Source organism: Lactobacillus sp. ESL0237 (genome assembly GCF_003692985.1).
Lineage (GTDB): Bacteria > Bacillota > Bacilli > Lactobacillales > Lactobacillaceae > Lactobacillus > Lactobacillus bombicola.
Genome location: NZ_REHE01000006.1, coordinates 230,685 through 288,355 on the forward strand (window position 1 = coordinate 230,685; position 57,671 = coordinate 288,355).

Here is a 57,671-nt window from a genome sequence, read left to right on the forward strand (position 1 = left end):
TTGTCGGTGTAGGTCATCGAATTGTTGCAGGTGGGGAAGATTTTCCTGATTCAGCCATAATTGATCAAGAAAAATTACAAAAAATCTATGATTTAAAAGAATATGCACCCCTGCACAATGTTGCTGAAGGAAAAGGAATAGAAGCCTTCATGAAATTGCTTCCTAATGTCCCAGAAGTTGGCGTATTTGATACGTCGTTCCATCAAACATTAGATGCAGTTCATTATATGTATTCACTTCCTTATAAGTATTATGAAAAATATGGCGTACGTAAATATGGTGCTCATGGTACGTCAGTAAGATATATTGTTGGTCGCGCTGCAGAAATGTTAAATAAAGATCGTGTGGATTTAAAGTTAATTGTTTGTCATTTAGGGTCTGGTGCCTCTGTGACTGCTGTGAAAAATGGCAAGTCATATGATACTTCAATGGGCTTTACCCCACTTGCAGGAGTTACTATGGGGACACGTTCAGGTGATGTTGATGCATCAGTTTTACAATACATAATGAATAAGGAAAATCTGGATATTAATCAGATGATTGATATTTTAAATGACAAATCAGGGTTATTAGGAATTTCTGAAATTTCTTCTGACATGCGTGACCTAGAAAATGATTCAGATGATAAAGCAAAGTTAGCTCGTGATATTTTTGTTAATAGAGTTAGACAATATGTTGGTTCATATATTACTGAAATGGAAGGTGTTGACGCAATTATCTTTACCGCTGGAGTAGGTGAACACGATGCTGGCGTTAGAGAAAAAGTAATGCAGTCATTTGAATTTATGGGTTTAGATCCTGATTATGAAGCAAACAAATCAAATGGTGAGAAGTTTATTTCAAAACCTGATTCAAAGATAAAAGCGCTAATTATTCCAACTGATGAAGAATTAATGATTGAACGTGATGTTGTTCGTTTAGCCCATTTGAATTAGGTACAATTTATTATATAAATATGGAATTTTTATATGGACAATTGGCAAAAAGATCGAATTGTGGCAGCAATAAATGGAACTAATCCAATGGTTATGGTCGAATTAGAGGGTGGTTATGCTACTTTCGGTGATACCCAATTTTTACCTGGTTATTGTGTACTGTTACCAAAAAAGAATGTTGCATCTTTAAATGAATTAAACATTGTGGAAAGAACAATGTTTTTACGGGATATGAGCATATTAGGAGATGCCGTTTTAGACGTTTGTCATGCCGATCGAATTAATTATGATATTTTAGGTAATACTGATAAATTTTTACATGCACATGTTTTTCCAAGATATAAATTTGAAGATCCAGTTAAACGTACTAAACCAGTTTGGCTATATAATACGAAGTATTGGACTGAGAAGAAGTATCAATATAATTCTCAAAAACATGGTGAGTTAAAAGCGGCGATAACCCGATATTTAATAGCAAAAATAGGGGATAATACTGATAGTAATTGATGTTGCTGTATATTGTTGCATAGCTAGGTAATAATTATTCGAATTAGCTGAAATAATTATTAAACAAGCAATTTTTAACAATTTAATATATAATAAAGGTCGTTAATAATTTTTAATGGCTTTTTATTTTGATATATACATAGATAATAATATATTTATAAAAAACGATTGGTTTATGAATGATATAATTATGTCGGTATGGTAATTAACAATAATAATTTAATATAAATATGACCATGATAAAAAGAATAAGGCTGATTAAGAAAAGCAGTCAAGAACTATTTTTAATGAAGAAAGTATAGGGAAAATGATAAGACTAGTAGCAATTGACGTTGACGATACATTGTTGAATAGCCATGGAGTACTACTTGAATCAACTAAAACAGTTATTAAGCGCGCAATTAGTCAACAAGTTAAAGTTGTTCTTTGTTCAGGTAGACCATTAGCTGGTGTTAAGCACTTTTTAGCTGAATTAGGAATTACTACAGATAATCAATATGTTATTACCTTTAACGGGGCTGTAATCGAATCAGTTACTGGGAGAAAATTAGCCGAATCTGGATTAGAATTTTCAACCTATAAAGAAATTGATCGATATTCTAATAAACACGATATTGCATATAATATTGTTGATGCTGATAGTCAAATTATTACGAGTAATCACAATGTTAGTTGGGTTACAGTTGTTCAAGCTTGGGAAAATCGAGCTGGTCTTTTAATTAGGACACCGATGGAATTAGGTGAAACTGCTCAGGTTATTAAAGCAGTGTTTGCTGATGAAAAAGACAAATTAGACCAAGTAGAAAAAGAAATAATTAAAAAATTTGGGCAAAAAAATTATGTTGTTCGGGCTGCCGATAATTTTTTAGAAGTAATGCATCAAGATGTTAATAAAGGTAATGCTTTAAAAATTTTATCAAAGAAATTAAATATTTCTGCAAATGAAATTATGGCAATTGGTGATGAACGCAATGATATACCAATGTTTAATTTTGCAGGTATTTCGGTAGTAATGGCTAATGGATCAGCAGCAGCTAAAGAATATGCAGACTATGTGACAGGATCAAATGATGAAAACGGCATTGAGCAAGCATTCAATAAATTTGTTTTATCTAAATAGATCTAACTATTAGCAGTTAATAAGATGTATGCTATAATAATGGTATCCTAAAGCGGGGGTGTTTTGGGATTCGACAGGCGTAGATTTGCATTAACTGCGGTTCGTAGGTCACGTCTACGTAAAAACGTCACAGTTTTATAACTGCAAATAAAGAAAATTCATACGCATTAGCTGCCTAATTTAGGCACATGTGTTGCTTTTTATCGGATTACTCACGTCTGGTATCAAGTATCAACTTAGTGAGTTACGTTTAACTACCTCATCTGAATAGTTAAGAAGAGTCATTGCAGATTAGCTAGCCCATTCTAGCCCTGTTATATGGCGTTTTGGACTAGTGAAGTTCAAATAATATAACTATAATCGTAGATGTTAGTGACAGGATGCGTTTGGACAGGAGTTCAATTCTCCTCACCTCCATTTTAAAAAGCTTGTAACTATTTATGTTACAAGCTTTTTCTGTGTGCAAATTCACCCAATGTTCACTGACTTTTTAAATTTCATCACGAACGCTAACAATTTGTCGGGTTTTTGTTAACCTTAAGGTCAAGGAATAGGTCTTTTGTATGTAATATACAAAGGTTTTAAGCAACCAGTTTGATAACAAATTCTTAAAGGGTGTTTGTCCTGAATGATAGTCATACTTCATTAATTTAGGCCAAGCATTCGCTGGCTGAACCTTTCTACTTGCGAATTGCTACAGGAATATCAATAGTTGACTCTTTGCTTTGCCTATCTTGTACCAATGCAGCTTTTTGCATGAGTCAACTGTCTAAAATAGAAATTCCAGTAGCAGAAATCAAAATACGATTTTATATATTTTAATAAATGTGTGCAGGTTATTACGATACTATCATTTCGCACGCAGGTAAATAAAAATTTATTTTTTATTTACAACTACCAAGCTGGCTATCAGAATCAGTTTTTTGTATGATTGCTTTGAGGTGAATAAAGTGAAAAAATTTTATCAAAAAAATAAATGGTTAATATTAGCTTTATGTACTTTTATAACAATCCCAGGCATTTTATTTTTAATTATTGGTAACTCTAAGCAAAGGACAGATTGGCTCAGTTTTTGGGGTTCATATCTTGGCAGCATAATTACAATTGCCTTTGCGTACATTAACACACAAGTTAGTAGTAAAGAGCAATCTGAAAATCTAAAATTACAGTTAGAGCAAAGTAAACAAAATGACTTAGACAATGCCATTAAACTGGATCGGATGAAAAGATTATTTTCTTTAATTGATTATTCCGATATAGTAAATCAAGAATTCAAAAGTGCAAAAATTCAAGCAGTGATAAATACCAAGAGAACAAGTTATGCTAAATTAGAGTTTGATAAAATCAAAAAAATAGTGACAGATTTAGATTTTTTTGTACAAAAGGCAAATAACATTTTTTATATAACAGATTTTGAAAATAAAATTGATTTAAAGGATATTAATAAAGAATTACTAAATTTTAAAGTAAATGATTTATTATTGATTGAATTTATTGAGTCTAAAATACCAAAAAAAGCAACAGAAAAACTTGATGTCAAAAATAAGAAACATCTAGAAGAAATCAGCCAACATATTAATAAATTAGATACAGACTATGATATTTTAGATAAAGAAATAAGAAAAGTATATAAACAAGAAACACTGATAATTAAGGATTAATAAGTAATAAAGTGGAACAAATAAAGTGACTTGTAAGCTTTAAAGTAGATTTTTTAAAAATAATCTTTTAAAGTTTTTACTAAAATATCTTTCCGCCAACTATTAATGGTTATAAACAGTATACATGTAAACTGTTATTTATTTTTAATTTTTAAATTATAAATAATGGTTTTAAATTTTTGGAATAAAAGTTTACACTTAAAGTAAGAGGTGATTATAGATGGAACCAATTTTTTTAAATCCATATTTTAGACCCAAAATTTGGGGTGGACGGAAATTAGAGACAATTTTTGATTATGACATTCCTAACGGCAAAGTTGGCGAAGCTTGGGTTATATCAGGTTATAAAAATAACGCTTCGACTGTAATTAATGGTAAGTTTAAGGGGCAAAGTTTACGTGCTGTGTATCATGAGCATCCTGACCTTTTTGGAAATCCACAGAATAAGGAATTTCCCCTTTTGGTCAAATTTTTAGATGCAAATGATAATTTATCGGTACAAGTCCACCCTAATAATGACTATGCCAGGCAAGTTGAGGGGGATAGTGGTAAAACAGAAAGTTGGTATGTTCTTCAAGCTGATCCAGGTGCTTATTTGATTTATGGTCATACTGCTAAGACACGTGCAGAGCTTGCGGATATGATTCATAATGAAAATTGGGACCAGCTCCTGTGCAAAGTCCCAGTTAAAGCAGGAGATTTTTTCTATGTACCTTCGGGAACGATTCATGCCTTAACCAAAGGAATTATGGTAATTGAAACACAACAATCAAGCGATGTGACTTACCGCTTATATGATTATGATCGTATTGACCAAAAATCAGGTAAAAAGCGGGAACTACATACGCAAAAGTCAATTGATGTTACAACAGTACCTCATATTAATCCTAAACTTGATATTAAAGTCGCTAATGATCAAGATGCAGAAATTAAAACTTTAGTTGCACCACCGGTTTCACCATATTTTTATTTATGGCAAATAAATTTAAATGGAAGTTGGACAAGTAATCTTAAAGGCCATCCTTATTTATTAGTAACAGTTATCGCGGGAACAGGACAGCTTGTACTAGATGATAAAAAGTATGATTTATCTATGGGTAGCAATTTAATTATTCCCAATAAAACAGCTTCATTTACTTTTGCCGGTAAAATGAAAATGGTGCTTTCTGCTCCTGGAAAAGAAATTTAATTCTTAACAAAGAGAGGACAAAAGTATGATTTATGTCGCATGCGGCTCAATTACACTAGTTATAGGTATACTTTGGTTAATTTCTCCAGCAAAACGACCTAACCCTTTTTACGGTTATTTTTCATACTTGTCACGAGTCAATAAAGCTAGTTTTCGTTTTGCTCAAAAAAAAGCCAGTATGTTTTTTATTATATTTGGTGTAGCACAAACCATGTTCGGTTTGGGAATACATTTTTTAAATTTGGATAGGTACTTTTTTATTTGGTTACTTACCTTTTATTTTTTTCCGTTATTTTCAATTATTTTAACGGAGAAGAGTGTAAAAAGCTTTTTACTTAAGCGTCATGAATTACCTTCAGATTATATAGATCCTGATCAAGTAAAAAGTAAGAAAACTAAAGGATTCAAAAAGTAGAATGAAACTGAAAATTTTAATGGTTGAAGACGATAAGTCACTTTCGGAAATGATGTGCATGTTTTTTGAAAAAGAAGGTTGGGAAGTTGATGTTGCCTTTGACGGTGAGCAAGCCGTTAACAAGTTTAATCAAGATCCAAATAAGTATGATTTAATTACTTTGGATTTAAATTTGCCAAAGAAAGACGGTATTCAAGTTGCCAAAGAAATTCGTGCGGTTTCAACACGTGTACCAATTATTATGTTGACTGCTAGAAATAGTGAGGAAGATCAAATTTTAGGTCTTGGTGTTGGTGCAGATGATTATGTCTCAAAGCCCTTTAGTCCGTTGGCTTTGATTGCACGAATAAAGGCATTGTTGCGTAGGATAAAGATTGAAGATAATCCTAAACTTAATAAATCGACTCAGGTTTCGCAGGCATTTGATGTTGAGACAACACACATGAAAATTTCAAAAAGTAGGCGTGAGGTTTTATTTGATGGTCAAGCTGTGGTTAATATTACGCCTAAAGAATTTTCGTTACTTTTTACAATGGCACAAAAGCCTAAGCAAGTTTTTGCACGTGGTCAGTTGCTGGAACTAGTTTGGGGTTATGATTATTTTGGTGAAGAGCGGACAGTTGATGCTCATATTAAAAAATTGCGCCAAAAATTAGAAAAAGTTGGGGCTAATGTCATTCAGACTGTCTGGGGTGTTGGCTACAAATTTGATGATTCACAGGTTTAGCTATGAAGTTGCTATATCAACATATGCTTAGTTTTTTGTTAATTATTTTGACTATAGTTTCCATTATTGGTTATTCTGAAATAAATTACGTATCTAATCAATCCTATGTTCAAAATTATCAACGAATGGAAGATTATGCGTCATCGTTGGGCTCATTAGCTGTAACTGATAAAACAGATGGTACACTAATACTTAATTCTGGATTTTTGGATCAGTTACAGTTTGTTTTACATAATGATGACCTTAATTTACGTGTTTTTAATGCGCGTGGAGAGCAGATATATCCAGAAAAAAGGAAAAATTTGCATCTGGCAGAAGATGTCTGTGCCATTCTTAAACAAGGTCAAGAAATTTATATCAAAAATAATAATGATTCCCATACTTATGTTGGTAATACTAAGAACGCCTACACTGGTATTCTTAAGCCTTGGATGAACAAGGGAAAAATGATTGGTGCAATTTGGATTGGAAGTAAAATAAAGAGTGTGGAACAGCCAATTGTGATGGCTAAACATAATTTAATTAATGCACTTGTCATTGCACTGTGTGTGGGTCTGTTATTAAGTCTAGTGTTTTCTTATTATTCAACCAGTAAAATTAAGCGATTATCGACGGCAACCAAAAAAGTAGCGTCTGGAAATTTTGATGTTCAGCTTAATTATTATGGTAACGATGAGATCGATCAATTAGCTGCTAATTTTAATCAAATGGTTAGAACACTTAGGAAGTCTAACGAAGAAATTAAAAACCAAGAAAAACGACGTGATCAATTTATGGCGGATGCAGCTCACGAAATGCGAACACCGCTTACGACGATTAATGGTATTTTAGAAGGTTTACAGTATAATGCGATTCCTGAACAATCACGATCTAAATCAATTGCGCTCATGCGTCGTGAAACTGAACGCTTGATACGTCTAGTTAATGAAAATTTGGATTTCGAAAAAATTAGAAATAATCAAATTAGTTTAGCCAAAGTAAACTTTAATGCTCAGCCACTTTTGCAAGAAGTTGCTGATGAATTAAAACAAAATGTTGAAAAAGAAAAAGATGAAATCAAAATTATGGTTCCCACGGATTTACCAATTTTTGCTGATCAAGATAGATTTCGACAGATAATGATGAATTTAGTCCAAAATGCAATTCAATTTACCCATCAGGGCAAAATTTTGATTAAAGGGTACCGTATTCAGCATGCAACGCAGATAATTGTTAAAGATAATGGAATTGGAATGAACGATGAGCAGATGAAGTACATTTTTGAGCGTTTCTTTAAAGCTGATCCTTCCCGCGCTCGCCTAGGAATTGGTGAGTCAGGACTTGGTTTGTCGATTGTTTTATCATTGATTAAACAACACGGTGGGAAAATAAGTGTTAAGTCTAAGCCGCACGAGGGGACATGCTTTACAGTCACTATTTTTGATAAAGGATATGAACAATATATTACAATTAAATGATTGCAAAAATTATTTGAAAAATTGAAGCAAAAAACTGCTAATTGACGTTTAAATAATCCTAAGTTCTGAATCTATTTAGTTTCAGAAGATATTAAAACGTAATTAACAGTTTTTTATTTTGTTGCAATTAACTTGTTTAAGAAGTATTAAGTAATAATTACTTTTTATAGTCTTTATTTGATTTACTATTTTTCTCGGTTAGATGATTGCCACTTACAGATTCTGGCATCTGTGAAATTTCTGCTTGTCGCTCTTTAAGTTCAGGAGCATCTGTTTCATACAAATTAGTAGTAGTTTTGTGCTTTTTAGTAATTAGGGCAGTAGATTTAGTTCCTAGTATTTCAAGTAGCCCCTCCATTTGTTGGAAATTAGTTAGGTAGTTAAAATTATTAACTTCAACTGGCTTAAATCCATTAGGAGTATAAAAACGCAATAGGTTATGGTTGTTTAGTAAATCAGAGTATTTCAATGAATTTTTACTTTTTTTAGTTAGCAGTGCAATTTTTGATTTTTCTTGATTAGTAAAATTAATTATTTGCTTCCCAGTTGCTCGTTCATAAACAGGTCCTTTAATTCCTTTACCACCTAAAATAATATATTTTTGGCTAATAATTGTACCGTTGCGAAATACAATCCATGGCTTATAACCTGGTGCTAGGAGGTCGCTACCAAATTGAAGGTAATCATGATTCGAAATACCTAATAAATGAAGCAAAGTAGGTAGTACATCAATTTCACCAGCCACTTTGTTGTGTATGCCTCCTTTTAAATTTGTTGCATGAATCATAAACGGTACTCGTTGCATTTGCACATTATTATAATTATTCCAAGTATCAGAACTTTCGCCAATTATTGGGGCAAGAACTTCATTTTCAGAATTGGTAAGACCATAGTGATCGCCGTAGATTACCACCATTGTTTTATTGATTAAACCTGATTTTTTAAGATAATTAAAAAATTCACGTACAGCCTGGTCCAGATAATGAGCAGTTTCAAAATAATTATTAATTGATTTATCATTAGTTTGGGCAGTTTTAAAAGCAGGATCTAAATCTTCATCATCCATTTCAAAAGGTGTGTGGTTGGTTACTGTAATGAATTTTGTATAAAAGGGCTGCTGCATTCGTTCAAGATACTTTATGCTTTCAGCAAACATGACTTTATCTTTAATACCATAACCAATATGGTCATTTTTTTCATGACTAAAATAATTTTGATCAAAAAAGTAGTTATAGCCCATGTTTTTGTATACATCATCACGGTTCCAAAATGAGCCAACATTACCGTGAAAAACAGCAGATGTATATTTGCCATTTTGCCGTAAAATTTGAGGTGCAGCTTGGAATGTATTTGAACTACCTAATGCTGTGAATAGGGAACCATCAGAAATGCCATAAGTGCTTGTTTCCAACATATTTTCTGCATCACTAGTTCGACCAATTCCAACCTGATGATAAAAATTATTAAAACTAAGCGTATGCCGATTATGATAAATTGAATTAAGAAAGGGCGTGACTTCTTTGCCATTAATTTTTAAATCAATTAAGAATTGTTGAAAACTTTCTAGGTGAATTACAATCACATTTTTATTTTTTTCTTTGCCAAAATATAGACTGCTTTTAGGCAATTGATTTTTTTTAGTAAAAGAAATTATTTTATTTAAGTCAGAAGTATTTGCGTTACGATTAACTTGTTCAGTTTGCTCATTTTTAATGCCATCATAAACGGTGAAGGTATCAATTCCTAAATATTTAACAATGTAAGAACGATCAAAAGTGGTTCTTAGAAGACGAGGACGTGATGATTCTGCCAAGAAGATATTTAGGACTAAGATTAACGCGCCTAAACTAGTAATGGTAAAAGGTGTGAGCAAGTCGTAGGACTTTTGGTCAATTTTAATTTTACGCATTACTAGTAAAAGAATAACTATAATTAAGTCTAACCAGAGTAGTAAATCTGTTGGTTCCAGTAGTGCTACTGCACTTTTTCCTAAACCTGGGGCAACTTTTCCAGAATTAATGATAGTTTTGACGGTAATAAAATCTGAAAACTGGCGATAGTTTAAAATATTGGCAAAAAGCAAGCCAGTATTAGCAAAATCCATTAGAAGCATCATGCAATAAGACATAATTGGTTTAGAAAAGTAAAAACCAATATTAATTAAAATAATTGCAGTACCGATTGGACTGAGCCACATGATGAAGTGTTGATAAGGGTCAGCAAGTCCCAAATTAAAGTCATGATAAATGGCAAAGATATATTTTAGGGTATATAAAATGATTAATAAGCAAAAAAAGCCTGTACGCTTCTGGATAAAATTGATTAAATAATTTTTTTTCAAATTTAATTCTCCTTAATTAGTTATTTTAAAAGTTTCTCCCCTTTTAGACAATCTTTTCTGCATTGTTAAGTTCTTTTTTAAGAATTATTTGGTTTAATTTGAGTATAATCTAGTTAGATATAATTTTAGGAATTGACTGAGACATGATTTTTTTAGGACCGTTATACAGCACATTAGTTCATTATTTTGCAATGAAAATAAATCATTTTGCACTGATTAAGCTTACCATGGTAGCACTTGATAAGACTATTTTTTATTTTTTGCTCTTTGTTATCATCCGCTTATTATGGCTCAAGTTGTTTGGCAACTTGAGATCAATAAAAGTCGAAGTTGCGATATGGTTATTTGCCTTTTATATTATCTTATTATTAATGTTAACAACATTTCGGAAGACTTATTTTCCCTGGGAAATAAAATTCAACTTTAGGCGACCACTGAGTGATATCAATCTAATCTTCTTACGCGAAACATGGAAATTGATATATGCCAAAAGTCATATTGATTTTATTTATAATTTTTTGGGAAATATATTTTGTTTTATTCCATTTGGATTTTTAGCGCCGATTATATTTAGAAAAAAACAAACTTTTAGGCAAATTTTTTTATTAGGAATTACTCTGTCAATTGCTATCGAAAGCTTACAATTTTTGCTTGGAACAGGTATTAGTGATATTGATGACGTATTTTTCAATAGTTGTGGCGCAGCAATTGGGTATTTGATTTACTGGTTATTTATCTAATTAACCAAAACTATAAAACTATTAAAAAGAACTGGTATTTATAAAATAAGATTGCTAAAATATTCTTGTGAAATAGATATTTAAATCAGTAAGGGAAGCGTATTTAATATGAGTATAGTTAAATTTGACAGTACAAAGTTAACACCTTTTGTTCATGACAACGAACTAAATGAAATGCAAGCGATGGTCGATGCAGCTAACAAGCAATTACAAGAAGGCACTGGTGCAGGAAGCGACTTTTTAGGTTGGGTTAATTTACCAGTTGACTACGATAAAGATGAATTTGATCGAATTAAGCAAGCGGCGCAAAGAATTCAAAACAACTCTGAAGTTTTAATTTGCATAGGTATTGGTGGCTCATACCTTGGCGCTCAAGCAGCGATTGAATTTTTAAATAGCGCTTTTTACGGTAAGGGTAAAGAAAAATACCCAACTGTGGTTTTTTGTGGTAATTCACTTTCAGGCTCATATTTACACGATTTAATTGCTTGGCTTGGTGACAAAGACTTTAGTATTAATGTAATCTCTAAGTCAGGTACTACCACTGAGCCTGCAGTTGCCTTTAGAATTTTTAAAGAAAAGTTAATTGCTAAGTATGGTAAAGAAGAAGCAACTAAACGAATTTTCGCTACAACTGATCGTGCTAAAGGTGCACTAAAAACAGAAGCTGATGCTGAAGGATATGAGGAATTTGTTGTTCCAGATGACATTGGTGGTCGTTTTAGTGTTTTATCAGCTGTTGGATTATTGCCAATTGCAGTTTCAGGTGCTGATATTGATCAATTAATGCAAGGCGCAGCTGATGCAAAAAGTGCTTATCAAGATACCGATTTGACTAAGGATAGTCCTTACCAATATGCGGCTTTACGTAATATTTTATATCGTAAAGGTTATACCACAGAAATTGTTGAGAATTATGAACCAACTTTAAGAATGTTTAGCGAGTGGTGTAAGCAATTAATGGGTGAATCGGAAGGTAAAGATAATAAAGGAATTTGGCCAGCAAGTGCCAACTTTACTACTGATTTGCATTCACTTGGCCAATACATTCAAGAAGGATTGCGCAATTTATTTGAAACGGTAATTAGGGTCGAAAATCCGACTAATGACGTTGCGATTCCTTCAGACGAGAATAATTTAGATCAATTAAACTTTTTAGCGGGGAAGAGTTTGAATTATGTTAATGAACGAGCATATGAAGGTGTGGTCTTGGCTCATACTGATGGTGGTGTACCGGTTATGACGGTTAATATTACTGATCAAACTGAACACACATTAGGCTACCTTATTTACTTCTTTGAATTAGCGATTGCAATTTCAGGTTATTTAAATGGTATTAATCCATTCAGTCAACCTGGGGTTGAGGCATATAAGCGAAACATGTTTGGCTTATTAAACAAGCCAGGTTATGAAGAATTACATGATGATTTAACTGCACGGTTTAACGCTGAAAATTAATAAAATATTTTATATAAAGTGATACCCTCCAAGTTTTCAACTTGGAGGGTATTTTATGATATTATTATTACTTTCATTAAATATTTTTTAATAATATTATAGACTTTTTAATTTATCATGATAAAATACTAAATAATAATTTTAAAGGAGTAATAAAATGAGAAAAATTAAAAGTAACTTTGTTTGTCAGTTGATGTGAATTTGATAGATAATTTATATGCGAAGGAGTGCTCAGATGAATAGTATGAGCAAAAATAATAATTTATCTGCTAAAACTTTTTTTAATAATGTCTTAGCTGGAACGGCAACTGGAATTATTGTTGGTTTAATTCCTAATGCAGTGGTTAACGCTATTTTAAAATTATTTGGGCAAAATACAATTACGATAGGAATTAATCAGGCATTGTTGATTTTTCAATGTACAACACCACTTTTAATTGGTGCTTTAATTGCGATTCAGTTTAAACTGGCTCCTTTAGATGTTGCTATTGTTGCTGGCGCAGCCTATGTTGGTTCTGGTGTAACTAAATTTGTACCGCAAATTGTTAATCCTGCTACCAAAGCTTCAGGAGCTCTAATTACTGCTGGCACAGGTGATTTAATTAATACAATGATTACTGCTAGCCTAGCGGTAGCCCTGCTGTTACTTGTGGGTGAGCGAATGGGTTCTGTAAAAATTGTTGCTGCCCCAATTTTGATTGGCGGTGGTGTAAGCTGGCTTGGCTTATTAATTTTGCCTTATGTCAGTAAAATCACCACTTGGCTTGGTTCGGTCATTAATTCCTTTACAAATTTACAACCACTTTTAATGTGCATTTTGATTGCCTGTATGTTTTCAGTTTTAATTATTTCTCCTATTTCAACTGTAGCAATTGGAATGGCAATTCAGCTCAATGGGATGTCGGCAGGAGCTGCTGCCATGGGCGTAGCTGCAACCACTATCGTCTTAGTAGTTCATTCGTGGCGCACTAATAAATCAGGTATTACTATAGCGGTTGCGCTAGGAGCAATGAAGATGATGATGCCCAATTTATTTAGACACCCAATTATTTTAGTACCGACGTTAATTACTGCAATTATTTCTGCTATTCCAGTTGCCCTATTTCAAATTAATGGTACTCCAGCATCAGCGGGTTTTGGCTTGGTTGGGCTGGTCGGTCCGCTTGCCTCAATGAATGCGGGTAAAGCTAGTATAAATGCGGTCATGGCAATGATTTGTTGGCTTATTATACCGACATTTGTAGCGATTATTTGTCGGTTCGTTTTTGAAAAAGTATTTCATCTTTATGATGAAAAAGTCGTATTTGCCTATTTGGGTGAATAGAATCAATAAATACAAACCTATACGAAAAATACTCCTAAGTTACTATGATTGTAACTTAGGAGTATTTTTGTTATTTAATTATAAAGTAATTGAAAAACTGAAGTTTTAAGTTAAAAGTTGTAGGTTCAGTTTGAATTTTGGTTAAAATTTCGCCAAGCTTGAGCGATTTGCTGATAATTTAAATGAGAAGTATTTGGAAATAGCAGTTTTGCTTCTCCCAGCTCATTTTTGGCACCAACGCCAACAGAAAATGCACCTGCACTATTTATTGCTTTAATACCAGCAATTGAGTCTTCAATTCCCACACAATCTTGGGGCTCGACATTGATAGCAGATGCAGCAGCTAGGAAAATATCTGGGGCCGGTTTTCCTGCCATCACTTTGCTGGGATCCGCAATTGCATCAAAAGCGGAATTTAATTGCAGTTTTTCTAAAATATTAGGCCCATTAAGACTGGCTGAGGCTAGTGATAATTTAACATTATGTTGTTTAAATTGGACGATTAAATCAGATATCCCTGGCAGAATATTTTGCGGTGTTAAGCTGGCAAGTAATTCGCGAAAGATTTTATTTTTTTCGTTAGTCATTTCTTGAAAAGCCGCAGCACTAACTTTAATATCCAGATAGTTTAAAATCGCGGTTAAAGAATCATTGCGACTAACTCCTTTGGTTTGCTTTTCCAAGGCAGCAGGCAATTCGCAGTTAAAGTGATCTTTAATTAATTTGCGCCATGCCTGAAAGTGATAAACGGCTGTATCGGCAATTACGCCGTCAAGATCAAACAGTATGCCTTTCATTTAAGAACTTCCTTTCACTTGCTAATGGTGTTTGTACCATGATTTCTTTGATTTTTGCAAAATCATTATCTGAAATATTGATAAATGGGAGCATTACGTTCAGCTCGGTTAAAGAACTACCACCAAAAGTCTCCAGATTCTTAGGATCTTGCAAAAAATTAAATACGTTATTGATTGGTGCTAAATTTTTCACTAATTCTGGGTCAGTCATAATTTGCTTAACTGGCATTGCCAAATTGTAATATTCAATGTAACTAGTTACTGGTTGGTAGCTAATAGTGTATTTTCCGCCATTAAGAGTTAGTGGCAATTCTTTATTGACACCGTTTACTTGCACTTGTCCGTTAGTTCGAGGCAGTTTCACTGTTACTGTTTGTCCAAATGGAATAGTCAAGTTAATTTCAATTGTATGTTTTTCGTCTTTTTCAAGTTGATATTCAATTTGGAGATCACCATATGAACTTTCATAATGACCTTGAACCTGCTTAAGCCGATAATCAAATTGTGGTGCAAATTCAACTTTTTGGTAGCCATTTTCTTGTTGATGGAGCCCAAGAACTTGTTGATAAACCCACTGCATGATTGCGCCGATTGAGTAATGATTTAATGAATTCATTCCCTCAGGATTCATTGAACCCTCAGGTAAAACGGAGTTCCAACGTTCCCAGATGGTAGTAGCGCCAAGGTTAACGGCATAAAGCCAACTTGGAAAATCTTCGTTTAGAAAAATTTGCATGGCTAGTTTATGCTCACCGTTTTCTGACAATACTTGACAAATCAACGGGGTACCAACAAAACCAGTCTTTAGATGATTATTATCTTTACCAAGGCGCGTTACTAAATCTTTTACAACGCGCTTTTTTTGCTCTTTGGGAATCAGATCAAAGCGTAGTGCCAATGCATAAGCCGTTTGGGTGTCAATTGCTAGGCGTCCATTTTGCGTGATATATTCAGCTCTAATAGCTTGTTTAATAGCTTTAGCTTGTTCAGCATATTGGTGGGCATCTTCTTGCTGACCTAAGACTTTTGCGCTGGCAGCAACGATTGAACTTGAGTAGTAATAGTAAATGGAGGCAATGAAGTCTTCATCAGTTTTACCAGTAGGCATTGCTGGATTTTCACCATCAAGTGATAGCCAATCACCAAATTGGAAGCAACCTGTCCAAAGATTTGGGGTTGAGGTAGATTGGCTAATCCAGTCAACCCAAGCCTTCATACTAGGATAATTTTGCCTTAAGATTGCGGGATCTCCGTATGCCTCATAAACTGTCCATGGAATGACAGTCGCAGCATCACCCCAAATAGCGGCCCCGCCACTGTCATTACCCATTGCTGGGGCATACATGGTAAGCATTCCAGTGTGCTGTTTTTGTTCAATTAACATGTCTTTAGCATATTTTTTGAAAAAGGCATAAGTATCCATATTTAAAGCGGCTGTACTTGAAAAAATGGCTGCATCACCAGACCACCCAAGACGTTCATCACGTTGCGGACAATCTGTTGGCACGTCAAAGAAATTACTTTTTTGACTCCACATTACGTTAGCTAACAAGCGGTTAACTTTTGGATTATCTGTCTTAATGGCACCGGTAGTTTTCATATTTGAATAGATTACTGCTGATCTAAAATCTGCCTTAGTTAGTGGTTTAGTATTGCCAGTAACTTTGACATAGCGGTAGCCATAATAAGTGAAGTGGGGACGCACCCATTTTTGTTCACCATTGGAAGTATAATGGAATGCTGCTCGGGCTTCCCTTAAATTATCACGGTAAAAATTACCATTTTGCAGAATTTCACCAACTTCCAATTTAAAGGTAGTACCAGTATTTTCACGGTTAAAAAATTCTGGCCATCCGGCATGATTTTGGCCGAAATCTAAGACAGTTTCACCAGCTGGCGTCTTAATTATTTCTTTCACGGGAAGATACTCATTGATTGTAAGAGGTAAACTTAAACGATCGTGTAGAATTTCCTTAGAGTGATTAAGCACGGTTACTGGCTGCCAGTTAGCTATTACATGAGTATCATCATAATCTTCACCGTAATAGATAGCCGACTTAGTGATTTTACCTGAAGTAGTTTTCCAGGAAGCATCACTTAAAATAATTTCCGTTGAATTATCAGTGTATTGAACATGTAATTCGGCAATCGCCATTTGGCGATTACCATAGATATTGTCTTGTCCGCCATCAAAACCAAAGTTACCTTTATACCAACCATCACCAAGTGAAATTAGTAATTCTTGATTAGCTGACTTTTGAAGTGGTTTAGTTACGTCATAAGTTTGAACTTGGATTAATTGATCGTATGCGGTAGTGCCCGGGGCTAGTAATTCATTGCCGACCTTTTCATTATTTAAATAGGCTTCATATACGCCCAAACCAGTCATGTAGAGACGAGCGCTTTTTACTGGCTTTGTCAGTGTAAATTTCTTGGCAAGCAAGGTGTTTTGAATATCTTTATCATTATTGCCAATCCAACTAGCGGTAAACGGCTCCGCCATTTTACCGGTTTCAAAAAAACTATGCTTACTACTTTCATCGTTAGCGTTTTTAACATAAATGGTTAATTCGTAACGAGTTCTCGGCTGCAAGTTAAGTGCAAAATCAAAAAAGTTATTTTTGTAAACTTGCCAGTTTGAATCGTAAATTTCTTTATCTGCTTTAACTACGATTCTTTTTTTTGTGTCCTGCATAGTTGCAGAATTAGTAAGATTAAAGGCAACCCGTAAATGATTATCTAAGTCATAGCCAATGGGCTCAGTCATATGATTAATTGTAATCTGATTAATTTCAATCATTATTCTGCTCTCTTTCTATAGACGGGTATCGAAGCGACCACAGAAAGGATCTACTGGGTTTTTACCAAGAAATTCTTCTTGACCCATCATTTTTTTCAGTAAGGCATCAATCGTAACTTCATTGCCTGTATAAGCATTAATGTAAGTTGAAACCATCGGAATATCAAAGAGGTGGTATGGGTTGCAAGTAGAAACAAAGACAGTTGGGATATCCTTCATGAACCATGGTGCATCAGCGGCCATCAAGTGAATCCAATCTAGTCTAGTGGTAGTCTGGTTACTTGCCGTTTCAACATTAGCTACATAAAAGGCAAGGTCAAAGCGATCTTTTTCAAATTGAACGCCACCTTCAAAAACTTCTTGGAAATCTAAGTGTTTTCGATCAAAAACAGTGACTTGGAATCCTTTTTCTTCAAGTTTTTCTTTAAATTTAGTAGTTACTTTACCGCCTTCTTTAAAGCCACCATCATCAGTATCACCTAAAACGACGAGACGAACTCGGGGGTATTTCTTTGGCGTTAGTGGCAATAATTGGTCGCGGTCCTTAACCAGAGTGATGGATTCTTTAGCAACTTTAGCCGCAAGCTTCTCGTGTTCTGCTAATTTTAAGTCGAAATTACTTGTTGCAGGTTCACAGAGTTCGCCCGCAGTATTCATTACGCCTTGGGCAACCTTAGTTGCAATTATTCTTGTTACTGCTTCATCAATGCGGGCCATCGGAATGGTGCCATCAGTAACGGCAGCGGTAATAAATTGATAATCTTCGTCAATGTCTTTGTTAAAGAGAATCATGTCAATACCAGCATTGATTGTTGTTGGTAAAGCTTCTGAACGTTTCATTATTGCGTTATAACCAATCATTGGCGTTGCATCAGTAATCGTTAAGCCGTTGAAGTTCAAAACTTTCCGAAGTAAGCCGTTAATTAAAAGCTTAGAAGTTGATGCTGGTCTTAAGTCTTTATCTTCAATTCCTGGCTCAAGTCGACGTTCCCAAGCTGGTTGCATAATATGAGCAATCATGATACTTGGTAAACCATTATCAATTAAGTGGTGATAAATTTCTCCGTAAGACTGCATCCAATCGTCAGCGGAAAGTGAATTAATCGAACTTAACAAGTGCTGGTCGCGCTCATCGACACCATCGCCAGGGAAGTGCTTAGCAACTGGAATTACGTGATTAGCATTTAGCCCAGCAATTTGAGCATCTGACATTCTAATTACTCGTTCTTTATTACTGCCATATGTGCGAACGTTCATAATTGGATTACGGAAGTTTTGGTCAAGATCAACAATTGGAGCAAATGACATGTTGCTCCCAACCTGCTTTGCTTCGTAACCAGAAACTTCGCCTAAGTTATAAGCATTTTTAGTATCATCGGTTGCGGCAATCTGCAATGGGCGGCCAAACCATGTACCATCATTTATGAGTCCATTACCACCGGCTTCAAGGTTAGCTGCGATTAAAAGTGGAATATTACTTGCATTTTGTGAAGTTGCTATTTCATGCTGTAATTTTTTAGCATCATCAGGACGGTACATAATTCCGCCGGGTTGATATTTTTTTACAAATGCAGCTAAATCTGTGTTTTCTTCATCTTCACCAATGACAAAGAAAAGTTGACCGATTTTGGCTTCGGTTGACATACTTGCTACTTTTTGCTTAACAAAGTTAATTTGTGTAGCAGACAAGTTATAGGGTTTTTTAGATAGGTCTGTCATATTTTTCCTCCATGTGCTATAAATATTAGTGAATTTTGTTCTTATTTTAATATAGCCTTGACCCAGCTTCTATTGCTAAAATACATGATTTTTGTGTTGATTTCACAGATTTATTTCTTGATAAAAATAGTGGTTTAGCTGATTAATTCGGAAAAAGGAGAAATACTAAATTGGAAAATCAAATTTTTAAGTTGCTAAGAAAGGATAATAAGCCGAGAGAATGGCAAGACGTACTAGCAACTGTAAAAAGAAGTGGTAGTTTAATTAAAAAAGCAGGCAAAATTGGTCTGGAGCCTGTATACCGCTTTTTTGATACTTATTCGGATAATTTGGTTCTTAGTAGTAGTTCAATTTGTATCTCAGTTCAACCAACCGAATCATTTATTCCGTACCATATGCATGATTACGTTGAAATTATGATTCCCTTAGTAGATAGTTGTACAGTTGTACTAGAACATTCAGAAGTCAAGGTTAAACAAGATAACCTGATTTTTGTCGGCAATAAAACTGTGCATAGAGTTAAGCCAATAGGGAAAGAAGGTATAGTGGTTAATATTGCTCTACGAAGTTCGGCATTTTCTTTAAACGAATTGGATTACTTAAGTCATAGAGAAAATGGCTCCAATATTTCTAATATTTTATTTTCACTTCTTTCAAATGAAGAGTACGGCGAGGGGCGGTATAGTTTGTTTGAAATAAATCATGATGCCAAGATATTAACTTTGATTTATGATGTGATTTTAGAATATTATCATCCAGATATTCAGTCTAATCAGTTAATTCGTTTAGAGATGCTAACTATATTTACCCGCTTAATTCGGCAAGCTGCTAATGCAGAGATTAAAGTAAAAGATTATCATAAACAAAGAAATAATCTATTGTCGCTTTTACTTTATATTGAAAAGAATTACAATAAAATTACATTACAAGACATGGCTAAAAGCTTTGGCTTTAATCCTAATTATCTATCTGACTATCTTAAAAAGCACACAGGAAAAACTTTTATTCAATTAGTGCATTTGCAACGGGTCAATGTGGCGGCTGAATATTTAACATACACTACTGCACCAATTGAGAGAATTTCTAGTCGTGTTGGATATGAAAATCCCTCATATTTTTATAAAATTTTCAAACTCAATTTTGGTATTTCACCAGCTGAATATCGCAGGCAGAACAATAAAAAGATTAGCAAAAACAATTGCTAATCTTTTTGATTTTAAATATTGAAAACTGGGAAATGGATATAAATGCTCTGTTTTTTGAATATGGTCATCCTCAAAGTCGACTAATATACTTTAAATGAAATTTGAAAGCGAATTCAAGGAGGATAACCTGAATGAATAAAAAACAGATACCAAAGGCAATAGGAATTTTATGCATGAACTTATTGCTAATGTTAGCTACAGCTGTAACGTCAGCCATTGCGGCAATTGCTAAATCATTTCCAAAAGAACCAATATCCAAAGTTCAGTTGATTGGATCAATTCCTCAATTAGGACAAATTATTGCAACTGCATTATTTGCTTATCTTACCTTTAAAATGACAAGAAAAAATTTAGGCTTACTAGCAGTAGCAATTGTTGGAATTGCAGGATTAGTGCCGGCTTTTTATAGTAATAGTTTAAATTTGATTTTAGCTTGTATGATATTAGTAGGTTTTGGTACAGGTACGATAACCAACGTTGTTCCAGTTCTTTTGCAAGAAAATTTCACTGGTGAAGCTAGAGCTACAGCAATGGGTTGGGCAACTGGTGTAACGAATATTGGAATGATGATTTTTACAGCATTAGGTGGTGTTCTAGGGAGTACTAATTGGAGAAACTTATTTTGGGTTTATGGTTTGGCATTAATTGTATTTATTTTAGCCCTATTACTAATACCCCAAGATAAAAAATTGTCTAATGCTAAAAATAGGCAAAATGGTGAAAAAATTAGCTTTTGGACTTTGCTTAAGAATTTTAATGGGCTAGTTTATGTACTTTATATTATCAATTTTATGCTTTCTTTAGCGATGATGACTTTTTTAGCCAATCAATCAATTGTTTTGGCAACACAAGGTAAGGGGACAGCTTATGTAGCAATGGTCACTGCATTAGGGAATATTGGTGGAATAATTACGGCTACATTATTAACTTACATTAGAAAGTTTACCAAAAGTGATACGATTGCCTGGGGATTTATTGCATTTGCACTATCATTTATCTGTATTGTTTTTTCTTCCAATATTGTAATGCACATTATTGGAAATGCCTTTTCAGGTGTTGGGATTGTCTTAGTTAATGCTACGGCACCATATGAGATGTCCTTATTGACTGATCAAAAGCAATTTACAATTGCTATATCAATTAATACTTTATTAGGTTCTATTGCTGGAATGATAGTACCAATGTTGCTAGCAGCAATCAGAATTCAACCAGGACATGATTCTTATATTGCAGGGATTTTTATTTCAATTGCTACGGCAGTAATTCTATTTGTTACTAGATTCGGCACACGAGTAGAGAAAGCACAAATTAAAAATAATTAAAACAAATCTATCATTAGGCTTATATAAATGTTTATAAATTAATGGGATTAAAAGAGGAAAAAATGTTAAATTTTAAAATAGAAGAAAATAAAATAACTCCTTTCCCACATTATTGGGAGACGTGTGTTGGTAGTTGCCATGCTTATACTGCATTAAGAGAAGATTATCGCCAACAGTTGATTAAAGCACATAATGAACTTGGTTTTAAATATGTTCGTTTTCATGGCTTATTTGATGATGAAATGAGTGTTTGCATTGAAAATTTTGATTTTAGTGGCAATTCACAGGGTATTACCTATAATTTTCTCAATATTGACAAGGTTTTTGACTTTTTGCTAAAAATTGGTATGAAACCATTTGTAGAGTTAAGTTTTATGCCAACTTGCCTTGCATCTAAAGAAAATAGAGTTTTTCCGTATGGCGGAAACAATACCATGCCTAAATCAGATGACTTATGGGAAGAATTGATTAGAAGATTTATTAAACACATTATTGACCGTTATGGTAAAGAAGAAGTTGAATCGTGGTTCTTTGAAGTTTGGAATGAGCCTAATTTGCCACTATTTTTTGCTGGAACACAAAAAGATTATTTTCACTTATATCAAATAACTGTTGCAACAGCGAAAAAAATTGATAAAAATCTTAAATTCGGTGGTCCTGCAACATCATTTAATTCATGGATTCCCGAAATGATTGATTTTTGTGAAACTAATAATGTTCCTTTAGATTTCTTAACGACGCATCATTATCCTACAGATGATCCACTTTGGCAAAGTGGGCTAGGAATCGAAGAATTTTTTAAAAATTCAGATCAGACTAAAACTGATTATCATCGTGGCATTTTAAAAGAAATGACTGCTAAAACTGTCAAGCAAGCCAAGGGCTATCCCATTTATTATACAGAGTGGAATGTTTCAGCAATGGTAGGTGATATGATTCATGATGAACCATATGCCGCTGCAATGGTCGCCAAAACAATTGCAGATAATGATAGCATGGTAGAAGGTTATTCATTTTTTACCTTTACTGATATTTTTGAAGAGCAATCGCAAAAATTAGGTCAATTCCATGGTGGTTATGGTTTGCAAACTGTTGATGGAATTGAAAAGCCCGTTTATCGTATTTTTGAAATTTTACATAAGCTAGGTTTTAAGCGATTGGGTGTGCAAGGCAATGATCAGGGAACTGCAGAGGTTTTAGCAGTACGAAATGACGTAGATTTGCAATTACTTGCATATAATCACAATGTTCCAAGTGAAGAAATTAAAACAGAAAAAGTGCAGATAGGACTTGAAAGCAAGAAAAATTTTGCTGGAATTTTAGAAAGAATCGATGATAGCCATGCCAATCCAATGAAAAAATGGATTGAAATGGGTAAACCAGACTACCTTAAACAGCCAGAAATAGATTTTTTGAGGGAAAATTCTAAATTACAAAAAGAACAGATTTTAGTTGAAAATGGGAAAATTATACTAAGTTTACTGCCTAATTCGTGTATATTTATAACAATTCCTAATTATTTTTCGTAGAAAGATCACTCTAAAATAGTTTTAATATATTGTTAAAATGGTTAATTAAATTACATAACATGTAAATTATAATAATTCTGATAAATTGTTTTATGTTTTGATAAAAAAGTTTAATTATGCTTACGTATGTAAACATTTTGAAATAATAACATTCCAAGCAATAAAAAATGATAGTAGCGTAAAATTTTGAATAAATAACTAAAAATGCCCCCTAATTTATTAATAAAAACGGTATAATTAAGGTAAATAGAAGGGAGCATTATTCAAATGATGTGTGAAAATTTATTTTTTAAAATTTTATGGGTAATTGTCTATGGCATTACTGCTTACTTTACTTTTACTGATAAAATGATGATGGCGATGTACTGGATGGCTGGGGGAATGTTTGCCCAGGCTGTTGTTGATTTGGTTTACCATTTTTGGACAAAGAATAAAAAATGTTAATTAAAAGCAACTTCATTTTGAAGTTGCTTTTTTAATGATCATTTTCAATTAAAAAATTTTGAATAATTTTTTCGCGCATTGCTAAAAAAATTTGATTGTGTCCGGTGGGATGAATTCGGTTAGTTAAAAGAATTAAGCCGGATTTTTTAATACGATCAAGAACAATTAAGGTTCCAGTATAACCAGTATGTAAAATAATTGGATAATTATCTTGCGGGTCAAAGCGTAAATCCCATCCCCATGAACGTGGCGCAACACCGCTGGGGTTCTTATTATCAAATAGTAAACTAACAGTATCTTGACTAAAGGGGAGGATATCACGATCGATTCCAAGGTAGCCTTTACAAATTTTCACTAAGTCGTTTAAAGTTGAAAACAGCCCAGCGGAGCCACAATCTTGCCCAAGTTGACGAGCTTTAGGATCATGGGGGATGCCCTGAAGAATTTTATCTTTGACTAAAGCAGTAGGAACACACAAGTTTTTATCAGGCTTAAAGCCTGTTTCTTTTAGACCCATTGAATTTATAATTTCTTGCTGACCAACTTTTTGCACAGGAAGATTGTAAATTTTTTTAATGACTAGGCCTAGAAGAATAAAATTAGTATCAGCGTAACGCATTTTATGTTCAAATTCATTGGTTACCGGAAGGTGAATAATTGCGTCTAAAAGTTCATCATGGCTAAGTTCATCGCGATTTTTTATCCATCCCCGAATACCACTTGTATGTGTCATTAAGTGAAAAAGTCGCACCCGCTCATCGGTAAATTCAGGAATAAATTGGTGCAGTGGTTCGGAAAAATTTAGTTCATTTTTTTGATAAAGTTTTAATAAGATATTTTCTGTAATTAATACTTTAGTTAAACTTGCTAAATCATATTCTGCAAATGGACTGAGTTGCGTTACGGTGGGATAAATGCTTGCAAAACCAATTGTTGATGTAAAAATTTGCTCATTATTAATAAAAGCGTAATTAACGCCAGGGACCACACGGTCTGAAACCATTGATTCAATTAAATTTTGGGTAGCTGAATAATCAATCATAAAATTTGTCCTTAATTAAATTTGCATACTCAGTCTATTATATCCAATTTTGTATCTCAATAGCCAAAATTATTCTACGGTTTAATTTTGATTTTTTTGGTGCAATTTTCGATTTAACGATTTAACAAACATCTTTGCTCTAATTAGACTTACGGACCAAACAATTAAATAAATAATACAAAAATCAATCGTAAAATCAAGTAGGTAGTACCAGTTCCATTCGTGTTCATTAACTAAAATACTCAGGATGATAAGCAAAAAATAAGTAATACAGAAATGGACTAAGGTTTGCTTAGTAATACTCCAAGTTTCAATCCGATAAATAAGACTGCTACAACCAAAAATAATTCCAATTAGTGCCCAAATAAATAAGTCTACCAAATTTACCGAAACAGAATGCTGAAAAAAGCGTTCGAAGTTTGATAGTGATGAGAAGGGATTGAAAGAGGGACTAAAAATAAGGTATGAGAATATGCCAATATTGACTCCAATTGGAGCGGACCAAAGAGCTAATTTTAAAATTTTTTTGCAAAGGTTCATGATAAAAACTCCTTTTTAATTTTTTGCATGTAACGGCGTGAACTGTAGGTGGTATGACCATTTTTAAAAATAATTTGATAAATGCCATTACGCGTAAGGGCAAATTCTTGAATACAACTAAAATTTACGATTTCAGAACTTGAAACTTGAATGAAGACTCGTTGAGGTAGAATTGACTTGATTTCATATAGTCGCTTTTTTAAGCGATAATTTCCTTGATTAGTCTCACAAATAACTTTCTTATCTTGTGTATGAATAGAAATTACATCATATAGGGCGATTACCTTTTGGCGTCCATTTTGATAACCAATCAGATTTTGTTCATTGACAAAATAAGACAAATTATCTTGTAAAGTAGTACTGTTATTATCAATTTGAGGTGTATTAACAGTCACTGATAGGTCAATTGCCTGGGGATCAATTTTTTGATTAACAAGCATAAATGCATCTCCTTTCTGTTTTTTTAAGATAGCAAAAGTAAATATGTTAAACAACAATTTAAAGATGAATGGTCATTTTTTTAGGATAAGTGGTAGATCGACTATAAAAAAAGCAATCACTTGCCAAATTAATTAAAAAAATATTTTTTTGCGATAAAAAGCACTTGACTTTACCCCTGGCTTCAAGCATAATAATTACTGTTGATTTTGCCCGTTGGTCAAATGGTTAAGACGCCACCCTCTCAAGGTGGAGTTACGAGTTCGATTCTCGTACGGGTGATTTAACACTGGGATATAGCCAAATGGTAAGGCACAGGTTTCTGGTTCCTGCATGTTTCGGTTCGAGCCCGGATATCCCAATATAAATGGCTTAACAGCAGGCTTTAAGAAGGTCTTAAAACTGCTTTGTCCATCATATTATTTGAACTAAAAAAGCTAGATGAAATAAATCATCTAGCTTTTTTTATTCTCTTTATCGCTTTTTCTCTTATCCTCATCAATATAGTAGGCATAGACGTCTAAGGCTGGCTTTCATCGCACTGATTTTAGCAGTTCACGGCTCGATTTAACTGGAATTGCCTCCCAGTGTGGTAATAGAAAATTTTAGACATGCAAAACAAATGCAAGGCTATTTATCAAGCAATAAATCATTTCTCAGATAGTTAAAGCCAGCTATTTAGGACGATTTTAAATACTGTATATAGATGAACTTAAAGACTGGCAAGTTGCTAACAAAGTTAAATATAGTGCCCCTTGCTATAGTGCTTTGAAACGATATGCCTTATGCCAATTTGCTGATTTTATTGAAACTTGGAAGATTAAATATGATGTAGATAGACCTGAATTAAATATTTACAAATATAAAAAAGCTTAGGTAGCCATAAAAAGTTACTTAAGCTTTTTTATTTATCAAATAATTGTCTATGTGAGTCTGTATCGACTAAATAAAGGATTAGTTCGTTATTTTTGATTTGATAAGTTAATAACCAATCCGGTTCGATATGTAACTCACGAATTCCTTGACATTTGCCTTTAAGTTCGTGGTCATGATACTTGGGACCAATGTTGTTTGTAATGATAGCTTCTACAGCAGCAAATAGTTTGTTAAGATCTTTCCCCTGTTTGACTGCTTGCTTGGCGGATTTTTTGAATTTACGTGATTGCTTAATCTTGTACATATTTACGCAAATCGTCTTCCCAATCTTTAACAGAATCAAATGATTCAATGTTACCTGATTTGATTTCATCCAAAGCTTGGTCTAATTCGCTAGTCACACGTGGCTGAAAGGGTAATTGGCGATCATCAACGGAACGCTTTAAGAACATTGTAATTGCAGAGCTTAAAGTTAAGCCCATATCTTTAAAAACTAAATCCGCTTCATTTTTTAGATCGGTATCAATTTTAACATTCAAGTTAGTTTTTTTACTCGTTTTAATTGACATTGACATTTCCCCTCTTTCTTTTATTCTAGGGATATTATATCCTTGTTTCATTCTTTAATAAAGCATTATAAATAAAAATGGATAAATGCTTGGCCTGATTTTTAAAAATCGGGTCAAAATTGGTGCGGAATCGGAGATGAATCCGTAATTAATGGGTGTTATATTAATATTGTCGGTAGTAGTATTAATAATCATTATGGTAATAATCTTGCTACAATATTCAAAAATTATGGTTTAGTAACTTTGAGAATAGCGAGGCTGTAAACTAGCATACATGGAGGATAAAGCAATGAGTAAATGTGTGGCTTGGACAATAATATTAATAGGTTCAGTAATAACAATAATTTTAAAAGTATTGATGATGGCAAGGGGATAATCTGTTCCAGCTTATGCAATTAAAGTAGCTTAAATCATAGAAATAAATTTAAGTAATAATTATTACATCGCCCTTAGTCCCAATAGCAAGAGCCTAAGCAAAAACGGTAAGCAATCAGTGCTTACCGTTTTTTACATCCCAGCTTGAATAATATTCTTATCGGCCATTGACTTACGCAATGAAAGTAGGGCCGTGTAGGTTGATAAAATATAGACTTTCTTAGTTGGTAATTTGGCTAATTGCGCGATGACATCATTATCAGTTTTGCAGGTAGTCATCTGAGCTGGATTAAAGCCAGCAACTTCCAAACGAAAGCTCATATCATGCCAGCGCTGCCCCCCGACGATGACCTTTTTAATTTGAGACTGGTGTAATTCTTCAAATTGCCCATCCCAAATCCATGAAGTATCAATTCCGTCAGCATGATTAGCATTCAGTAGCGTGACTAATGAATAATCTTCTTTTTCTGTATTTAATAAGTGGAGTACTTCATCTAGACCTACTGGGTTTTTAACTAAGATCAAATCAATTTCTTTATCGGCATAGTTAATCAATTCTTGCCGCCCAAAGACACGCTTGTTTTTAGCAAATGCACTGGCGACTTCGTCATCGCTAAGACCAAAATAACGGGCAACGGCATAGGCGGCTAGGGCATTGTAAATATTATAGGTACCGCCAATATTGATACTGTACTCTTTAGTTCCCATTTGAAACTTAAGGTGGTTGGGGCTTTGCTTAATAATTTGGTTAACTGAATAGGTTAACTGCGGACGCTGATAGTCGCAATTAAGGCAGAAAAAGTCGCCGAGATTTGCGTAGATTCGATCGTGAAAGTGCAAGATATGGTTGCATTGCGGGCAAAGGACACCGTCTGTGTTAACCGGTGCAATGAGATTATTTTCTGCTTGATCGCTAGGTAAGTTAAAACCATAAAAAATCTTCGGATTAGGTAAATCGACAGAAGAAAAGATACTGGCATCGCCATTGGCAATTACGGTTGCTTTCGGTTCAAGTTTGATGCCGTCTAGAATCTTTTCATAGGTTGTATAAATTTCGCCATAGCGATCCATTTGATCACGAAAAATATTGGTCAGAACAAAGCAACTGGGGTGCAATAATTCAGTCACCAGCTTCACGTTGGCTTCATCAACCTCTAACACGGCAATTTTGCGTGAAGCTGCCTGGTCTCTATGTGCTAAAAAGGCAGTTACAATTCCTTGTTGCATGTTTGAACCAGATGGATTAGTTAAAACATCACCATATTTTTCACGTAAAGATTCAACAATTAACGCCGTTGTCATTGTTTTCCCATTCGTGCCGGTTACAATTACAGTTTCATAATCATTGGCTAAAGTATTTAAAATTTTAGGATCAATTTTCATAGCAATTTTACCTGGAAAACTAGTCCCACCTTTAAGGATATTATGTAAAAACCAGTAACTTAATTTTCCGGTAAATTTAGCAATTCTAGATTTTAATTTCATGTTTATCCCTCGCTTTAAAATCAATATCAACTATAGCATAGGCGACAAACTAAAACGAGTTTTTGGTTATAATTTAACTGCACAGATTTTGATTTTCATCTATACTAGATAAGTTAGGTGAATTTAATTTGAACAAAGGAGCAAAAATGGCACAGTTATTTTTTCAATACGGCGCAATGAATAGTGGTAAAACCATTGAAATTCTCAAAGATGCGCATAATTATGAGGTGCAAGGTCGTAAAATTGCACTTTTAACAAGCGCTCTTGATACTCGTAATGGTGTTGGTAAAATTGTTTCAAGAATTGGTCTTCAGCGTGATGCTATACCAATTAGTCACGAGATGAATCTTTTTACTTATATTCAAGAATTAAATGCTCAAGACGAAGCCCAAGGGGATGGACCAATTGCGTGTGTCTTTATTGATGAAGCTCAATTTTTAGAACGACATCACGTTATTGAATGTGCTCGAATCGTTGATGAGCTTAATATTCCGGTGATGACTTTTGGTTTGAAAAATGATTTTCAAAATAATTTATTTGAGGGAACTAAAAATCTTTTGCTTTTCGCAGATAAAATTAAGGAAATTAAAACAATTTGCCACTACTGTGGCCATAAAGCTACAATGAACTTGCGTATTCATAATGGAAAGCCGGTTTATGAGGGCGAACAAGTCCAAATTGGCGGGGATGAAAGTTATCACCCAGTTTGTCGTTTTCATTATTTTCACCCCAAAGCAAGAATAGAGAGGGATTAAAACAATATGGATAAAATTATGGCACAGCTTGAAGGTCTGATTGCTCATTATGAAGAGTTACAAGAGATGATGGCCGATCCTGAAGTGATTAATGATACTAAGCGCTATATGGAAATTTCAAAAGAAGAAGCTGATTTGCGTGAAGTAGTCGAAAAATATAAAAAGTTTAAAGCAGATAAGCAAGAAATAGCTGATAATAAGGAAATGATGGCTAGCGAAAGTGACCCTGACTTAATTGAAATGGCCAAGGCAGAAAATACTGAGCTGGAACAAGAAATCGTTGCCTTAGAAGATCAGATTAAGCTGTTAATGCTACCTAAAGATCCCAATGATGATAAGGACATTATCATGGAAATTCGTGGAGCAGCTGGGGGAGACGAAGCGTCACTCTTTGCAGCAGATTTGCTTCGAATGTATGAAAAATATGCCGAACAACAAAATTGGCAAGTTTCAGTAGTTGATAGTGAGCCCACTGAAGTCGGTGGCTATAAGCACATTGCCATTATGATCAATGGTAATAAGGTTTATTCTAAGCTTAAATATGAAAATGGTGCCCACCGTGTTCAACGAATTCCAGTAACTGAATCTCAAGGACGAGTGCATACTTCTACGGCTACTGTTGCTGTAATGCCGGAATATGAACAAGTTGACTTTGAAATTGACCCTAAGGATTTACGAGTTGATGTTTATCGGTCAAGTGGCGCCGGTGGTCAGCACATCAATAAGACTTCTAGTGCCGTACGGATGACCCACTTACCGACTGGCATTGCTGTTGCAATGCAGGATCAGCGTAGTCAGCAACAGAACCGGGAAAAGGCTCTGCAGATTTTGACTTCACGTGTTTATGATTATTATGAAAGCCAAAATCGTAATCAATATGATGCTAAGCGAAAAGATGCTGTTGGAACTGGTGACCGTTCTGAGCGAATTAGAACCTATAATTACCCGCAAAACCGGGTAACTGATCATCGGATTGGGTTGACAATTAATAAATTGGATCGCGTAATGAATGGCGACATGGATGAAATTATTGATGCTTTAATTTTATATAATCAGACAAAACAATTAGAGGAGTTGGCCGACCAAAATGGCTAGAATTAATACTTTAAATGATTTAAATACCTGGGCAACTCAAGCAGCTGCGAATCAGCGGCCAGAAGATATTGCCTTTTTATTGGCAGAAAGATTAGGCTTAAGTCCAAGTGAATTTCAACTTAAGCAGGAGCTAGAACTTTCATTGGACCAAGTCCAACAAGCTCAAAAAGATATCAAAAAATTAGCTAGAGGGATTTCACCGCAATATATCTTGGGCTATTCTTGGTTTTTAGGTTATAAAATCATGGTTCAGCGTGGAGTATTGATTCCGCGTTTTGAAACTGAAGAATTAGTGGAATGGGCTTTGCAGAGTTTGCAAGCAGACGATAAGATCCTTGACTTAGGTACAGGTTCTGGTTGTATTACGGTTGCGCTAGCTAAAGAAGCAGCTAAAAAGGGTTTTACTGATCTTAATTTATACGCATCTGATGTTTCAGATGTAGCTTTAAGGACTTCTGAAGAAAATTTCTTAACCTATCAGGTAGATGCAATAGTTCGTAAGGCTAATGTTTTAATTGGCTTAGAAAAATTTGACAAAATTATTTCTAATCCGCCCTACATAAAAGATACCGAGCGCGCAGAAATGGATCAAAATGTTTTACAAAATGAGCCCGAAGAAGCCTTATTTGGTGGTGTAGATGGTCTTAACTTTTATCGCAAATTTGTCCAGCAAGTACGTGAACACTTGAATAGTGGCGGTGAATTTTTCTTAGAGTATGGCTATAACCAAAAAGAGCAACTACAAGACCTATTTGTGCAAGAACTACCAGACTTTACAATTGAATTTAAAAATGATTTAGCAAATAAGCCACGCATGGTGAAGGGAAAGTGGAACAACTAATGGAGACCAAAATATTCTTACGCGAAGAAATTGATGCTGCAGCCAAATTACTTTTAGCTGGTGAATTAGTTGCGTTTCCTACGGAAACGGTCTATGGGTTAGGCGCTTTAGCAACTAACGAAAAGGCTGTTAAAAATGTATATGCGGCTAAAGGTCGTCCAAGTGATAATCCCTTGATTGTAACCGTAGCCGATGAAACTATGATGAGTAAGTATGCCAAGGCTGTTCCTAAGAGAGCTAAAAAATTACTTAAAAAGTTTTGGCCAGGTCCGCTTACTATTTTATTAGAAGTTAAACCTGGTTCTTTACCAGAAGCGGTAACTGGTGGATTAAAGACAGTAGCATTTCGTTGCCCTGATAATAAACTGACGCATGCGTTAATCACTAAGATAGGTTATCCAATTGTCGGCCCATCGGCCAATACTTCTACTAAACCTAGTCCAACTACCGCGCAGCATGTTTTTCACGATCTTAACGGAAAAATTGCCGGTATTATCGATGGTGGTCCCACCAAGGTAGGGCTTGAATCAACTATTATTGACTTATCTGTGGCAACTCCTATAGTTTTGCGCCCAGGTGCAATTACGCCTGAGGAATTGGGGACCGTCTTACAGGAAAAGGTTTTAATTAATAGTGGCAAAGTTAGTGAAAAAGATGTCCCTAAAGCTCCTGGCATGAAGTATCGCCATTATGCTCCTAGTGCGCCAGTAATTATTGTTGATAATTTAGCTGATTTTAAAGCAATTACTTATGACAAGCAAACAGCAGTAATGGCGTTAAATCCGGTTTTAGCTGAAATTGATTTACCGCAAGTAAATAAGTTTAATTTGGGTGATAATCTAAGTGATGCTGATCATAATTTGTTTGCGGGCTTGCGTTATTTTGATGATCAACCAAAAATCAAACAGATTTATGTTCAAGGTTTTAATGGTAGTCAAGCGACCATGGCTTACATGAATAGATTAGAAAAAGCTGCTGCTGGTCATCATTATCGGGTAAAATAAAAAATATTTAGAAAAAAGCTTTAAAGCGTTTGTTTTTTTGATTAAAATAGCAATGGATTTAGAGTAATTACGTATAGGAGGAAAATATGGGCAAGTTTACAGTTTTAGATCATCCGTTAATTCAACACAAGTTGACGATTATCAGGCGTAAGGAAACAAGTTCAAACGAATTTAGACGCATTGTTGGTGAAATTGGTGGCCTTATGACCTATGAAATCACCCGCGACTTACCTTTGAAAGATGTCGAAATTGAAACCCCAATGGGTAAGACAACGCAAAAGGAAATCGCCGGGAAAAAATTAACTATCGTACCAATTTTGCGTGCTGGAATTGGGATGCTTAACGGTGTCTTAGATATGATTCCGTCAGCTAAAGTAGGTGTCATTGGGATGTTTCGCGATGAAGAAACCTTAGAACCCCATGAATACTTTTGCAAACTGCCTAATGATGTTGCAGAACGCGAGTGTTTAGTAGTGGATCCTATGCTAGCAACTGGGGGTTCGGCCAATATGGCAATTGCAGCCTTGAAAAAACGCGGCGTTAAGGATATTAAACTAGCGGTGTTAGTTGCTGCACCTGATGGTGTCAAAGCTGTTCAAGCTGAACATCCAGATGTAGACATTTATGCCGCCGCCGAGGATGATGATTTATTGGATAATGGCTACATTTTCCCTGGTTTAGGAGATGCGGGCGATCGGTTATTTGGCACTAAGTAGAAGTTTTAAACAAATATTTATGGAATTCGCTTACATATTTACACAAATTTATTGAAAGTGTTAATATTGTATTAGTGTTCGATAAACTGGACACCAGAAGGGAGGTCACGAAGTAATGGAGCAACCATTTGTATTTAACTTCTTGGGTTTAAACTTTGATCTTGCAGGGATGATTGGCTCAACATTGATGGCAGCCGTAATCCTATTTGTTTGTATCTGGCTTTCACGCAAGGTTGAAATGAAACCAAATAAAAAGCAGAATGTTCTTGAATATTTACTTGACTTTACTGATAACATTGTCAAGGATAACGTTAGCGATGTTGATGCCCAAAAGCATTTATCGCTTTACGCTTTTGTTTTGTTTCTCTTTATCTGGTTTATGAACCAATTGGGTTTGTTTATGGAAATAAAAGTTGGTGATTTCATGTTTGTAAAATCGCCAACTGCAGATCCCGTAACGACAATGTCATTTGCAATGATGACCTTGCTTTTATCATTTACTTTTGGAATACAAAAATTTGGTACTGGTGGCTACTGGCGTAATTATGCCGAACCAGTTAGTTTCTTATTTCCAATCAATATGATTGAAGAAGTAACTAACTTCTTAACGCTATCGTTACGTTTGTATGGTAATATTTATGCAGGTGAAGTTTTATTAACATTGATTGGTAATCGTCTAGCACCGAGCTTTGGGATTACTACGATGGTTTTATCAGCTCCACTCGCCATGATTTGGCAAGGTTTCTCTGTCTTCATTGGCTCTATTCAGGCATATGTTTTTGTAACGCTATCGATGGTTTACGTTGGTAAAAAGGTTACAAAAGAATAATTTTTTGGAGGTTTAAATATGTCACAAGCTTTTAAATATATTTCTGCAGCACTTGCAGCTGGTATTGCTGCCTTAGCTGCTTCTTGGGGTAACGGTAAGGTTATTACTAAAACCATTGAAAGTATGGCTCGTCAACCTGAAAGTGCCGGCAATTTGAGATCAACTATGTTTATCGGTGTTGGTTTGATTGAAGCCGTTCCTATTTTAGCGATTGTTGTTGCCTTTTTAATTCTTTTCCTTTAATTTTTTTATTTGAAAGAATTTAGGCTAAAAAAGATAAGAAGGGCAGTAAATGACATTTCAAACTTTATTTGCAGCCTCAGCGAATCATATATATATCGGCAATACGCTATGGTATTTAATTGTATTCGTAATTTTGCTTCTCTTGGTAAAACACTATGCTTGGGGACCAGTTTCCGACATGATGGAAAAAAGACGGCAAAAAGTGATCAATGATTTGGATGCGGCTGCTGACAATCGTAAAAAAGCTGAAGTATTGGCTAATGAGCGCGAAGCTGCCTTGAAAAATTCAAGACAAGAGGCAACACAAATTATTTCTGAAGCAAAAGTAAGTGCTCAGAAAACGAGTAGCCAGATTGTAGCTGATGCTAACAAAAATGCCACTTCAATTCATGAAAAGGCAAAAGCTGACGCTGCTCAAGCAAAATCCGACGCTTTAGATGAAGCGCGTTCACAAGTTGCTGATCTTTCAGTTGCAATTGCAGAAAAAGTAATTGCCAAAAATTTATCAGTGACTGATCAAAAAGATCTAGTCGATCAGTTTATTAAGGGGCTGAATAAATAATGGCCTTAAGTAAAGAAGAGATTGCTGCACGATATGGTACTGCACTGTTTGATTATGCGCAGGACATGCATGCTGAGGATACTGTTCACGAGGATTTAGTAGAACTGCTAAAAGCTATTTCTACTTATCCGCAAATCTTAAAAGTTTTTAGTGATCCAATTTTTAATAGCGATGAAAAAAGGGCTTCTCTTGCGATAATTACCAAAGGCTTATCTCAAGAGGTGCAGACTTTTTTGAAATTATTGTTGGAATATAACCATTTTTTAGAGTTGCCTGATATTATCATGTACTATGATGATTTGTACAATAAGGATAAGCAGGTGACTAGGGGACTTGCAATTACTGCGGTCAAATTGACTAGGCAACAACTTAAGCAGTTGGGTGATAGTTATGCCCAGAAATATGGTTTTAGTAATGTTGAACTTGAAAATCAAGTTGATGAAAGCATTATTGGCGGCGTAATTTTAAAAGTTGGCGATTATGTGATTGATGGTTCAGTTAAAAATAAGCTTAAAAAGATTCGTGCGCAGTTAATTAACAAAGATTAAAAAGAGGTGAAACCATTGAGCATTAAAGCAGAAGAGATTAGCTCTTTGATCAAGCAACAGCTTGAACACTATGATGACAAACTCGACGTTAATGAAGTCGGTGTTGTAACATACATAGGTGATGGTATCGCCCGTGCTCACGGATTAAACAATGTTCTAGCGAATGAACTATTAGAATTTGATAATGGTTCATATGGTATTGCTCAAAACCTTGAATCAAATGATGTTGGTATCATTATTTTGGGTAATTTTGATGATATTCGTGAAGGCGACCAAGTTAAGCGAACTGGGCAAATTATGCGTGTACCAGTTGGCGATGAATTAATTGGTCGCGTAGTTAACCCTTTGGGTCAACCAGTTGATGGGCTAGGCGATATTAAAACGACTAAAACTCGACCAATTGAGGATTCAGCACCAGGTGTTATGGAGCGCCAGTCTGTTAATCAGCCGTTACAAACCGGAATCAAAGCGATTGACGCCTTGGTGCCAATCGGTCGGGGTCAGCGTGAGTTGATTATTGGTGACCGTAAAACTGGTAAAACTAGTTTGGCTGTTGATGCAATTTTGAATCAAAAAGGTCAAGATGTAATTTGTATTTATGTCTTTATTGGTCAAAAAGAATCAACAGTTAGAACTCAGGTTGAAACATTAAAACGTTTTGGCGCAATGGATTATACGATTGTGGTTGAAGCGGGACCAAGTGAACCAGCACCAATGCTCTATATTGCACCTTATGCTGGTACTGCGATGGGTGAAGAGTTTATGTATAATGGTAAGGATGTTTTGGTAGTCTTTGATGACTTATCTAAGCAGGCTGTGGCTTACCGTGAACTTTCGTTATTACTTCGTCGTCCGCCTGGTCGTGAAGCATATCCTGGTGATGTTTTCTATCTTCATTCACGTTTATTAGAGCGTAGTGCTAAATTAAGTGATAAACTTGGTGGCGGTTCAATGACTGCGTTACCATTTATTCAAACGGAAGCTGGAGACATTTCCGCATATATTCCAACTAATGTAATTTCAATTACTGATGGACAAATTTTCTTGCAAAGTGATTTGTTCTTTGCAGGAACTAGACCAGCGATTGATGCGGGTAATTCTGTTTCCCGTGTTGGTGGTAGTGCGCAGATTAAAGCCATGAAAAAAGTTGCAGGTACTTTGCGCACAGATTTAGCTGCTTTTCATGAATTAGAAAGTTTTGCTCAATTTGGTAGTGACTTAGATCAAGCAACGCAAGCTAAACTTAATCGTGGTCGGCGAATTGTCGAGGTTCTAAAACAGCCTTTACATGATCCAATTCCAGTTGAAAAACAAGTTATCATTTTGTACGCTTTGACTCACGGTTATATTGATGCAATTCCAGTTGAAGATATCGCTCGTTTTGAGAAGGAATTATACGATAACTTCGACAGTAGTCATGCGGATTTACTAGAACACATCCGTCAAACTGGTGAGTTACCGGATGAAAATGAATTAAAAGATGCAATTGCAAAATTTGCTGATAGTTTTTCACCAAGTAGCAAATAGGAGGTAGCTTATGCCTGCATCTTTACTTGAGTTGAAGAAAAAGATTGCTTCAGTTAAGCAAACTGGTAAAATTACCGAAGCGATGCGGATGGTTTCGGCATCAAAATTAAATCAAACTGAAAAGCGAGACGAAGGTTATACAGTATATAACAATCATATTAGGCAAACTTTATCTCGTTTGATGAGTGCAGAGGTTATTAACCATTTGCATAAAGAAAATTTAGTTGTTGATGAAGATAGCATTAGTAAAATTGATTATGAAAATGTTTTTGGCTTAGGTATTGTTTCAAACCTAGTGCAGTCGCGCAAAGAAATTAAATCAACCGGATATTTAGTTATTACTGGTGATCGCGGACTAGTCGGTTCATATAATAGTGCTGTCATTAAAAATATGATGGGTTTAGTGCAAGATGCTAAAGCTGAACATAAGGATATTAAAATTTTGGCAATTGGTTCCGTCGGTGCAGAATTTTTTAAGAAAAACAACTTAAATGTTGTATATGAAAATAATGCAATTTCGGATGTGCCAACTTTTGAAGAAATTTTACCAATTGTTTCAACTGCAATAAAAATGTATTTAAATGGCGTATATGATGAATTGTACGTGTGTTATACGCACCATGTTAATACTTTATCATCAGCGTTTAGAGTTGAAAAAATGATGCCAATCAATAATCTTGATATTGGTGTTAAAGAAGCTGAAGCACATAAGAATTTAGAATATGACATCGAACCTGATGTAAACACTGTTTTAACTACTTTAATTCCACAATTTATTCGTTCTGGAATTTATGGCGCGATTTTGGATGCCAAGACTGCTGAACATGCAAGTTCCATGACCGCCATGCAAAGTGCAACGGACAATGTTGATGAATTAGTTTCGAGTTTAACTACTAAATTAAATCGTGCAAGACAAGCAGAAATTACTACTGAAATTACCGAAATTGTCAGTGGTGCTAATGCTTTGAAATAATATGAGAAAAGGAGGTAGATGTTTTGAGTGAAGGTGAAGTTGTTCAAGTAATCGGCCCAGTGGTCGATGTTAAATTTCCACTTGATAAAAACCTACCTGATATTGACAATGCTTTGCGCGTAATTAAATCTGAGGATGAGACAATTATCCTTGAAGTTACGCTAGAGCTTGGTGATGGTGTCCTAAGAACTATTGCAATGGAATCCACTAATGGATTAATGCGTGGAATGAAGGTTGAAGATACTGGTAAACCTATTTCCGTGCCTGTTGGTAATGATACATTGGGTCGCGTTTTCAATGTTTTAGGGCAACCAATCGATGATGGTCCTAAATTTGATAAAGATCACGCCCGCGAAAGTATCCATAAAAATGCACCAAAATATGATGAACTAACCACTAGTCAAGAAATACTTGAAACTGGTATTAAAGTTATTGACTTGCTCGAGCCATATGTTCGAGGAGGTAAGGTCGGTCTGTTTGGTGGGGCTGGTGTTGGTAAGACAACCATTATTCAAGAATTAATTCATAACATTGCTCAAGAACATGGTGGTATTTCTGTTTTCACTGGTGTTGGAGAAAGAACTCGTGAAGGTAATGACCTTTACTTTGAAATGAAAGCATCTGGTGTTTTAAGTAAGACGGCAATGGTCTTTGGGCAAATGAATGAGCCGCCTGGTGCCAGAATGCGGGTGGCTTTAACTGGCTTGACTTTAGCTGAGTATTTCCGTGATGTTGAGGGACAAGATGTTTTGCTGTTCATTGATAACATCTTTAGGTTTACCCAAGCAGGTTCTGAAGTTTCTGCTTTGCTTGGTAGAATGCCGAGTGCCGTTGGTTATCAGCCAACTTTAGCCACAGAAATGGGCCAATTGCAAGAAAGAATCACTTCAACCAAGAAGGGCTCAATTACTTCAATTCAAGCCGTTTATGTGCCAGCTGATGACTATACTGATCCTGCCCCAGCTACTACTTTTGCCCATCTAGATGCTACAACCAACTTGGAGCGTAGCTTGGTTGAACAAGGTATTTATCCAGCGGTTGATCCTTTGGAGTCAACTTCAAGTGCCTTGGATCCAGAAGTTGTCGGTGCTGATCACTATGAAACTGCTACACGTGTGCAACATATTTTGCAAAGATACCATGAATTACAGGATATTATTTCTGTGTTAGGTATGGATGAATTATCAGATGAGGAAAAGGTAATCGTTAGTCGTGCCAGAAAGATTCAATTTTTCTTATCTCAAAACTTCTTTGTAGCAGAGCAGTTTACTGGTGTTCCGGGTTCTTATGTGCCAATTAAGGAAACAATCAAGGGCTTTAAAATGATTCTGGATGGTCATTTGGATGATTTACCAGAAGATGCTTTTCGTAGTGTTGGCCCAATCGAAGATGTTTTGAAAAAAGCACAAAAGATGGGCGTAACAGCTAGTGATCCAGAAGCTAAAGCATTGTTAGAAAAGTAGGGTGATGTCCAATGGCAGATCCAGAAAAACTTTTTATCGTTAATGTTGTAACTCCTGATGGTTTGATTTTTTCACATCATTGTAGCCTTGTTGAAATGCGCGCAATTGATGGTCAACGTTCAATTATGTATAATCACTTACCGATTTTGACCCCATTAACAATTGGTGAAATTAGAGTCAAACGTGGTCGTGAGATGAATGAAACAGTAAATCATATCGCTATCAGTGGTGGTTACTTTGAATTTTCTAATAATGTCGCCACAATTATTGCAGATAGTGCAGAACGTTCGACTAAAATTAATCTTTCGCGAGCAGAAGCTGCAAAGAAACGTGCCCAAAGCGAATTGGAAAAAGCTAAAACTACGCATGATCAACGTTCCCTTGAACGCGCACAAGTTGCATTAAGAAGAGCCGTTAATAGAATTAGTGTTTATAATTCAGATAATTAAGATAGTTTTAAACGGATGCACAAAGGTGTGTCCGTTTTTATTTAGCTAAAGTAAAGTGAGAAATAAAATGTTCCAACTCGGCGTTCATGCCTTAGTTAGTATTGTAATTTATTTAATTACAATTGCTTTATCTTTTCAAATCATGAAAAGTGTACAAATTGAAAAAATTATTCGGAAAAATAAAGTTTTTGAGGCCCAACTTTTATTGGTTTTTGCGGCAATTGCAATGGGTTTTTTAGTAGGTAATTTTCTAATTACCTTAATTGATACTTCCTTACAGTTAAGTAATTTCTTTTAAAACTTGCTTAAGTAAACGAAGTCAACAGCAAACTTATTATCTTTATGGTAAAATATACAATGAATATTTATGGAGGGTTATTGTGGCACGAGATATAGGAATTGATTTAGGGACAGCGAATGTGCTGATTAACGTCTCAGGCAAAGGAATCGTTTTAAATGAGCCATCAGTCGTTGCTGTCAATACAAGTACAAATAAAGTTGTAGCGGTTGGTACTGAAGCATATAAAATGGTTGGTCGTACACCTGGTAATATACGAGTTATTCGTCCCTTAAAAAATGGTGTGATTGCTGATTTTGACATAACTGAAGCAATGCTTTCTTATTTTATTGAAAAGTTAAATGTTAAGGGCTTTATGTCTAAGCCAAATATACTAGTTTGTGCCCCAACTGGTGTGACCTCAATTGAGCAAAAGGCAATTATTCAAGCTGCAGAAAAATCTGGTGGTGGTAAAGTATATTTAGACTTTGAACCCAAAGTAGCTGCTGTTGGTGCTGGGCTTGATATTTTTAAGCCACAAGGTAATATCGTAATTGATATTGGTGGTGGGACAACTGATATTGCAGTTTTATCCATGGGTGAAATTGTTACCAGTCAATCATTGCGTTATGCGGGTGACCATATGAATCAGGCCGTTGTTGCTTATATCAAGAATAAGCATAACTTGTTAATTGGTTCACGAACGGCTGAACAAATTAAGATTGAAATTGGTAGCGCTTTTGAACCTGATGAAGATGAGACCATTACAGTGCGCGGTCGCGATATGGTTGATGGTTTGCCAAAGCAAGTTACAGTTTCTGCAACTGAAATTCAAGAAGCTTTATCTGACGGGTTAATGACGATTGTTGCGGCAACAAAAGAAGTTTTAGAAAATACTCCGCCAGAGTTGTCAGCTGATGTTATTGATCGCGGCATTATGTTAACTGGAGGAGGCGCCTTATTAAAGAATCTTGACAAATTAATTTCTTATTACCTGAAAGTCCCAGTTTTAACAGCAGATCATCCTCTAGAAGCGGTCGCTTTAGGTACAGGTATTTTACTTAAAAATATTGAAAAGCATCAACGATAATAATTTAGTAGGAGGCTGGTTTGCGTAAACTTTTAATTTTTTTAGTAAGATTTTATCAAAGGATTATCTCTCCAGCATTGCCTCAAAGTTGTCGCTATTATCCGACTTGTTCAACTTATATGATTGATGCTTTAACTAAATTTGGTTTAATTAAAGGCTTGATTATGGGTACTTGTCGCATATTACGTTGTAACCCATTTGTGCGTGGTGGGGTCGATCCAGTTGCGGATAAATTTACTATTTTTCGTAATCCTCACCCAGAAAAGTATGAAGATGAAATTATTGCTAAAAAGTTTCATCCTTCTGTAAAGTAGGAGTTATTATGTCAAGAAAACCCGAAAATATTAATGTAGAGATTAATGAAGTCAAGAATAGGGAAAATCCGACTTGGGAAGTGGTTATCCCCCATAAAAAAACGATCGGTCTAATTGAAAAATTATCTGGTCGCTACCGAGCAACTTCAACTAAGAATAGTAGCATTTTATATGCTAAGAGTTTAGAGAGTAGTATCAATGACTTGCTTTCATACTATGTCTTACATGAAAAATAATAGGTAGTGATAATTAAATGGTAAAAGTTGAAAATAAAACAAACTTATTTAATCGAATTGCATGGAATATTGTCATCCCTGTTTTATTGCTAGCGGCAGTTGGTTTATATTCAATTTATTTTGCCGCCATTGATGATCCGAGTCATATGGGTAGTCCGGTAAAGGCCGTTTTAATGCAAGGACTGTGGTATATCATTTCGGTAGTAATTGTTTTATTCGTAATTCAATTTGATGCCGATCAGTTATTCCGCATTGCGCCTTATGTCTATGGCTTTGGGATTGTCCTTTTGATTGCAGTTTTATTCTTTTATAATCGGAGTATTGCCGCTGATGCAGGAGCGAAAAGTTGGTTTAAATTGGGTCCAATTTCCTTTCAACCCTCTGAAGTCATGAAACCGGCTTTCATCTTAATGTTGTCTCGAGTAGTTCATCAGCACAACCAGAAATTCGAACATACGATTAGAAATGATTGGAACTTAATTGGCAAAATTATTGCTTGGTTGATTCCTATTGCAATTCTATTAAAACTACAGAATGATTTTGGGACCATGCTAGTTTTTGTTGCAATTACTGGTGGGGTAATTTTAGTTTCTGGTATTTCTTGGAAAATTATTACCCCGATGTTTATTGCTATCGCAATTCTCGGAATAACCGTTATTATCATGGTTACTACACCACAAGGTCAAGTTCTCTTAAGTCATTTTTTCCAACCATATCAGTTTAAGCGCATTATGTCCTGGCTTAACCCCTCATCTGACACTTCCAAAGCTGCCTATCAGTTGTGGTTAAGTATGCAAGCAATTGGCTCTGGTCAAATATTTGGTAATGGCTTTGGCAAATTAAGTGTTTATGTTCCAGTTCGTGGCTCAGATATGGTCTATTCCGTAATTGGCGAGTCGTTTGGCTTTGTCGGTAGTGTAGCAGTTATTTTGTTATATTTATATTTGATTGTCCAGATGGTTCGAATTACCTTTGATACTAAGAATGCTTTTTATTCTTATGTTTCAACCGGTGTAATCATGATGATTTTGTTTCATGTATTCGAAAATATTGGCATGAGTATTGATTTGTTACCGTTAACAGGGATTCCGCTACCCTTTATTTCACAAGGTGGTTCAGCCCTAATTGGTAATATGGTCGGCGTTGGCATGATCCTATCGATGAAATTCCATAATAAAGATTACATGTTTAGTAAAGCCGGCGACTTTTAGAATTTAATTTAAATAATAAAAAAAGCATTTCAAGCTTGAAATGCTTTTTTTTATTATCTAAATTCTTGTTGGCTTAGTTGAACGACAAACTAATACGTCACAAGGGGCAGTTCTAGTTACATAATCGGTCACACTACCAATTAACATGCGCTCGACTGCATTTAAACCAGTTGAACCAAGAATAATTAGATCAATCCGGTGCTCTTTAGGGAATTGCTGGGCAATAATTGCTTTGGGAGACCCAAATTCAATGGAAAAATGAACTTCCTTGATTCCTGCATTTTGCGCTACTTCATAATACTTTTCCAATTTTTCTTTTGCATCGTTAGCAACTTGTTCGACCATATCAGAGTCAAAACTTGAAACATTTTGAAATGACTTTGTATCAATGACATGGAGAATTTCTAAAGTGGCATTATTACGCTGAGCCACTTCAATTGCTTTCTGAAAAGCTAATTCTGCTTCCTTGGAGCCATCAACAGCAACTTGTATTTGATGATATTGTTTCATAATTAATACCTCGCTTACTTTTTATTCTACCAAATTTTTACCTGAATTATTCGTTCTTTTGATTAATTAGGAGGGTAAAAATTAAAATAGTAAAACAACTTAGAAAAATTGTAATTAAATTATAGTATTTGTTGGTAAATAGTAATAGTAAGATGAAGCCGAGTATGCTTTCGAGACAGAGCAGAATAGCGGTGTAGGTCATGATTGCTTGAAAGTTAGTATTGGTTCGGTTATTAAATATTAAAAAGTGATCCTTGCGTTTTTGCCACAGATAATAAGCAGTTAGCAAAAGCAAGCAGAGGTAAGCTAAAACGACAATTTTTAAAATCATAAAAATCTCCATTAAAAAAGCGGTCCTCGTGACCGCTTCTATTATTTTCTAAAAAATCTAAGTTGAATTAACAGTGCAAAACAGTGCTGTTGAACCCGCAGTGTTCAAATAAATGAGTAGTATCGCAACGAATATGGATCCTATGCAAAATGGGTGATAGTGTTCCGATCCGACAGTTATTTACAGACTCGCACGTTTTTAGTTTGACCGGTCAACTTATACAATTAAGCTTGTTAATCAACTTAGACCATAGTTATACTATCTAATCCATTTTAGTTTGTCAAGAATAAATTCCAAGTGGCAAGCAGACACATAAAGTAACTAGGCATAATTTAAAAAAATACTAAATAAAAAAATTTTAAACTAAGTTTAGATATTTTTTATATATTTAAATAAGAATAATCTAAATATGTTTGTATATAAAATTAAGTTAAACAATTTATAATATAGATTCATCGTTAATTTTACCATAAATGTTATTTAAATTTCGAATAAAAAACCTTATTTAACAAGATAATAATACTAAAATTAATTCTTTGGTTTCCAAATCAATAAAATCCAGAAAAATGGTTATTTATAATTGCTGATTAATTTCGGATTTTATATTGCTAATTTTGTACTTAACGTCTAAAATAATTCATGTATAGGTTTGGAAAATAGGAAAGGATATTTTAATGTTAGGTAAAAATAATTATAATGAACGTCTAAAGAGAATGGAAATGCAAGCAAAGCGAGATCGATTCTCAATTCGTAAATTAAGTATTGGAACTGCTTCAGTATTCTTAGGCTTTACTTTTTTTGGTTTAAACAGTCAAGCAGTTAAAGCTAATTCTGTTATTCCAGAACAAAACGCTACAGAAGAGGCTAATCAGCAAGCAACCGATAATAACCAGAGCAATGCTACACCGCCAAGTCAAGCGGCAACAGCCTCAGCTACTAAGAATCAGGATGCAGCTACTAGTAATGCGCCAACCGCTACTAAGGCTAATAGTAATCCTTTGTCCGAAAAGACGGATGATAAGCAAGCTAAGTTATCAACTTACACAGGATTGAGCACTTTTTTGAAGGATACAGATAAGGCAACTGCCCCAACTGCTCCTGCTCAGAATACAAAAGCAGACTCACTTAAGGTTGACAATAGTAATAACGCTCAAGCAGAAGTAAATCCTAATGGTACTTCTGCTTCTATTAATACTGCTAATAGCCAACCGGCAATTACTGCAGGGAATAATGTCCAAGGGACAACTAATCCTACGGGGTCAACTAATGTCCCTGCTGGGAGTGCTACAAATAATGGCGTTCCTCAAGCTGATGCTAATAGTAATCCTGATTTAACGGGACCGGCTAAAGATAGTGATCAACAGGCGAAGCTACCCGCTGATTCGGTCGCTGATGCTAATCAGAGGCCCAATTCAACTAAGGTACCTAGTCCGGTTAAGCCTTTGACTCCAGCTGATCAAGATAAGGATATGACACCTAAAGTTGGGGTACAAGATGCTTACAGTGGTAGCACAGCTAAAGTAAATAATTGGCAAGACTATGTTAAAGCCTTACAAGATTCAACAGTATCTGAAATTATTATCGTGAATGATATTAAGGCAGATAGCTGGGGGGGCTTAACTCCAATATATTTTCCTAATCGTGATTTAGTGATTAAATCAGCTGATTCCGGTAAATATACAATTGACTATAGGTACAGTCATCTGATAATTGGTTCGACTGTAACTACGTTTCACCTAACTTATGAAAATGTGAATCTAAAGTGTGCCGACTATTATGGAGTTATTGATACAGAGACTTTATCGCCTACATTGGCAAATGCTTATATCACTTTTAAAGATACTACTTTTCGTGGTAACCAATTGGCCTATTTAGGACCGAATACGCATGTTACTTTTGAAGGTACTAATGATATGGCAACCATTCACTCCGGTTATGAACCAGGTAGAAATGGTAGTGATGATGGGCAACAATTATTGGAGTTCTCAGGTTCTGGTTGTAGTATCGACTTTAATGGTCAGTTTACTGGTAGTACCATTGGAGGTAATGTCCTCCAAACGACAGCTACTAATGGTACTATAAATATTAATAAGGGTGCCAACGTTACTCTTAGACCCGGTGGTAGTGATCAAACTGGGCGAGACAATGCTGGGTCCCAAGGTGGATACGGAATAAATGGAATTGTAATGGCGGGAGCAAACTCAGTTGCTAATGTTCAAGGTACTTTGAATATTGAAGTTGGTTCTAGTACTTACCAAGGTAGTGTCGCAGATAGACAGGCAGCCACTGCTATTAATATTAATAGTACAAATTCAGGCATGACAGTTACTAATGGCGGTTCTATAAATATTAAAACAAATGGTGATATTAATACAATAACACCTTACAACAGTCTAGTTTACGTAGGTGGTAATTTAAATATTGAACCTAAGAGTTCACTAAAAATTACTGGTACCAACATGGGTAATTATTCAGGTACATTATTTTTGATTAGAGGTAATGCCCAAGTTAACAACGGTACTTTTGAAATGACTTTAGGTGACAGTTTAGGGCAAGGAGCGGGTATCGGAGCCATCATTCTAGTTGATATTCAAAGTGGTACACTTACCGTTAATAACCCCCAATCATTAGTTTTAAATGCGAATTCTAACCATAATCTATCTACTGCAATAGTTGGAAACAATAAGATTACCTTAAATAATGTAAGTCAGATTTTGAATATTAATAAAGAGGATATAGTCCTGCCGCCTTTCCTTGAATTAGGGTTAAAAAGAAGCACATTTACGCCAACAGGAATGGCTTTAGATGTTCCATCTCTAGTCTTGCTTAATGGACAAAGAAAATTAACGAAAGAAATAATAACTAATCTCCCAGAAGCTTACCAGAAGCTACTTAACCCATTAATGACACTCGGTTTGGTTAAGGAAGGTATGACTTATGATGATATCTTTAAGAATATTATTATAGCTGCCTTCGGTAATAGGGCCCTGCTTCCTACGGGGTATAACAATGTTCGCTTTAAGTCAGCTAATCCTGATGGTTTCTTAGATCTTGAGAGGGTAAATGTAGCTGTTAATGGTGATGGAAGTCGAACTGTTACGGGTCATATCGTCAATTATACTGAAGAGAAAGATGGTCCTGGTAGTGATGGCATTTTTAGTAGAATTTTGCCAGGTGGGACCCATGCTTATATTAGCGCCAAGATTGGTAATACCGTTATCACTAATAAAGTGGCTGATTCTAATCCTTATAAAGATACTAAAATTGATTCTAATGTTTTACCGAATGAGTTTGCGGCTCAAGCCGATGGAAACGGCAACTTCAGCTTTACAATTCCCGCTGATCAGGTCAATAAACTCACTCCAGGTACGAAAATTGAATTAACCCCCCATGCTAACTTCATTGGTTATGATCCAAACAATAAGAATGACCATACTTATGATTTGTTGATTAAAGATATTAGTAAAGTCAGAACAGATGCCGCCACGGCAATTAAAGATGCTGTTAGTGCAGCTAAAACCAAAGTAGGCAATAATCCTAATTTAACGGAGCAAGCTAAAACAGCTTTTGATGCTGCTATGAATAAATATGGCCAAGATGCAGTCTCTCCTGTTCCTGATGGGCATAATGATACATCGGTTTATGCCCCAAGTGCTAATGATGAAGTGGCAATTAACAGCCGCCGCGATCAGGCTGTACAAGGGGTCAATGCTGCCTTGACTAATGCAATGAAGGCCATTGCCAAACAAGAAGTTGCTAGTGCGGCTCAAGATGCTAAATCTAAATTCCCAACAATAGCAGATAAAATTACCGATGCTATTAAGGATGAATCAGCCATTGATAATGTGCCTGGAATTGATGCTAATAACAAAGTTGACGATGTGCAAGGCAAGCTTAATGCTGCTAAAGACGGCCTAACAGCTAAAATTGACCAAGTAATTAAAGACTATAAAGACGGTATCAGAAATGATATTAACCAAAAGATTAATCAAGCCCAAAAGGATATTGATCAAATTGCTGAAGACCCTAATATAAGTCAAGCGGCTAAAGCTGCGATTACTAAGCTTAAAGATCGAACCGAATTAAGTGATGCTGCTGCGATTGCTAAAGATGGCGGTAAGATTGCCCAAGGCGCTGACGAGAAAGCTGTTAAAGATAATCAAGATTTAGCTAACAGCGAAATTAAAAAGATTACTGATATGATTGATGCCATTAAAAAGGTGGAACAAGCTGCTCAAGACCAGATTACTAAACATCCAGAAGATAAAGACGACATTCAGGACAGTTTGAATGATATCATTAATAATATTACTAACGGTAAAGACGATGGTAAAGGCGCTGACATCATCAATAATATTCCCGTAATTAAGGAAGGACAAAAGAAAGCCGCTAGTGATATTAATCAGGCTGCCACAACTGCAATTGAGCAAATTAGTAAATTAGGCCTAAGTGATGCTGATAAGCAAAATTATATTGATGCAATTAATGCGGCTAAGGATCTAGCCACTGCTAAGCCGAATGATTCTAAGTTTGATAAGGATAAGTCTGTTTATGGGCAAAACACTCAACTAGGTATTGATCAGATTGTCACAGCAGCAAAGAATACCTTTAATAAAGAGGCTGCTAAAGCTGATTTGGCTAATACAGCTAAGTCTTATCTAGATAGTATCGGGTTAACGACAGATACAGAGATGGCTAATGCCCTAAAGCAAGGACAAGACCAGATTGATACTGTTCTTGATGGCGTACCAGTGGCAGATAATGCGACTGCCGTTGCTACTGCTAAAAAGTCAGCAGAATCAAAACTCCTTGTAGCTGCCAAACAAGCTGCTAAAAATCAGCTGATTGCTTATGAAAGTCAGATTGAAACTAATATAAAAAACCTACACTTACCAAGTGATGCTGAAACTATAGCCATTAATAAGGCTAAAGCAGTAATTAGTGACCAAGGTGAAGATTTTACTGCTATTAATAAGGCATCTGATAAAACTGGTCTACATGATGCGTCTGAAACTGGTCACGCTAAGTTAAGTGACATTTTTGCACAAGCAACTAAAGATGCTCTTAAGAGTAATGCCATTCAGCAAATTCAAAATAAGCAAGCTGAAATTAAGAATAATATTGCTGATCAGAGCAAGTATCCAAATCTTGATCCAGACAATGTTGCTAAACTGCAAAAAGACGTGGATGATGCGGCTCAAGCTGGTATTGCGAAAATCACAAACGAGCGAGATAATGATCGAATTACACCCGATCTTAATGAAGCACTAAATAATATCGCTGGAGTTGCCGCTGACGCTGCTAGTTTAAATGATTTAATTGGTCAACGGAAAGCTGCTATTGCAAAATTACAGCAAAAAGCGCAAGCAGCTAAAGAACAAATTGAGGTAAAAACTGACACTGAATTATCGACAACTGATAAAGCTAATTATAAGAATTTGATTGATCAACATGAAAAAGCTGGTGAAATTAGCATTAACGGTGCTGACAAGGATAATGTTGATAATGCTGAGAGTCTGGCTGAGCAGCAAATTGATAAGGACTTAGCTGCAGCTGAACTTGATGCCGCCAAGTCTCGGGCAAGTAAAGCTGTCAACGATCAATATCAAACAGATTTAAACACAATTAATGATTCTAAATTAGACGATCAAGCGAAAAAAGATTACATTAACCATTTAAATAAAATTAAAGACGATGGTTTGGCGCAAATTAATGCTGGTCAAAATCTTGAAGTGGTTAACCAGGCTAAGGCTGATACTATCAAAGGAATGGATCAACTGGTAGCTGGAATTAGTGATAAAGTTGCTCAAGAACTTGAGAAGTATAGAAATACGGTAAGAGACGATCTTGATAAAGCTGCTCAAGCAGTTCGACAACATATTGAGCAAGATCCTAACTTATCGGATAATGAAAAGAACAAGTATTATCAGGATATTGACGTTGTGGTCGCAGATGCTAACCGTGTTATTAATAGTGCTTCAGATTCGTCTGCAATTGATACTGCTGTAAGAGCAGGTAAAGGTAAATTAACACAAATTCAAGCTCAAGTTGACTTGCAATCAGCCAAAGAAGCTGCCCAGCATGACTTATTGGTAGAGCAGGGTAAAGTTATTAACCAAATTAATGCTTTGAAGAATATCAATAGTGATGAAAAGAATAGTTTAATTAATCAGGTTAATGGGATTTACGATAATGCCAAGCAAGAGATTGATTCCCAAGACACGATTCAGCAAGTAGTTAAGTCTAGAGACCAAGGCATTGCTAAGATGGATGAGGTTGTTAAAGGTGCCCGTGATCGTGATCTTGCTGCAACAATTAATGCTGACTTAGGTAAGTTAGATGCTGCCGCCGAAAATGCTATTGCTGAAATCAATAATTCAACGTTGCCTAATACGGCTAAAACTCAGGCACAAAAGGACATTGAGGATGCCCGTGATCAGGCTAAAGAGCGGGTCAAGAACTCTATTACTTCAGAAACTGCTAATGCTGAAGAAGCAACTGGTGAAACTAACATTAATCGGATTAAGAATGATGCTCTAAAACAAGACTTGGATGCTGCGAAAACTGCTGGTAAAAAGGCAGTTGACGATGCGGCAGAAGCAGCTAAAAATCGGATTAATGCTCAATTCGATAAACTTACTGACGCTGAAAAACTAGCAGCACAAAATGCTAAAGAAAAAGCACGTGGGGCTATTGATGACGCTAAGACTAAAGCTGATCAGGCTATTGACCGGGCTATTTCTAAGACGGATATTAATAATTTAGTGACTGATGCAACTAATAACATTAACCAAGCAGAAAATGATTTCAACTTGGATATTATTAAGTTGCAAGCTAACAATGCAATTAGCCAACATGCCGAAGATGCAAAAGCAGGACTTGATCCAACCAATACCAATCAAAAAGCCACTATTGACGCTATTAATAATATCGTCAACGATGCTGAAAATAGCATTAATGGAACTACAGATGCTAATACCATTAGATTTATTAAAGAGGGCGCAATCAGTGCTATTGATGGTATTAAGCAGAGTGCGCAAGACCAAGCTTTAGCAGAAGCCAAAAATAAGGCAATTGCCGAGTTAGACAAGGCCTTGAAGGGTGACGCGCAGGCTAATCCACCTGTTAGTGGAATTAAGGATAAAATTGCAGCCTTACCTGAGTTATCTTCTAAGCAAATGCAACAGTTTACCGACCAGGCCCAAGCTGCTCATGATCAAGCTGTTAATGAAATTAATGGGTCCAATTCTCTAACTGATATCAATGCTAATAAAGTTGCTGGATTAGCTAATATTGGTCAGGCATTAACTGATGCAACTTTGCAAAATGCTAAGGCAAAAGCTTCTAATGACTTAAATCAATATGCTACAGGAGCTAAAGGTAGTTATGCCAATTCTACTAACTTGGATGATAAGCAAAAGCAGGCCTTAGATAAGCGGATTAACGACACCGTCGCTAATGCTCAGGCAGAGTTAAAACGCCCAACTACAGATACCACCGCTAAAGTTGATGCTATTGTGTCTGCTGCTAAGGGAGCCATTGACGGAATCAAAGCTGATGCGCAAGATACAAGCAATTTAAACAAAAATAAAGAGTCAGCTATCAACCGTTTAGAGGATGAAGCAAATAGACTCAGACAAAGGGTGAATGATGGCGGTATTAACCATACATTGGATACCGCACAAAGTAATCAATTACTTGCGGAAATTAATGCTGCCCTAAACGCTGGCAAGCAAGCCATTAATGCTGTTAAATCTGAAGCGGATCCAGCTAAGGCTGCAGCGGATTTAGTTACGGCTGAAGCAACTGGAATGGGTAAACTTGCCGCTGTTGATGCCCACATTACTTATGAAGAAACATTGACTGCTGATTTGCAACGAATTACTGCTGCCGCTACAGCAGCTAAACAAAAAGCCCATGATATTGCGCAAAATTCGACAGTAGAAGATAAAGCTAAATTAGAAGCTGAAATGGTTCAGCAAATTGAAGCCGAAGCTGCTAAAGCCTCTGCTGCTATTAATAAAGCTAAGACTGATGCGCGCAACAATAATGACCAAAATCCAACGGTTGAAATGAATAAGCAAACTGCTGCTGGTGAAGCCGCAATCGCACACTTAACGGAAAGCTTTGAGAAGAAGAGCGTAGCAATCAATACTTTGGTTGGTCATGCTAATGAAGCTAAAGATAATTTAGAAAATTATGGTAAAAATGCTGATGATTCGACCCATCCATATTTGAGTGGAAAGGATCTTGCTGATGGACGTCAAGCTGTTAATGACGCTTTACAACACGGTATTAGTGACATTCTTGGTACGCCAGTTTCTGAAGAAGCTAATGTAGATCAGATAGTTGATGCTGCATTGACTGCTGCTAAAACTAAGGTTGATCAAGCTACGTATCCAACCCAACTTTTAGCAGAGAAGAATAAGCAACTTGCCGCCATTAAAGCCGCAGCAGAAAAGGCTAAGGATAGTATTACTGCTAAGGCTAGTGCAGGTTTACCGCCAGATGTTATTGATAACTTGAAACACCAGATTGATGACCTTCTCACTAAAACAACGGAACGGATTAATGGGGTCAAACTCGAAGACACTGATATTGCTAATGATATTAATAAGGCTAAGACAATGGTTGATAATATCGAGGCAGGAATTGATCCAAATAATAATTCGGATCCAAACGAAAAATACACCTACGGTCAACATGCTATCTCAGGAATTGTAACTATCGCTGATGAAACACTTGACCTTATTAGAGCTAAAATAGCGGCGATTAACCGGTTAGAAAGTTACAGAGACCAGAAAAAAAATGAAGTTTCTCAAATTCCAGGTTTAACAAGTGAAGACTTAGAAAATTATCAAAAACAAATAGAAGCTGTATTTGAAAAAGATGGTAGAAATCGAATTAATGCAATATCTAGTAAAGATGGCAAAAATAGTGAATTACTAGGATTAGTCAATATACGAGAAAATACTGCTAAAGGAGAAATGGATGCTATTGTTAACCAAGCTAACAGACAAGCTGCTAATAATAAAATTATTTCTGATTTACAAAATTACAAAAATACTGCGCAGGACATCATTAATAATTCACAATTATCTCAAGACCAAAAGGCAACAGCTAAAGGTGATATTGATAATGCCTTTAATACTGCTAAAAAGCTAATTGATGAAAATACGGCAAAAGTTAATGATGAAACAACCCCTAGTGATCCAATTGATCAATTGCAAATAGACAAGTGGAAAGCAAATATTGATACTGTTTTGGCAAATCCAGAATATGTGACTGCTGAAAAGCACTATGCTGTTAATGGGCTTGATCAAGAAGTTACCGGTTTACAAAGTGGTTTAGACAGTATTGGTATTGATATTAATCATTTAAATGATCAACAAAAGAAAGATTATCAGGCTAATATTGATACAATAAAGCAGTCAATTACCAATATCAACAATATCAATCCTGATCAAACGGATAAAGACACGCTTAAAAACGCCACTGCTGAATATGTCAAAGGTCTGATTGCATTAAACAAGTTAAAGGCTAAGATTAAACTTGATCAAGCGGCAGCAGCAGCTAAAGAGAAGGCACCAAAGGGTGGAAAAGATATAGACGATGCAACCAATAAAGCCAAAGGTAATATTGACAGCCTCCCTAATGATGTTTCTCCTACTGATAAAGTGAAAGATATAATTGAGGATATTAATGGCGCTGAACAGACCGGTGAAGGCAATATTAATAGTGCAGAAAACAATTCAGTTGCTAAAGATGTTGAAGATGCTCGTAAAACTGCCGCAGCTAAAGTTAAGACGCATTATGATGATGCTGTAACTCAACTTGGCACAGGTGCTCATGATAATACCGATAATGCTTTGAACAGGCACAAGGATAAAGACGGCAATATCATCATACCAGGAACCTCTATTGGTGCTATCAATGATAATAAGATAGCTATTGAACGTGAAATTGCCAAGGGTGCCGTTGAAGATGCAGCTGCTAACGCTAAGACTAAGGTTGAGAGTCTTAAGCGTCCAGACGGTAGTGACTACACCAAAATTGAAAAGCAAGCCATCATTAAGCAAATTGAACAAGAGCGTACAGCTGCCACTAAAGAAAATGGGTCAATTGACCAAAGTAAGAGCGCAGAAGATGTAACTAGTGCCCAGAATACGGCAATTGGGAATATCAAGAATGATTTAACAGACACTGAAAAAATTAAAGACATCTTGGATAAAGATCTAGATGTACAAAAGGAAAGGCTAGAAAAGGCTCGTACAGATGCCGCAAATGAAGTTAAGACGCATTATAATGATGCGGTAACTCAACTTGGCACAGATGTTCATGATAATGCCGATAATGCTTTGAAGAAGTACAAGGATAAAGATGGCAAGATTGTTATACCTGGAGATAAAATTGAAGACGTTCAAACTAATAAGTTAACGGCAGAAAAAGAAATTGCCAAGGGTGCCGTTGAAGATGCAGCTGCTAACGCTAAGACTAAGGTTGAGAGTCTTAAGCGTCCAGACGGTAGTGACTACACCAAAATTGAAAAGCAAGCCATCATTAAGCAAATTGAACAAGAGCGTACAGCTGCCACTAAAGAAAATGGGTCAATTGACCAAAGTAAGAGCGCAGAAGATGTAACTAGTGCCCAGAATACGGCAATTGGGAATATCAAGAATGATTTAACAGACACTGAAAAAATTAAAGACATCTTGGATAAGGATTCAGCAGTACAACAAGAAAGGCTAGAAAAGGCTCGTACAGATGCCGCAAATGAAGTTAAGACGCATTATAATGATGCGGTAACTCAACTTGGCACAGATGTTCATGATAATGCCGATAATGCTTTGAAGAAGTACAAGGATAAAGATGGCAAGATTGTTATACCTGGAGATAAAATTGAAGACGTTCAAACTAATAAGTTAACGGCAGAAAAAGAAATTGCCAAGGGTGCCGTTGAAGATGCCTTAATTGATGCAAAGAATAAGGTAGCGGGCTTAACCCATGATGATAAGACCCCATTTACTGATATTGAAAAGCAAGCCATCATTAAGCAAATTGAACAAGAGCGTACAGCTGCCACTAAAGAAAATGGGTCAATTGACCAAAGTAAGAGCGCAGAAGATGTAACTAGTGCCCAGAATACGGCAATTGGGAATATCAAGAATGATTTAACAGACACTGAAAAAATTAAAGACATCTTGGATAAGGATTCAGCAGTACAACAAGAAAGGCTAGAAAAGGCTCGTACAGATGCCGCAAATGAAGTTAAGACGCATTATAATGATGCGGTAACTCAACTTGGCACAGATGTTCATGATAATGCCGATAATGCTTTGAAGAAGTACAAGGATAAAGATGGCAAGATTGTTATACCTGGAGATAAAATTGAAGACGTTCAAACTAATAAGTTAACGGCAGAAAAAGAAATTGCCAAGGGTGCCGTTGAAGATGCCTTAATTGATGCAAAGAATAAGGTAGCGGGCTTAACCCATGATGATAAGACCCCATTTACTGATATTGAAAAGCAAGCCATCATTAAGCAAATTGAACAAGAGCGTACAGCTGCCACTAAAGAAAATGGGTCAATTGACCAAAGTAAGAGCGCAGAAGATGTAACTAGTGCCCAGAATACGGCAATTGGGAATATCAAGAATGATTTAACAGACACTGAAAAAATTAAAGACATCTTGGATAAGGATTCAGCGGTACAACAAGAAAGGCGTCAAAAAGCTGAAGCTGAATTAAACCAAAAGCACCAAGATGCAATTGATCAGATTCACAATGAATTTGGTGATCAAGCGAATACCTCAAACACCGACAAGGGCTTTAATGATCATAAACAAATCACGGGTAACACCGAACAAGAAATCAATGATAATAAGTTAGCGGCAGAAAAAGAAATTGCTAAGGGTGCTGTAGATGACATCGCTAATAACGCCAAGACTAAGGTTGATGGCCTTAAGCACCAAGACGGTAGTGACTACACGGCTAATGAAAAGGAAGCAATCAAGGACAAGATTGACCAGATTGTAACTGAAGGCAAGGGTAAGATTGATGCTTCAACTACAACTAGCGAAGTTGACACAAACCGTGACGCAGCCATTAACCAAATTATCAAGGATAGTACCCAAGATAGTGACGCGGCTAAGGACATTTGGACTAACGATCCGAAGGTTCAAAATGATCAAGCTAAGCAAAAAGCTGAAGACGAATTAAACCAAAAGCACCAAGATGCAGTTGAGCAGATTCATAAAGAATTCGGTGATCAAGCGAATACCTCAAACACCGACAAGGGCTTTAATGATCATAAGCAAATCACGGGTAACACCGAACAAGAAATCAATGATAATAAGTTAGCGGCAGAAAAAGAAATTGCCAAGGGTGTCGTAGATGACGTCGCTACTAACGCTAAGAAGAAGGTTGATAGCCTCAAGCACCAAGACGGAAGTGACTACACTGCTAATGAAAAGGAAGCAATCAAGGGCAAGATCGACCAGATTGTAACTGAAGGCAAGGGTAAGATTGACAAATCAACTACAACTGGCGAAGTTGACACAAACCGTGACGCAGCGATTAACCAAATTATCAAGGATAGTACCCAAGATAGTGACTCGGCTAAGGACATTTGGACTAATGATCCGAAGATTCAAAATGATCAAGCTAAGCAAAAAGCTGAAGACGAATTAAACCAAAAACACCAAGATGCAATTGATCAGATTCACAATGAATTTGGTGATCAAGCGAATACCTCAAAGACTGACAAGGGCTTTAATGATCATAAACAAATCACGGGTAACACCGAAAAAGAAATCAACGATAATAAGTTAGCGGCAGAAAAAGAAATTGCTAAGGGTGCTGTAGATGACATCGCTAATAACGCCAAGACTAAGGTTGATGGCCTTAAGCACAAAGACGGAAGTGACTACACTGCTAATGAAAAGCAAGCAATCAAGGACCAGATCGACCAGATTGTAACTGAAGGCAAGGATAAGATTGACAAATCAACTACAACTGGCGAAGTTGACACAAACCGTGACGCAGCGATTAACCAAATTATCAAAGACAGTACCCAAGATAGTGACGCGGCTAAGGACATTTGGACTAATGATCCAAAGGTTCAAAATGATCAAGCTAAGCAAAAAGCTGAAGACGAATTAAACCAAAAGCACCAAGATGCAGTTGAGCAGATTCATAAAGAATTCGGTGATCAAGCGAATACCTCAAACACCGACAAGGGCTTTAATGATCATAAGCAAATCACGGGTAACACCGAACAAGAAATCAATGATAATAAGTTAGCGGCAGAAAAAGAAATTGCCAAGGGTGTCGTAGATGACATCGCTACTAACGCTAAGAAGAAGGTTGATGGCCTTAAGCACCAAGACGGTAGTGACTACACGGCTAATGAAAAGGAAGCAATCAAGGACAAGATTGACCAGATTGTAACTGAAGGCAAGGGTAAGATTGATGCTTCAACTACAACTAGCGAAGTTGACACAAACCGTGACGCAGCCATTAACCAAATTATCAAGGATAGTACCCAAGATAGTGACTCGGCTAAGGACATTTGGACTAATGATCCGAAGGTTCAAAATGATCAAGCTAAGCAAAAAGCTGAAGACGAATTAAACCAAAAGCACCAAGATGCAATTGATCAGATTCATAAAGAATTTGGTGAT

At 35.7% G+C, this 57,671-nt stretch carries 45 protein-coding genes, 2 tRNA genes and 1 other RNA gene (2 of these 48 cut by a window edge); 37 read left to right on the forward strand and 11 right to left on the reverse strand.

Annotated elements, in window-relative coordinates; genetic code table 11:
* The 9 genes from F5ESL0237_RS02705 to F5ESL0237_RS02745 form a co-directional block, all read left to right on the forward strand.
* A protein-coding gene (locus F5ESL0237_RS02705) for an acetate/propionate family kinase (protein WP_122024568.1) crosses the window boundary here: on the forward strand, positions 1 to 935 show its 3' portion. Its footprint begins 250 nt before the window's first position; only the last 935 of its 1,185 coding nucleotides appear in the window; its start codon lies off the left edge, out of view; it ends in the stop codon at positions 933 to 935.
* A 33-nt stretch (positions 936 to 968) separates the two neighbouring features.
* Entirely contained in the window at positions 969 to 1,442 is a 474-nt protein-coding gene (locus F5ESL0237_RS02710; protein WP_122024569.1) for an HIT family protein, read from the forward strand.
* Positions 1,443 to 1,749: 307 nt separating this feature from the next.
* Positions 1,750 to 2,562, forward strand: a complete 813-nt coding sequence (locus F5ESL0237_RS02715) for a Cof-type HAD-IIB family hydrolase (RefSeq protein WP_122024570.1) — start codon at positions 1,750 to 1,752, stop codon at positions 2,560 to 2,562.
* A gap of 54 nt (positions 2,563 to 2,616) precedes the next feature.
* Positions 2,617 to 2,982, forward strand: a transfer-messenger RNA (tmRNA) gene (gene ssrA / locus F5ESL0237_RS02720).
* A gap of 530 nt (positions 2,983 to 3,512) precedes the next feature.
* Positions 3,513 to 4,223, forward strand: coding sequence for a hypothetical protein (locus F5ESL0237_RS02725; protein WP_122024571.1), 711 nt, complete (start codon positions 3,513 to 3,515; stop codon positions 4,221 to 4,223).
* Positions 4,224 to 4,443: 220 nt separating this feature from the next.
* The gene (locus tag F5ESL0237_RS02730; RefSeq protein WP_122024572.1) at positions 4,444 to 5,412 is read left to right on the forward strand and encodes a type I phosphomannose isomerase catalytic subunit; all 969 of its coding nucleotides are present in this window, start codon (positions 4,444 to 4,446) and stop codon (positions 5,410 to 5,412) included.
* A 25-nt stretch (positions 5,413 to 5,437) separates the two neighbouring features.
* Entirely contained in the window at positions 5,438 to 5,827 is a 390-nt protein-coding gene (locus tag F5ESL0237_RS02735) for an SdpI family protein (protein WP_122024573.1), read from the forward strand.
* 1 nt (position 5,828) lies between these two features.
* Complete coding sequence (locus F5ESL0237_RS02740; RefSeq protein WP_199688756.1) at positions 5,829 to 6,554, forward strand: response regulator transcription factor; 726 nt, start codon at positions 5,829 to 5,831, stop codon at positions 6,552 to 6,554.
* Positions 6,555 to 6,556: 2 nt separating this feature from the next.
* Positions 6,557 to 8,011 (forward strand): HAMP domain-containing sensor histidine kinase, encoded by a 1,455-nt coding sequence (locus tag F5ESL0237_RS02745; protein ID WP_122021528.1) that lies wholly within the window; start codon positions 6,557 to 6,559, stop codon positions 8,009 to 8,011.
* A 157-nt stretch (positions 8,012 to 8,168) separates the two neighbouring features.
* Here F5ESL0237_RS02745 and F5ESL0237_RS02750 read toward each other — a convergent pair whose 3' ends face one another.
* Positions 8,169 to 10,352 (reverse strand): LTA synthase family protein, encoded by a 2,184-nt coding sequence (locus F5ESL0237_RS02750; RefSeq protein WP_122024574.1) that lies wholly within the window; start codon positions 10,350 to 10,352, stop codon positions 8,169 to 8,171.
* A gap of 143 nt (positions 10,353 to 10,495) precedes the next feature.
* Here F5ESL0237_RS02750 and F5ESL0237_RS02755 point away from each other — a divergent pair, with 143 nt between their 5' ends.
* The 3 genes from F5ESL0237_RS02755 (at position 10,496) to F5ESL0237_RS02765 (ending at position 13,874) form a co-directional block, all read left to right on the forward strand.
* The gene (locus tag F5ESL0237_RS02755; protein ID WP_122021530.1) at positions 10,496 to 11,092 is read left to right on the forward strand and encodes a VanZ family protein; all 597 of its coding nucleotides are present in this window, start codon (positions 10,496 to 10,498) and stop codon (positions 11,090 to 11,092) included.
* 108 nt (positions 11,093 to 11,200) lie between these two features.
* Entirely contained in the window at positions 11,201 to 12,550 is a 1,350-nt protein-coding gene (locus tag F5ESL0237_RS02760; protein ID WP_122024575.1) for a glucose-6-phosphate isomerase, read from the forward strand.
* 244 nt (positions 12,551 to 12,794) lie between these two features.
* Positions 12,795 to 13,874 (forward strand): PTS sugar transporter subunit IIC, encoded by a 1,080-nt coding sequence (locus F5ESL0237_RS02765; protein WP_122024601.1) that lies wholly within the window; start codon positions 12,795 to 12,797, stop codon positions 13,872 to 13,874.
* A gap of 125 nt (positions 13,875 to 13,999) precedes the next feature.
* Here F5ESL0237_RS02765 and pgmB read toward each other — a convergent pair whose 3' ends face one another.
* From pgmB to F5ESL0237_RS02780, 3 genes are read right to left on the reverse strand one after another with little or no spacing between them, the layout of a single operon-like run.
* Entirely contained in the window at positions 14,000 to 14,671 is a 672-nt protein-coding gene (gene pgmB, locus F5ESL0237_RS02770; protein ID WP_122024576.1) for a beta-phosphoglucomutase, read from the reverse strand.
* Positions 14,652 to 17,468 (reverse strand): alpha-L-rhamnosidase, encoded by a 2,817-nt coding sequence (locus F5ESL0237_RS02775; protein ID WP_122024602.1) that lies wholly within the window; start codon positions 17,466 to 17,468, stop codon positions 14,652 to 14,654. Before F5ESL0237_RS02775 ends, pgmB begins: the two co-directional genes overlap by 20 nt.
* An 18-nt stretch (positions 17,469 to 17,486) precedes the next feature.
* The gene (locus F5ESL0237_RS02780; protein ID WP_122024577.1) at positions 17,487 to 19,190 is read right to left on the reverse strand and encodes a glycoside hydrolase family 3 protein; all 1,704 of its coding nucleotides are present in this window, start codon (positions 19,188 to 19,190) and stop codon (positions 17,487 to 17,489) included.
* Positions 19,191 to 19,360: 170 nt separating this feature from the next.
* On the opposite strand from F5ESL0237_RS02780, the gene F5ESL0237_RS02785 reads away from it, so the two are divergent.
* From F5ESL0237_RS02785 to F5ESL0237_RS08450, 4 genes are all read left to right on the forward strand, one after another.
* Positions 19,361 to 20,395 (forward strand): AraC family transcriptional regulator, encoded by a 1,035-nt coding sequence (locus F5ESL0237_RS02785; protein WP_122024578.1) that lies wholly within the window; start codon positions 19,361 to 19,363, stop codon positions 20,393 to 20,395.
* 131 nt (positions 20,396 to 20,526) lie between these two features.
* Positions 20,527 to 21,717, forward strand: a complete 1,191-nt coding sequence (locus F5ESL0237_RS02790; RefSeq protein ID WP_122021535.1) for an MFS transporter — start codon at positions 20,527 to 20,529, stop codon at positions 21,715 to 21,717.
* A 62-nt stretch (positions 21,718 to 21,779) separates the two neighbouring features.
* Complete coding sequence (locus F5ESL0237_RS02795; protein WP_122024579.1) at positions 21,780 to 23,246, forward strand: glycosyl hydrolase; 1,467 nt, start codon at positions 21,780 to 21,782, stop codon at positions 23,244 to 23,246.
* Positions 23,247 to 23,513: 267 nt separating this feature from the next.
* Positions 23,514 to 23,690, forward strand: a complete 177-nt coding sequence (locus tag F5ESL0237_RS08450) for a hypothetical protein (RefSeq protein ID WP_165777851.1) — start codon at positions 23,514 to 23,516, stop codon at positions 23,688 to 23,690.
* 31 nt (positions 23,691 to 23,721) lie between these two features.
* On the opposite strand, the gene F5ESL0237_RS02800 is transcribed toward F5ESL0237_RS08450, so the two are convergent.
* The 3 genes from F5ESL0237_RS02800 to F5ESL0237_RS02810 all read right to left on the reverse strand — a co-directional run bounded on the left by F5ESL0237_RS02800 (position 23,722) and on the right by F5ESL0237_RS02810 (position 25,712).
* Entirely contained in the window at positions 23,722 to 24,732 is a 1,011-nt protein-coding gene (locus tag F5ESL0237_RS02800; RefSeq protein ID WP_122024580.1) for a serine hydrolase, read from the reverse strand.
* A gap of 81 nt (positions 24,733 to 24,813) precedes the next feature.
* Complete coding sequence (locus F5ESL0237_RS08610) at positions 24,814 to 25,272, reverse strand: DUF3021 domain-containing protein (RefSeq protein WP_122024581.1); 459 nt, start codon at positions 25,270 to 25,272, stop codon at positions 24,814 to 24,816.
* On the reverse strand, positions 25,269 to 25,712 hold the full coding sequence (locus F5ESL0237_RS02810; protein ID WP_122024582.1) for a LytTR family DNA-binding domain-containing protein: 444 nt from the start codon (positions 25,710 to 25,712) through the stop codon (positions 25,269 to 25,271). Before F5ESL0237_RS02810 ends, F5ESL0237_RS08610 begins: the two co-directional genes overlap by 4 nt.
* Before the next feature lie 208 nt (positions 25,713 to 25,920).
* Between F5ESL0237_RS02810 and F5ESL0237_RS02815 the strand changes: the two genes are divergently transcribed.
* Both F5ESL0237_RS02815 and F5ESL0237_RS02820 read left to right on the forward strand, forming a co-directional pair.
* Positions 25,921 to 25,992 (forward strand) — tRNA-Glu (locus F5ESL0237_RS02815).
* Positions 25,993 to 26,000: 8 nt separating this feature from the next.
* Positions 26,001 to 26,072, forward strand: a tRNA-Gln gene (locus F5ESL0237_RS02820).
* A gap of 542 nt (positions 26,073 to 26,614) precedes the next feature.
* On the opposite strand, the gene F5ESL0237_RS02825 is transcribed toward F5ESL0237_RS02820, so the two are convergent.
* The 3 genes from F5ESL0237_RS02825 to F5ESL0237_RS02835 form a co-directional block, all read right to left on the reverse strand.
* The gene (locus F5ESL0237_RS02825) at positions 26,615 to 26,890 is read right to left on the reverse strand and encodes a type II toxin-antitoxin system YafQ family toxin (RefSeq protein WP_122024583.1); all 276 of its coding nucleotides are present in this window, start codon (positions 26,888 to 26,890) and stop codon (positions 26,615 to 26,617) included.
* The gene (locus tag F5ESL0237_RS02830; RefSeq protein ID WP_158592380.1) at positions 26,877 to 27,155 is read right to left on the reverse strand and encodes a type II toxin-antitoxin system RelB/DinJ family antitoxin; all 279 of its coding nucleotides are present in this window, start codon (positions 27,153 to 27,155) and stop codon (positions 26,877 to 26,879) included. Before F5ESL0237_RS02830 ends, F5ESL0237_RS02825 begins: the two co-directional genes overlap by 14 nt.
* A 507-nt stretch (positions 27,156 to 27,662) precedes the next feature.
* The gene (locus tag F5ESL0237_RS02835) at positions 27,663 to 29,015 is read right to left on the reverse strand and encodes a Mur ligase family protein (RefSeq protein ID WP_122024584.1); all 1,353 of its coding nucleotides are present in this window, start codon (positions 29,013 to 29,015) and stop codon (positions 27,663 to 27,665) included.
* Between the two features lie 146 nt (positions 29,016 to 29,161).
* Between F5ESL0237_RS02835 and F5ESL0237_RS02840 the strand changes: the two genes are divergently transcribed.
* From F5ESL0237_RS02840 to F5ESL0237_RS02925, 18 genes are all read left to right on the forward strand, one after another.
* Positions 29,162 to 29,770, forward strand: a complete 609-nt coding sequence (locus tag F5ESL0237_RS02840) for a thymidine kinase (protein WP_122024585.1) — start codon at positions 29,162 to 29,164, stop codon at positions 29,768 to 29,770.
* A gap of 6 nt (positions 29,771 to 29,776) precedes the next feature.
* Positions 29,777 to 30,865 carry a peptide chain release factor 1 gene (gene prfA / locus F5ESL0237_RS02845; protein ID WP_122024586.1) on the forward strand — a complete coding sequence of 363 codons (1,089 nt, stop codon included), beginning with the start codon at positions 29,777 to 29,779 and terminating at the stop codon, positions 30,863 to 30,865.
* Positions 30,858 to 31,706 carry a peptide chain release factor N(5)-glutamine methyltransferase gene (prmC, locus tag F5ESL0237_RS02850; RefSeq protein WP_122024587.1) on the forward strand — a complete coding sequence of 283 codons (849 nt, stop codon included), beginning with the start codon at positions 30,858 to 30,860 and terminating at the stop codon, positions 31,704 to 31,706. Before prfA ends, prmC begins: the two co-directional genes overlap by 8 nt.
* A complete protein-coding gene (locus F5ESL0237_RS02855; protein WP_122024588.1) occupies positions 31,706 to 32,710 on the forward strand; it encodes an L-threonylcarbamoyladenylate synthase in 1,005 nt (334 codons plus the stop codon). The genes prmC and F5ESL0237_RS02855 overlap by 1 nt, the downstream gene beginning before the upstream one ends.
* A gap of 86 nt (positions 32,711 to 32,796) precedes the next feature.
* Positions 32,797 to 33,426: a uracil phosphoribosyltransferase gene (gene upp / locus F5ESL0237_RS02860; RefSeq protein ID WP_122024589.1), complete on the forward strand. Its 630-nt coding sequence runs from the start codon at positions 32,797 to 32,799 to the stop codon at positions 33,424 to 33,426.
* Positions 33,427 to 33,541: 115 nt separating this feature from the next.
* Entirely contained in the window at positions 33,542 to 34,255 is a 714-nt protein-coding gene (gene atpB / locus F5ESL0237_RS02865; RefSeq protein WP_122021546.1) for a F0F1 ATP synthase subunit A, read from the forward strand.
* Between the two features lie 18 nt (positions 34,256 to 34,273).
* A complete protein-coding gene (gene atpE, locus F5ESL0237_RS02870) occupies positions 34,274 to 34,498 on the forward strand; it encodes a F0F1 ATP synthase subunit C (RefSeq protein WP_122021547.1) in 225 nt (74 codons plus the stop codon).
* Between the two features lie 49 nt (positions 34,499 to 34,547).
* Positions 34,548 to 35,060 carry a F0F1 ATP synthase subunit B gene (atpF, locus tag F5ESL0237_RS02875; RefSeq protein ID WP_122024590.1) on the forward strand — a complete coding sequence of 171 codons (513 nt, stop codon included), beginning with the start codon at positions 34,548 to 34,550 and terminating at the stop codon, positions 35,058 to 35,060.
* Positions 35,060 to 35,608, forward strand: coding sequence for an ATP synthase F1 subunit delta (atpH, locus tag F5ESL0237_RS02880; RefSeq protein WP_122021548.1), 549 nt, complete (start codon positions 35,060 to 35,062; stop codon positions 35,606 to 35,608). Before atpF ends, atpH begins: the two co-directional genes overlap by 1 nt.
* Before the next feature lie 15 nt (positions 35,609 to 35,623).
* Positions 35,624 to 37,135 (forward strand): F0F1 ATP synthase subunit alpha, encoded by a 1,512-nt coding sequence (gene atpA / locus F5ESL0237_RS02885; protein ID WP_122021549.1) that lies wholly within the window; start codon positions 35,624 to 35,626, stop codon positions 37,133 to 37,135.
* 10 nt (positions 37,136 to 37,145) lie between these two features.
* Positions 37,146 to 38,108, forward strand: coding sequence for a F0F1 ATP synthase subunit gamma (locus F5ESL0237_RS02890; RefSeq protein WP_122021550.1), 963 nt, complete (start codon positions 37,146 to 37,148; stop codon positions 38,106 to 38,108).
* A 23-nt stretch (positions 38,109 to 38,131) separates the two neighbouring features.
* On the forward strand, positions 38,132 to 39,571 hold the full coding sequence (gene atpD, locus F5ESL0237_RS02895; protein ID WP_090093228.1) for a F0F1 ATP synthase subunit beta: 1,440 nt from the start codon (positions 38,132 to 38,134) through the stop codon (positions 39,569 to 39,571).
* 11 nt (positions 39,572 to 39,582) lie between these two features.
* Positions 39,583 to 40,020, forward strand: a complete 438-nt coding sequence (locus tag F5ESL0237_RS02900; RefSeq protein WP_122021552.1) for a F0F1 ATP synthase subunit epsilon — start codon at positions 39,583 to 39,585, stop codon at positions 40,018 to 40,020.
* A gap of 67 nt (positions 40,021 to 40,087) precedes the next feature.
* Complete coding sequence (locus F5ESL0237_RS02905; protein ID WP_122021553.1) at positions 40,088 to 40,318, forward strand: DUF1146 family protein; 231 nt, start codon at positions 40,088 to 40,090, stop codon at positions 40,316 to 40,318.
* Positions 40,319 to 40,400: 82 nt separating this feature from the next.
* The gene (locus F5ESL0237_RS02910; protein ID WP_090093233.1) at positions 40,401 to 41,387 is read left to right on the forward strand and encodes a rod shape-determining protein; all 987 of its coding nucleotides are present in this window, start codon (positions 40,401 to 40,403) and stop codon (positions 41,385 to 41,387) included.
* A gap of 20 nt (positions 41,388 to 41,407) precedes the next feature.
* Positions 41,408 to 41,701, forward strand: coding sequence for a membrane protein insertion efficiency factor YidD (yidD, locus tag F5ESL0237_RS02915; protein WP_122021554.1), 294 nt, complete (start codon positions 41,408 to 41,410; stop codon positions 41,699 to 41,701).
* A gap of 8 nt (positions 41,702 to 41,709) precedes the next feature.
* Positions 41,710 to 41,937, forward strand: a complete 228-nt coding sequence (locus F5ESL0237_RS02920; RefSeq protein WP_090093237.1) for a DUF2969 domain-containing protein — start codon at positions 41,710 to 41,712, stop codon at positions 41,935 to 41,937.
* A gap of 17 nt (positions 41,938 to 41,954) precedes the next feature.
* On the forward strand, positions 41,955 to 43,148 hold the full coding sequence (locus F5ESL0237_RS02925; protein WP_122024591.1) for an FtsW/RodA/SpoVE family cell cycle protein: 1,194 nt from the start codon (positions 41,955 to 41,957) through the stop codon (positions 43,146 to 43,148).
* A 57-nt stretch (positions 43,149 to 43,205) separates the two neighbouring features.
* Here F5ESL0237_RS02925 and F5ESL0237_RS02930 read toward each other — a convergent pair whose 3' ends face one another.
* Positions 43,206 to 43,658 carry a universal stress protein gene (locus F5ESL0237_RS02930; protein ID WP_122024592.1) on the reverse strand — a complete coding sequence of 151 codons (453 nt, stop codon included), beginning with the start codon at positions 43,656 to 43,658 and terminating at the stop codon, positions 43,206 to 43,208.
* A 1,005-nt stretch (positions 43,659 to 44,663) separates the two neighbouring features.
* On the opposite strand from F5ESL0237_RS02930, the gene F5ESL0237_RS02940 reads away from it, so the two are divergent.
* Positions 44,664 to 57,671, forward strand: the 5' portion of a protein-coding gene (locus tag F5ESL0237_RS02940; protein WP_122029873.1) for an SLAP domain-containing protein. 1,353 nt of this gene lie beyond the right edge of the window; only the first 13,008 of its 14,361 coding nucleotides appear in the window; its start codon is at positions 44,664 to 44,666; its stop codon lies off the right edge, out of view.

Bases quoted from the DNA above. Each gene is read 5' to 3' on its own strand.
- F5ESL0237_RS02710 (WP_122024569.1), top strand. From the start codon at position 969: ATGGACAATTGGCAAAAAGATCGAATTGTGGCAGCAATAAATGGAACT.
- F5ESL0237_RS02715 (WP_122024570.1), top strand. From the start codon at position 1,750: ATGATAAGACTAGTAGCAATTGACGTTGACGATACATTGTTGAATAGC.
- F5ESL0237_RS02730 (WP_122024572.1), top strand. From the start codon at position 4,444: ATGGAACCAATTTTTTTAAATCCATATTTTAGACCCAAAATTTGGGGT.
- F5ESL0237_RS02735 (WP_122024573.1), top strand. From the start codon at position 5,438: ATGATTTATGTCGCATGCGGCTCAATTACACTAGTTATAGGTATACTT.
- F5ESL0237_RS02740 (WP_199688756.1), top strand. From the start codon at position 5,829: ATGAAACTGAAAATTTTAATGGTTGAAGACGATAAGTCACTTTCGGAA.
- F5ESL0237_RS02745 (WP_122021528.1), top strand. From the start codon at position 6,557: ATGAAGTTGCTATATCAACATATGCTTAGTTTTTTGTTAATTATTTTG.
- F5ESL0237_RS02755 (WP_122021530.1), top strand. From the start codon at position 10,496: ATGATTTTTTTAGGACCGTTATACAGCACATTAGTTCATTATTTTGCA.
- F5ESL0237_RS02760 (WP_122024575.1), top strand. From the start codon at position 11,201: ATGAGTATAGTTAAATTTGACAGTACAAAGTTAACACCTTTTGTTCAT.
- F5ESL0237_RS02765 (WP_122024601.1), top strand. From the start codon at position 12,795: ATGAGCAAAAATAATAATTTATCTGCTAAAACTTTTTTTAATAATGTC.
- pgmB (WP_122024576.1), bottom strand. From the start codon at position 14,671: ATGAAAGGCATACTGTTTGATCTTGACGGCGTAATTGCCGATACAGCC.
- F5ESL0237_RS02780 (WP_122024577.1), bottom strand. From the start codon at position 19,190: ATGACAGACCTATCTAAAAAACCCTATAACTTGTCTGCTACACAAATT.
- F5ESL0237_RS02790 (WP_122021535.1), top strand. From the start codon at position 20,527: ATGAATAAAAAACAGATACCAAAGGCAATAGGAATTTTATGCATGAAC.
- F5ESL0237_RS02795 (WP_122024579.1), top strand. From the start codon at position 21,780: ATGTTAAATTTTAAAATAGAAGAAAATAAAATAACTCCTTTCCCACAT.
- F5ESL0237_RS08450 (WP_165777851.1), top strand. From the start codon at position 23,514: ATGATGTGTGAAAATTTATTTTTTAAAATTTTATGGGTAATTGTCTAT.
- F5ESL0237_RS02800 (WP_122024580.1), bottom strand. From the start codon at position 24,732: ATGATTGATTATTCAGCTACCCAAAATTTAATTGAATCAATGGTTTCA.
- F5ESL0237_RS08610 (WP_122024581.1), bottom strand. From the start codon at position 25,272: ATGAACCTTTGCAAAAAAATTTTAAAATTAGCTCTTTGGTCCGCTCCA.
- F5ESL0237_RS02810 (WP_122024582.1), bottom strand. From the start codon at position 25,712: ATGCTTGTTAATCAAAAAATTGATCCCCAGGCAATTGACCTATCAGTG.
- F5ESL0237_RS02825 (WP_122024583.1), bottom strand. From the start codon at position 26,890: ATGTACAAGATTAAGCAATCACGTAAATTCAAAAAATCCGCCAAGCAA.
- F5ESL0237_RS02830 (WP_158592380.1), bottom strand. From the start codon at position 27,155: ATGTCAATTAAAACGAGTAAAAAAACTAACTTGAATGTTAAAATTGAT.
- F5ESL0237_RS02835 (WP_122024584.1), bottom strand. From the start codon at position 29,015: ATGAAATTAAAATCTAGAATTGCTAAATTTACCGGAAAATTAAGTTAC.
- F5ESL0237_RS02840 (WP_122024585.1), top strand. From the start codon at position 29,162: ATGGCACAGTTATTTTTTCAATACGGCGCAATGAATAGTGGTAAAACC.
- prfA (WP_122024586.1), top strand. From the start codon at position 29,777: ATGGATAAAATTATGGCACAGCTTGAAGGTCTGATTGCTCATTATGAA.
- prmC (WP_122024587.1), top strand. From the start codon at position 30,858: ATGGCTAGAATTAATACTTTAAATGATTTAAATACCTGGGCAACTCAA.
- F5ESL0237_RS02855 (WP_122024588.1), top strand. From the start codon at position 31,706: ATGGAGACCAAAATATTCTTACGCGAAGAAATTGATGCTGCAGCCAAA.
- upp (WP_122024589.1), top strand. From the start codon at position 32,797: ATGGGCAAGTTTACAGTTTTAGATCATCCGTTAATTCAACACAAGTTG.
- atpB (WP_122021546.1), top strand. From the start codon at position 33,542: ATGGAGCAACCATTTGTATTTAACTTCTTGGGTTTAAACTTTGATCTT.
- atpE (WP_122021547.1), top strand. From the start codon at position 34,274: ATGTCACAAGCTTTTAAATATATTTCTGCAGCACTTGCAGCTGGTATT.
- atpF (WP_122024590.1), top strand. From the start codon at position 34,548: ATGACATTTCAAACTTTATTTGCAGCCTCAGCGAATCATATATATATC.
- atpH (WP_122021548.1), top strand. From the start codon at position 35,060: ATGGCCTTAAGTAAAGAAGAGATTGCTGCACGATATGGTACTGCACTG.
- F5ESL0237_RS02890 (WP_122021550.1), top strand. From the start codon at position 37,146: ATGCCTGCATCTTTACTTGAGTTGAAGAAAAAGATTGCTTCAGTTAAG.
- F5ESL0237_RS02900 (WP_122021552.1), top strand. From the start codon at position 39,583: ATGGCAGATCCAGAAAAACTTTTTATCGTTAATGTTGTAACTCCTGAT.
- F5ESL0237_RS02905 (WP_122021553.1), top strand. From the start codon at position 40,088: ATGTTCCAACTCGGCGTTCATGCCTTAGTTAGTATTGTAATTTATTTA.
- F5ESL0237_RS02920 (WP_090093237.1), top strand. From the start codon at position 41,710: ATGTCAAGAAAACCCGAAAATATTAATGTAGAGATTAATGAAGTCAAG.
- F5ESL0237_RS02925 (WP_122024591.1), top strand. From the start codon at position 41,955: ATGGTAAAAGTTGAAAATAAAACAAACTTATTTAATCGAATTGCATGG.
- F5ESL0237_RS02930 (WP_122024592.1), bottom strand. From the start codon at position 43,658: ATGAAACAATATCATCAAATACAAGTTGCTGTTGATGGCTCCAAGGAA.